53 protein-coding genes, 1 tRNA gene and 1 CRISPR repeat array (1 of these 55 running past the window's edge) are annotated in these 57,671 nt (G+C 36.6%); of the genes, 40 read left to right on the top strand and 14 right to left on the bottom strand.

Annotated features, from left to right (window positions below; all coding sequences use genetic code 11):
- The 10 genes from csy1 to D1094_RS15550 all read left to right on the top strand — a co-directional run.
- A protein-coding gene (csy1, locus tag D1094_RS15595) for a type I-F CRISPR-associated protein Csy1 (RefSeq protein ID WP_118961040.1) crosses the window boundary here: on the top strand, positions 1–333 show its 3' portion. Its footprint begins 951 nt before the window's first position; 333 of the gene's 1,284 nt are visible here — the last part of the coding sequence; its start codon lies beyond the left edge, outside the window; it ends in the stop codon at positions 331–333.
- Positions 330–1,295 carry a type I-F CRISPR-associated protein Csy2 gene (gene csy2, locus D1094_RS15590; RefSeq protein ID WP_118961039.1) on the top strand — a complete coding sequence of 322 codons (966 nt, stop codon included), beginning with the start codon at positions 330–332 and terminating at the stop codon, positions 1,293–1,295. Before csy1 ends, csy2 begins: the two co-directional genes overlap by 4 nt.
- Positions 1,296–1,379: 84 nt before the next feature.
- On the top strand, positions 1,380–2,405 hold the full coding sequence (csy3, locus tag D1094_RS15585) for a type I-F CRISPR-associated protein Csy3 (RefSeq protein WP_118961038.1): 1,026 nt from the start codon (positions 1,380–1,382) through the stop codon (positions 2,403–2,405).
- Positions 2,406–2,428: 23 nt separating this feature from the next.
- The gene (cas6f, locus tag D1094_RS15580; protein WP_118961037.1) at positions 2,429–3,037 is read left to right on the top strand and encodes a type I-F CRISPR-associated endoribonuclease Cas6/Csy4; all 609 of its coding nucleotides are present in this window, start codon (positions 2,429–2,431) and stop codon (positions 3,035–3,037) included.
- 214 nt (positions 3,038–3,251) lie between these two features.
- Positions 3,252–4,899: direct repeats of the CRISPR family, unit length 28 nt; unit sequence GTTCACTGCCGCACAGGCAGCTTAGAAA.
- A 236-nt stretch (positions 4,900–5,135) separates the two neighbouring features.
- On the top strand, positions 5,136–5,678 hold the full coding sequence (locus D1094_RS15575) for a DUF4287 domain-containing protein (RefSeq protein ID WP_118961036.1): 543 nt from the start codon (positions 5,136–5,138) through the stop codon (positions 5,676–5,678).
- A 56-nt stretch (positions 5,679–5,734) separates the two neighbouring features.
- A complete protein-coding gene (locus D1094_RS19065; RefSeq protein ID WP_182440214.1) occupies positions 5,735–6,235 on the top strand; it encodes a type II secretion system protein in 501 nt (166 codons plus the stop codon).
- Positions 6,236–6,484: 249 nt separating this feature from the next.
- On the top strand, positions 6,485–6,733 hold the full coding sequence (locus D1094_RS15565; protein WP_118961034.1) for a DUF3297 family protein: 249 nt from the start codon (positions 6,485–6,487) through the stop codon (positions 6,731–6,733).
- A gap of 294 nt (positions 6,734–7,027) precedes the next feature.
- On the top strand, positions 7,028–7,519 hold the full coding sequence (locus tag D1094_RS15560) for a DUF2878 domain-containing protein (RefSeq protein WP_118961033.1): 492 nt from the start codon (positions 7,028–7,030) through the stop codon (positions 7,517–7,519).
- Positions 7,512–8,069, top strand: a complete 558-nt coding sequence (locus D1094_RS15555; RefSeq protein ID WP_118961032.1) for a chalcone isomerase family protein — start codon at positions 7,512–7,514, stop codon at positions 8,067–8,069. Before D1094_RS15560 ends, D1094_RS15555 begins: the two co-directional genes overlap by 8 nt.
- Positions 8,062–8,625: a DUF3833 domain-containing protein gene (locus D1094_RS15550; RefSeq protein ID WP_118961031.1), complete on the top strand. Its 564-nt coding sequence runs from the start codon at positions 8,062–8,064 to the stop codon at positions 8,623–8,625. Before D1094_RS15555 ends, D1094_RS15550 begins: the two co-directional genes overlap by 8 nt.
- Positions 8,626–8,635: 10 nt before the next feature.
- On the opposite strand, the gene D1094_RS15545 is transcribed toward D1094_RS15550, so the two are convergent.
- The gene (locus tag D1094_RS15545; RefSeq protein WP_118961030.1) at positions 8,636–9,562 is read right to left on the bottom strand and encodes a TIGR01777 family oxidoreductase; all 927 of its coding nucleotides are present in this window, start codon (positions 9,560–9,562) and stop codon (positions 8,636–8,638) included.
- Between the two features lie 192 nt (positions 9,563–9,754).
- On the opposite strand from D1094_RS15545, the gene D1094_RS15540 reads away from it, so the two are divergent.
- The 12 genes from D1094_RS15540 (at position 9,755) to hppD (ending at position 22,101) form a co-directional block, all read left to right on the top strand.
- Entirely contained in the window at positions 9,755–11,548 is a 1,794-nt protein-coding gene (locus tag D1094_RS15540; protein ID WP_118961029.1) for a fasciclin domain-containing protein, read from the top strand.
- 96 nt (positions 11,549–11,644) lie between these two features.
- Positions 11,645–12,238: an LON peptidase substrate-binding domain-containing protein gene (locus D1094_RS15535; protein WP_118961028.1), complete on the top strand. Its 594-nt coding sequence runs from the start codon at positions 11,645–11,647 to the stop codon at positions 12,236–12,238.
- A gap of 75 nt (positions 12,239–12,313) precedes the next feature.
- Positions 12,314–12,931, top strand: coding sequence for a sigma-70 family RNA polymerase sigma factor (locus tag D1094_RS15530; protein WP_118961027.1), 618 nt, complete (start codon positions 12,314–12,316; stop codon positions 12,929–12,931).
- Positions 12,924–13,616, top strand: coding sequence for a ChrR family anti-sigma-E factor (locus D1094_RS15525; protein WP_118961026.1), 693 nt, complete (start codon positions 12,924–12,926; stop codon positions 13,614–13,616). Before D1094_RS15530 ends, D1094_RS15525 begins: the two co-directional genes overlap by 8 nt.
- 10 nt (positions 13,617–13,626) lie before the next feature.
- A complete protein-coding gene (locus D1094_RS15520; protein ID WP_118961025.1) occupies positions 13,627–14,586 on the top strand; it encodes a DUF523 and DUF1722 domain-containing protein in 960 nt (319 codons plus the stop codon).
- Positions 14,587–14,668: 82 nt separating this feature from the next.
- Positions 14,669–16,063, top strand: a complete 1,395-nt coding sequence (gene phrB, locus D1094_RS15515) for a deoxyribodipyrimidine photo-lyase (protein WP_118961024.1) — start codon at positions 14,669–14,671, stop codon at positions 16,061–16,063.
- 23 nt (positions 16,064–16,086) lie between these two features.
- Positions 16,087–16,560: a nuclear transport factor 2 family protein gene (locus tag D1094_RS15510; RefSeq protein WP_118961023.1), complete on the top strand. Its 474-nt coding sequence runs from the start codon at positions 16,087–16,089 to the stop codon at positions 16,558–16,560.
- Positions 16,553–17,314 carry an SDR family NAD(P)-dependent oxidoreductase gene (locus tag D1094_RS15505; RefSeq protein ID WP_118961022.1) on the top strand — a complete coding sequence of 254 codons (762 nt, stop codon included), beginning with the start codon at positions 16,553–16,555 and terminating at the stop codon, positions 17,312–17,314. Before D1094_RS15510 ends, D1094_RS15505 begins: the two co-directional genes overlap by 8 nt.
- 1 nt (position 17,315) lies before the next feature.
- Entirely contained in the window at positions 17,316–18,599 is a 1,284-nt protein-coding gene (locus tag D1094_RS15500) for an NAD(P)/FAD-dependent oxidoreductase (protein ID WP_118961021.1), read from the top strand.
- Positions 18,592–19,371, top strand: a complete 780-nt coding sequence (locus D1094_RS15495; RefSeq protein WP_220452563.1) for a DUF1365 domain-containing protein — start codon at positions 18,592–18,594, stop codon at positions 19,369–19,371. Before D1094_RS15500 ends, D1094_RS15495 begins: the two co-directional genes overlap by 8 nt.
- Before the next feature lie 2 nt (positions 19,372–19,373).
- The gene (locus tag D1094_RS15490) at positions 19,374–20,600 is read left to right on the top strand and encodes a cyclopropane-fatty-acyl-phospholipid synthase family protein (protein WP_118961020.1); all 1,227 of its coding nucleotides are present in this window, start codon (positions 19,374–19,376) and stop codon (positions 20,598–20,600) included.
- A 445-nt stretch (positions 20,601–21,045) separates the two neighbouring features.
- On the top strand, positions 21,046–22,101 hold the full coding sequence (gene hppD, locus D1094_RS15485; protein WP_118961019.1) for a 4-hydroxyphenylpyruvate dioxygenase: 1,056 nt from the start codon (positions 21,046–21,048) through the stop codon (positions 22,099–22,101).
- A gap of 67 nt (positions 22,102–22,168) precedes the next feature.
- Here the strand turns inward: hppD and can are convergent, their stop codons facing one another.
- Positions 22,169–22,768: a carbonate dehydratase gene (can, locus tag D1094_RS15480; protein ID WP_118961018.1), complete on the bottom strand. Its 600-nt coding sequence runs from the start codon at positions 22,766–22,768 to the stop codon at positions 22,169–22,171.
- 173 nt (positions 22,769–22,941) lie between these two features.
- Between can and ppiC the strand changes: the two genes are divergently transcribed.
- Positions 22,942–23,220 (top strand): peptidylprolyl isomerase PpiC, encoded by a 279-nt coding sequence (ppiC, locus tag D1094_RS15475; RefSeq protein WP_118961098.1) that lies wholly within the window; start codon positions 22,942–22,944, stop codon positions 23,218–23,220.
- A 94-nt stretch (positions 23,221–23,314) separates the two neighbouring features.
- On the opposite strand, the gene D1094_RS15470 is transcribed toward ppiC, so the two are convergent.
- Complete coding sequence (locus D1094_RS15470; RefSeq protein WP_118961017.1) at positions 23,315–23,485, bottom strand: DUF2897 family protein; 171 nt, start codon at positions 23,483–23,485, stop codon at positions 23,315–23,317.
- A gap of 108 nt (positions 23,486–23,593) precedes the next feature.
- Between D1094_RS15470 and D1094_RS15465 the strand changes: the two genes are divergently transcribed.
- Positions 23,594–24,760: a methyl-accepting chemotaxis protein gene (locus tag D1094_RS15465; protein WP_118961016.1), complete on the top strand. Its 1,167-nt coding sequence runs from the start codon at positions 23,594–23,596 to the stop codon at positions 24,758–24,760.
- Between the two features lie 132 nt (positions 24,761–24,892).
- Here the strand turns inward: D1094_RS15465 and D1094_RS15460 are convergent, their stop codons facing one another.
- Entirely contained in the window at positions 24,893–25,498 is a 606-nt protein-coding gene (locus tag D1094_RS15460) for a PilZ domain-containing protein (protein ID WP_118961015.1), read from the bottom strand.
- A 179-nt stretch (positions 25,499–25,677) separates the two neighbouring features.
- On the opposite strand from D1094_RS15460, the gene D1094_RS15455 reads away from it, so the two are divergent.
- The 10 genes from D1094_RS15455 to D1094_RS15410 all read left to right on the top strand — a co-directional run bounded on the left by D1094_RS15455 (position 25,678) and on the right by D1094_RS15410 (position 38,111).
- Positions 25,678–26,919 (top strand): lipoprotein-releasing ABC transporter permease subunit, encoded by a 1,242-nt coding sequence (locus D1094_RS15455; protein ID WP_118961014.1) that lies wholly within the window; start codon positions 25,678–25,680, stop codon positions 26,917–26,919.
- A gap of 38 nt (positions 26,920–26,957) precedes the next feature.
- A complete protein-coding gene (gene lolD / locus D1094_RS15450) occupies positions 26,958–27,722 on the top strand; it encodes a lipoprotein-releasing ABC transporter ATP-binding protein LolD (RefSeq protein ID WP_118961013.1) in 765 nt (254 codons plus the stop codon).
- Entirely contained in the window at positions 27,715–28,974 is a 1,260-nt protein-coding gene (lolE, locus tag D1094_RS15445; protein WP_118961012.1) for a lipoprotein-releasing ABC transporter permease subunit LolE, read from the top strand. The genes lolD and lolE overlap by 8 nt, the downstream gene beginning before the upstream one ends.
- Positions 28,975–29,768: 794 nt before the next feature.
- Positions 29,769–30,647, top strand: coding sequence for a helix-turn-helix domain-containing protein (locus D1094_RS15440; protein WP_259337982.1), 879 nt, complete (start codon positions 29,769–29,771; stop codon positions 30,645–30,647).
- Positions 30,648–30,765: 118 nt separating this feature from the next.
- Complete coding sequence (locus D1094_RS15435) at positions 30,766–31,851, top strand: UDP-glucose--hexose-1-phosphate uridylyltransferase (protein ID WP_118961011.1); 1,086 nt, start codon at positions 30,766–30,768, stop codon at positions 31,849–31,851.
- Between the two features lies 1 nt (position 31,852).
- Complete coding sequence (galK, locus tag D1094_RS15430; protein WP_118961010.1) at positions 31,853–33,016, top strand: galactokinase; 1,164 nt, start codon at positions 31,853–31,855, stop codon at positions 33,014–33,016.
- An 86-nt stretch (positions 33,017–33,102) separates the two neighbouring features.
- Entirely contained in the window at positions 33,103–34,662 is a 1,560-nt protein-coding gene (locus tag D1094_RS15425) for a sodium/sugar symporter (protein ID WP_118961009.1), read from the top strand.
- A 134-nt stretch (positions 34,663–34,796) separates the two neighbouring features.
- The gene (locus D1094_RS15420) at positions 34,797–35,156 is read left to right on the top strand and encodes a DUF2750 domain-containing protein (protein ID WP_118961096.1); all 360 of its coding nucleotides are present in this window, start codon (positions 34,797–34,799) and stop codon (positions 35,154–35,156) included.
- Positions 35,157–35,447: 291 nt separating this feature from the next.
- Positions 35,448–36,407: an aldose epimerase family protein gene (locus tag D1094_RS15415; RefSeq protein WP_182440212.1), complete on the top strand. Its 960-nt coding sequence runs from the start codon at positions 35,448–35,450 to the stop codon at positions 36,405–36,407.
- A 192-nt stretch (positions 36,408–36,599) separates the two neighbouring features.
- A complete protein-coding gene (locus tag D1094_RS15410; protein ID WP_118961007.1) occupies positions 36,600–38,111 on the top strand; it encodes a hypothetical protein in 1,512 nt (503 codons plus the stop codon).
- Between the two features lie 157 nt (positions 38,112–38,268).
- Here the strand turns inward: D1094_RS15410 and D1094_RS15405 are convergent.
- A tRNA-Met gene (locus D1094_RS15405) sits at positions 38,269–38,345 on the bottom strand.
- A gap of 635 nt (positions 38,346–38,980) precedes the next feature.
- On the opposite strand from D1094_RS15405, the gene D1094_RS15400 reads away from it, so the two are divergent.
- Positions 38,981–44,293 (top strand): site-specific integrase, encoded by a 5,313-nt coding sequence (locus tag D1094_RS15400; protein ID WP_118961006.1) that lies wholly within the window; start codon positions 38,981–38,983, stop codon positions 44,291–44,293.
- On the top strand, positions 44,290–45,042 hold the full coding sequence (locus D1094_RS15395) for a hypothetical protein (protein ID WP_118961005.1): 753 nt from the start codon (positions 44,290–44,292) through the stop codon (positions 45,040–45,042). Before D1094_RS15400 ends, D1094_RS15395 begins: the two co-directional genes overlap by 4 nt.
- Before the next feature lie 368 nt (positions 45,043–45,410).
- Here D1094_RS15395 and D1094_RS15390 read toward each other — a convergent pair whose 3' ends face one another.
- From D1094_RS15390 to D1094_RS15370, 5 genes are all read right to left on the bottom strand, one after another.
- On the bottom strand, positions 45,411–46,784 hold the full coding sequence (locus tag D1094_RS15390) for an AAA family ATPase (protein ID WP_118961004.1): 1,374 nt from the start codon (positions 46,782–46,784) through the stop codon (positions 45,411–45,413).
- An 84-nt stretch (positions 46,785–46,868) separates the two neighbouring features.
- Complete coding sequence (locus tag D1094_RS15385; RefSeq protein ID WP_118961003.1) at positions 46,869–47,426, bottom strand: hypothetical protein; 558 nt, start codon at positions 47,424–47,426, stop codon at positions 46,869–46,871.
- A 17-nt stretch (positions 47,427–47,443) separates the two neighbouring features.
- A complete protein-coding gene (locus D1094_RS15380) occupies positions 47,444–48,367 on the bottom strand; it encodes an HD domain-containing protein (protein WP_118961002.1) in 924 nt (307 codons plus the stop codon).
- A complete protein-coding gene (locus D1094_RS15375) occupies positions 48,360–49,547 on the bottom strand; it encodes a tyrosine-type recombinase/integrase (RefSeq protein WP_118961001.1) in 1,188 nt (395 codons plus the stop codon). The genes D1094_RS15380 and D1094_RS15375 overlap by 8 nt, the downstream gene beginning before the upstream one ends.
- Entirely contained in the window at positions 49,540–49,791 is a 252-nt protein-coding gene (locus D1094_RS15370; RefSeq protein ID WP_118961095.1) for a hypothetical protein, read from the bottom strand. Before D1094_RS15370 ends, D1094_RS15375 begins: the two co-directional genes overlap by 8 nt.
- 129 nt (positions 49,792–49,920) lie before the next feature.
- Here D1094_RS15370 and D1094_RS15365 point away from each other — a divergent pair, with 129 nt between their 5' ends.
- Positions 49,921–50,163 carry a helix-turn-helix transcriptional regulator gene (locus D1094_RS15365; RefSeq protein ID WP_118961000.1) on the top strand — a complete coding sequence of 81 codons (243 nt, stop codon included), beginning with the start codon at positions 49,921–49,923 and terminating at the stop codon, positions 50,161–50,163.
- 66 nt (positions 50,164–50,229) lie between these two features.
- Here D1094_RS15365 and D1094_RS15360 read toward each other — a convergent pair whose 3' ends face one another.
- A complete protein-coding gene (locus tag D1094_RS15360; RefSeq protein ID WP_118960999.1) occupies positions 50,230–50,505 on the bottom strand; it encodes an HU family DNA-binding protein in 276 nt (91 codons plus the stop codon).
- A gap of 367 nt (positions 50,506–50,872) precedes the next feature.
- Here D1094_RS15360 and trpS point away from each other — a divergent pair, with 367 nt between their 5' ends.
- Entirely contained in the window at positions 50,873–51,901 is a 1,029-nt protein-coding gene (gene trpS, locus D1094_RS15355) for a tryptophan--tRNA ligase (RefSeq protein WP_118960998.1), read from the top strand.
- A gap of 495 nt (positions 51,902–52,396) precedes the next feature.
- On the opposite strand, the gene D1094_RS15350 is transcribed toward trpS, so the two are convergent.
- From D1094_RS15350 to D1094_RS15340, 3 genes are read right to left on the bottom strand one after another with little or no spacing between them, the layout of a single operon-like run.
- A complete protein-coding gene (locus D1094_RS15350; protein ID WP_118960997.1) occupies positions 52,397–53,143 on the bottom strand; it encodes a hypothetical protein in 747 nt (248 codons plus the stop codon).
- Between the two features lies 1 nt (position 53,144).
- The gene (locus D1094_RS15345; protein WP_118960996.1) at positions 53,145–53,804 is read right to left on the bottom strand and encodes a hypothetical protein; all 660 of its coding nucleotides are present in this window, start codon (positions 53,802–53,804) and stop codon (positions 53,145–53,147) included.
- Positions 53,801–54,490: a hypothetical protein gene (locus tag D1094_RS15340; RefSeq protein ID WP_118960995.1), complete on the bottom strand. Its 690-nt coding sequence runs from the start codon at positions 54,488–54,490 to the stop codon at positions 53,801–53,803. Before D1094_RS15340 ends, D1094_RS15345 begins: the two co-directional genes overlap by 4 nt.
- Positions 54,491–54,657: 167 nt before the next feature.
- Between D1094_RS15340 and D1094_RS15335 the strand changes: the two genes are divergently transcribed.
- Positions 54,658–55,803 (top strand): AraC family transcriptional regulator, encoded by a 1,146-nt coding sequence (locus D1094_RS15335; RefSeq protein ID WP_118960994.1) that lies wholly within the window; start codon positions 54,658–54,660, stop codon positions 55,801–55,803.
- An 846-nt stretch (positions 55,804–56,649) separates the two neighbouring features.
- Positions 56,650–57,195: a helix-turn-helix domain-containing protein gene (locus tag D1094_RS15325; protein WP_182440211.1), complete on the top strand. Its 546-nt coding sequence runs from the start codon at positions 56,650–56,652 to the stop codon at positions 57,193–57,195.
- Positions 57,196–57,671 lie beyond the last annotated feature (476 nt).

Below are 57,671 nucleotides of genomic sequence, written 5' to 3'. Positions count from 1 at the left end.
AACATAGAGACACGTGATAAACGAGATCGCTACCTGCAAGATATTATAGACTTACTGATTGAAAAAATGTGGTCGGTTCGAGCTATATCACAAGCACAATACCACCAAGAAACATCAAAAATTGCGAGTCATCAACTGACTTGGCTACACAGTGATTATGAAAAGGAGCGAGAAAGTTCAGACCAATGGCTAGATAAGCTGGTCATTGAAATATCTCGTTGGATAAGCCGTAGTTATGAAAAAGTATTAGCGAGAAAAGCCATAACGCTAGGGGAAGAAGAGCGCTTATTGTTTGCGAATATTGTTGAGCACAACAGGGAGTTTTTAAAATGAATAATATAAAACGGCTATTACTAATACCGCACTTAAAAGTACATAACGCCAATGCACTTTCTAGCCCATTTACCATTGGTTTTCCAGCCATGACAGCGTGGTTAGGTGCTGTACACGCCTTACAGCGAAAATTAAATGCTAACGGTTTTGATTCATTAAAATTTATTGGTACAGCAGTAATAAGCCACCAATGTGATTTACAAACCCATAAAGGTGTTGGTGACTTTGTTCACTCAATTGTTGGTACGGGTAACCCATTAGATAAAACGGGAGCAAGAAGTGCCTTTATCGAAGAAGCACGTTGTCACTTAGATATTTCGTTAGTGATTGAATATTCAGGTATTGAAAAAGAAGATGAATTGCTTGTGCAAGAAAAAATAGCGCACCTGCTTAATAGCTGCATGAAAATAGCGGGCGGAGATATTTTAATCTTTAAACCAGCTGAGTTTTTTAAAGTAGAGCAGGGTAATGTCAGCGATCTTAATCAATTAACACGTAAGCTTATGCCGGGTTATGCACTGGTAGAACGACGAGACTTAATGATTGAGGCTATGCAGCAAGGGCAAGATGCTATGGATGCCTTAATTGATTATTTGGCGATTCATCATTCTTGCGATAGCAATGAAGAGAGTAGCAGCGAACAAGATAATAAAGCATCTAGTGATGAAAAGAAGGTGACTTGGTCAAGTAAGCGAAAAGCCCAAGGCTGGTTAGTGCCTATTGCCACGGGGTTTCACGGTTTAACTGAACTGGGAGCAGCAAAAAATCAGCGTGACCCTGATACACCACATCGTTTTGCTGAAAGTGTTGTTACTTTAGGTGAATTTAAAATGCCACATAAAATCAGAGCACTAGATGAAATATTATGGCGTTACCAAGCGCAAGAAAGCAGCAATTTATATCTATGTGTGCAAAATAATACACAACAGCAAACCGAAGACGAGTTGTTAAGCGACTTGTAAAATTAATTATTATCAGTATTCAATTTATATACTTACAAATCAAAATCTTTATATAACAAAACTAAAAATTAAAAGGAAATTATCATGGCTAAAAATCAAGACACCGCATCAGTACTGGCATTTGAAAAAAAATTAGTACCTTCTGATGGTTATATGTATGGCACACAATGGGATGATAGAAGTGTAGTAACGCCACTAGCATTAATTGAAAAATCAGTACGAGGTACTATTTCAAACCGTTTAAAGGCAGCAATAAAAAATGATCCAGTGAAATTAAATGCTGAAGTAGAAAAAGCTAATTTACAAACGGTAGACAGCTGCGCCTTAGCCCCTGAGCAAGACACCTTAAAATTACACTTTACCTTAAAAGTATTGGGTGGGGTGCAACAGCCATCAGCTTGTAACAACGCGTTATTCAAACAAAGTTATGCCAGTGCAGTACGAGACTATGTAGGTAAAGAGGGTTTTAAAGAACTAGGTAAACGTTATGCGTTAAATATTGCTAATGGCCGTTTTTTATGGCGAAACCGTGTTGGTGCTGAAAATATTGAAGTACAAGTTAATGCATTGAATAAAGATGCGAAACAAACATGGACATTTGACGCGACACAATTTAGCACTAAACACTTTAACTGTGATGATGCAGCTGTAATTGAGCTAGGCGATCGCATTGCCAATGCCCTCGCTAGTGAAGATGACTTTTTAATGCTAGAAGTTAATTGTTTTGTTCAGGTAGGCAATGCACAAGAAGTATACCCAAGTGAAGAATTAGTGCTTGATAAAGGTAAAGGTAAAAAAAGTAAAATTCTGTATGCAGTAAAAGACATTGCCGCGATGCATTCGCAAAAGCTAGGTAATGCTTTACGTAGTATAGATACTTGGTACCCCGAGTTTGATGATGCTGAAAAATCAGCAGGGCCAATTGCGATTGAACCATACGGTACAGTTACTAATTTAGGTAAGGCATACCGTACTCCTAAAGATAAACAAGACTTTTATACTTTCTTTGATAAGTGGGCACGAGGGGCAGAACTTGAGCGTATTGAAGATGAACACTATGTAATGGCTATTTTAGTACGTGGTGGTGTCTTTGGTGAAAGTGATAAATAGCTTATTTAAAGGAGTTAAGAGACATGAAGTATTATCTCGATATCACCTTATTACCAGACAGTGAAATCACCTTAGGTTTTATTTGGTTTAAGGTTTATCAACAGGTGCATATTGCGCTTGCTGAAAATAAAGTGGGTGATAACCAGTCTGAAATTGCTTTATCTTTTCCGCAATATTTTGACAAGGATAAAGTATTTCCGTTAGGTAATAAGTTGCGAATATTTTCACCTTCGCAAGCATTATTAGATAAATTATCAATTAATGCTTGGCTAAAGCGCTTTGCAGACCACACACACATTACCTCAATAAAGGCAGTGCCAGAGTCAATAACACAATATGCTTGTTTTAGCCGAAAGCAGTTTGCAACAAATCTTGCTCGTTTAGCAAGGCGTAGAGCGAAACGACATGAGGAAACCTTTGAACAAGCATTACAACATTATGCAAGTTTTGAAGATAAGCAAACTAAACTACCTTACATCAATGCCAAAAGTTTAACCAAAGACGAACAATTTAAGTTTTTCATTGATTGTGAGTTAAGTAAGCAAGTGAAACATGGTGACTTTAATTGTTATGGCTTAAGTAAAAAAAGTGAAAATGAAAAAGATAATCAAGCTACAGTACCTTGGTTTTAATTTACGTTAATTGATTTTGAATAATGTGAAAAACTTAAACCCGCTGAGTGCGGCGGGTTTATTTTTTAGGAAAACTAATGTTTACCCTAAAAAAATAGCTCTTTAAAAATTTAGTTAACTATTAATAAGTTACAAAGCAGCTAAAAATTTAGGTAAAAAAGCCTAAAACCTCTTAGCTACTTGTTGTAACTTATTTTTTTACTGATAAGCTATTGTTCACTGCCGCACAGGCAGCTTAGAAAATTAGTACCGTTTAAACCGTTAATACCATTAAGTTCACTGCCGCACAGGCAGCTTAGAAAAGCTGGCGACTCTTACACGTTAACAGAATTAGGTTCACTGCCGCACAGGCAGCTTAGAAATAATCTTTTAGTTGGTTGTCGCATAACTAATAGTTCACTGCCGCACAGGCAGCTTAGAAATTTACCGCGTCAAGTGCTGATTTATGCCCTAGGTTCACTGCCGCACAGGCAGCTTAGAAATAGTATTTATGCTCGCTATACGTTCTAGCATTGTTCACTGCCGCACAGGCAGCTTAGAAATTCTTTGCGATGTTCTATTTCTTGTGCATCAAGTTCACTGCCGCACAGGCAGCTTAGAAAGCCTAGCAACACAACGCTTGCGACTTTCCACAGTTCACTGCCGCACAGGCAGCTTAGAAAGTGATGCGCTGGTACGGACTGATCGTCATCGTGTTCACTGCCGCACAGGCAGCTTAGAAATTTCTTCTATTTCTTCCCCGCTCAGCCCTTCTGTTCACTGCCGCACAGGCAGCTTAGAAATAGTGGCTAAATGCCGTTTGCTTTCCGTGCCCGTTCACTGCCGCACAGGCAGCTTAGAAATTTTACGTCTTTATTCTCAATCCAGTCGCTTAGTTCACTGCCGCACAGGCAGCTTAGAAAGCTAGTTCCATCCCCTAAAAATTGAACGCCATGTTCACTGCCGCACAGGCAGCTTAGAAATCTAAGCTCAATTTCATTGCTATTGATGGTCTGTTCACTGCCGCACAGGCAGCTTAGAAATGTACCGTATTGTGCTATGCCTAGCTCTTTTAGTTCACTGCCGCACAGGCAGCTTAGAAATGCAAAGCTAATTATTAAAGTAAAAATCAACTGTTCACTGCCGCACAGGCAGCTTAGAAATCTTGAATTTCTTGGTTTTCTGCTTTGTCTAGGTTCACTGCCGCACAGGCAGCTTAGAAAGCCAACAAGCGCAGAATAAAGATTGTTAATCGGTTCACTGCCGCACAGGCAGCTTAGAAAGCATTGATATAAACACCCGCATCAATATCAACGTTCACTGCCGCACAGGCAGCTTAGAAATAACAGGTTAGGAACAAGTGACACTGTATTTGGTTCACTGCCGCACAGGCAGCTTAGAAAACTACAAATATGACGGCGTTTGTTGGCGAGTTGTTCACTGCCGCACAGGCAGCTTAGAAAGCAATCAACAAAAGCCTGAACGATTAGTTCGTGTTCACTGCCGCACAGGCAGCTTAGAAATTATGGTAATGCTCGATGATTATGAAGTTAAAGTTCACTGCCGCACAGGCAGCTTAGAAATAAAGCGGCTAACGCAGTTCCAACTAAGCCAAGTTCACTGCCGCACAGGCAGCTTAGAAATTTACGCACAACGCTTATAGAGGAGTGTAGAAGTTCACTGCCGCACAGGCAGCTTAGAAATCTTGTTCGTGCTTAAGGATTAATTATGCCTCGTTCACTGCCGCACAGGCAGCTTAGAAAGCAATAGTTAAGATACCAAAACCGACTTTAGCGTTCACTGCCGCACAGGCAGCTTAGAAATTAAAGGAGTTGAGCTACAGCACCAGATTGAAGTTCACTGCCGCACAGGCAGCTTAGAAAATTAAAGAGCATAATAAAAACCAAGATGCGATGTTCACTGCCGCAGTTATTATTTATTGCTCATGTCTAAGGCAGTAGTGTCTTTTACAAGCCTATGCAGTTTTACAACATTCAAGAGTGTTAGTGTTAATTCATGTAGACATATTCATTGGCTTTTGTGCTTTCGTCGCTTATGCTAACTATCATGTTTAGCCCACTAATAAGGGCAGTGTTTTTTTAATCAAGAGGTGAAGTATATGGATAAAGCATTACAAACGATGATTGAAAATATGCCAGTAAAAACAGGTAAAAAATTAGAAGATTGGCTAGAAATATTAAAAACGAAAAGTTTTGAAAAACATTCCTTAGCAGTTAAGTTTTTGAAAACCGAGTATGGAGTGACACATGGGTTTGCAAATACAATCGTCACCTTGTCAAAAGAAAAAAGTGACAGTCCTGAAGATTTAGTTTTAAATCAATACAGCGGCAAAGAATCATTAAAACCAATTTATGATTTGCTACTTTCTGTTGTGGAAAACTTAGGAGCAGATATTGTCATTTCCCCAAAGAAGGGGAGTGTCAGTTTAATTCGAAAAAACCAATTTGCTTTAATAAAACCAGCAACTAAAAAAAGAATAGATCTAGGTTTGAAGCTTAAAGGGGTAGAAGTGCAAGGTCGCCTAGAGCACTCTGGTCCATTTGGTACTATGTGTACTCATAGAATACAGCTGCAAAATGTATCTGATGTTGATGAAGAAGTGATTAATTGGTTGTCAAAAGCTTACGACTACTCAGTATAATCAAAGCGTAATAATTATATTTAAGGTAGGTATTTGTTAGTTTGAGGAATGATAAGTTGTATAACAAAAATGGTTTTACATTAATTGAGTTAATCGTAGTTATCGTTATATTAGGGATTTTAGCCGTAACAGCAATACCAAAATTTATTGATTTATCGGATGAGGCTGAAGAGGCTGTATTTGTTGGTATTGCATCTGCTTTTAAAAGTGGAGTAAATCAAGTCCATATCGCTTGGATAATCCGTGGTAAAAATAAAGCCGTACAGAATTTTATAAAGATATCAGATCCTCTTGCTGGGGGCGATTTAAGCGTAAATAGTGCAGGTTATCCAGCAGATACCAGAGGTGTTAGCTTAACGTTAAACAGTGAGAATGATTGTTTAGACGTTTGGCGAGCGGTTCTTGACTCACAAGATGCTTTGGTGGAAGGTGATTCTTCAAGCGATTTCGAAGCAACATATAATGGCGGGAATACTTGTACTTACATTTTTAATAAGCAAGTTAATTTAACGGTAGATTATGACTCTAATAGCGGTGAGGTAATAATCAATCATTAAGGTGACGATAAACTTGTAAGTTGCCTAAACCACCTTGAAACATTTTGCTTAATAACTCTTTGTTGATTGTCTTTTATTTATTTTGGGGTAACTTTAAATCTTGGCAAGATAATAGCTATAAAAGCGTATGAATATAGTGTTTAAAAAAAGCTAAATGGTTTGCTATGAGCTTAAGCAGAAGTAAACTATTGAGCGAAAAATCTTTATTATTTACAATAGCGTACTTTTATTTAAATTTGAGTCAAAATTATGAACGACACTACATCTCAACCTAATTTACCTGACCGACTTTCTGGAAATCCTCGTAGTCCGCATTATGTAGCCGAAATCTTTGAGCACAATGTTGGTATTCGGTTAAACGGAAAAGAGCGTACTGATGTTGAAGAATATTGTATTAGTGAAGGCTGGATAAAAATACCGTCACCTAAGTCTCTAGATCGTCGAGGACAGCCAATGTTAATTAAACTAAAAGGAAAGGTTGAAGCTTTTTATAGCTAACTTTACTTTATCTGAGTTGACTTAATTTAATTTAACTTAACTTGATTTTAGTCGAGAATTAGCAACCTCCCAAGCGGAATAAATTATATTTGATATTCCGCTTTTTTATATGTTTTTTAAGCAATTATCTGTTTCTGTATTTTCGATATCACCGTTTCTGGCATGTTAGTAAAATGTTTTTTTAGTTAACCTTCTTTGTTATTCCCTTTAGTTACTCCCCTTTAGTTATTCTCATATGATCTAAGTGCGAAAATTCTTCGTATAAACTATTAACACGTATAAAGAGTATTTAGTTTGTATAACCTTATTGGCTTTAATATAAATTGGTTTGGTTTAGTGATGTGGGGGAATGCATTTATTCCCTGCGCTGCTTTATTGATTTGCCTGCATATTATTTATTTTTCTAAGGTTAAAAACGAGCTGTTATTAATAGCAGTTATCACTGTGATTGGCGTTATTATTGATTCTGCATTGCAGTGGTATAGCATCTTTATATTTAAGGAACATGAATACATTCCTCTTTGGTTGGTTGTGCTTTGGATTAGTTTCGCCGCAACTATCTGTCATAGTTTACAGTTTCTCAAGTCTTCTATAACCCTGCAGTTTTTGGTGGGTGCTTTGATTGCCCCGTTAAGTTATGTCGCAGGTTATCAGCTCGAAGCGGTAGAGTTTGGTTTGCCCAAGGTGATTACTTACGCTTATCTTGGTTTGATTTGGAGTGTATTAATGGTTTTTATTTTTTATTTAAAGAGTTATTTAATAAAAGAGGAAAGAGATAATGCTTAAAAAAATTTCAGTTATTTTTGTACTAAGTTTGACATTTTTTACTGCGTTTCAAACTAACAGTTCAGAAAGTAGACTGGTTTTTAATCTGAATAATGTTATTGAAAAGGAACGTTTTATTGAAACAGGGCAAACTACCTTCTCTTTGTTATTTTGGGATCTTTATACCAGTAAGTTAATGACGACATCAGGCAATTATCCTATAGGCAAAGATAGCGATAAGTTGATATTTCAAATTCAATATTTAGCAGATATTTCTAGCAAAGATCTTATCGATAAAACCATAGAGCAATGGCAGCATATAGGTTTAGATGAAAACGATTATAAGCATTATATCAATGAACTTAACACTATTTGGCCTAACATAATGAAAGGTGACAGCCTTGCATTGCTAATGGAGAAAGATAAAAGTTTATTTTACTTTAATAATCAGTTTGTTGGGCTTGTTGATGATCCTAATTTTGGTCAATTATTTATTGATATATGGTTATCGGAGAAAACAAGTCAGCCTTCTCTTAGAGATGAGTTATTAGGAGGGGTTGCTGATGAATAACTTAACTAAAGTAGTATTCATATCATTATTTATACCATTTATCTTTAGTTGCTCTACCGATATAAATGAGTATCAACCTTCAGGTAAAGCGTTTGATATAAAAAGCTATTTCAATGGTAATGTTATTGCTTGGGGAATGGTGCAAGATTATAACAAAAAAGTGAGCAGACGTTTTTGTGTGGAAATAATAGGTCAGTGGCAAGGCAATGAAGGTAAACTTGCTGAAACGTTTTATTTTGATGATGGTGAAATGAGTTATAGAAACTGGCAATTAATTAAGCAAGATAATGGTGAGTATTTAGGAACAGCAGAAGATGTGAAGGGTACAGCTATAGGAAAACATAGCGGCTTTGCTTTTCAATTTCAGTATGACTTATTGCTGACATTAGATGATGATGTTTATCAAGTTTCGATGGATGATTGGATGTACCAAATAGACGACCATCGAGTAATGAATAAAACCTCAATGTCTAAGTTTGGTATTAAATTAGCTGATATCACACTATTTTTTGATAAAGAGCAAAGTGACGCTAAGTGTTCTAAAACATTTAGCTAACACATGCTATTTACTTTTTAGGCTTAGGTTCAGTTAGCAAATCACTTAACGCGCTTTCTAGGTTTTCAAAGGCAAAGCTATAGTCATTATCTATTAGTTTTTTCGGGATAATATTTTGTCCAAAAAGAAGCAAATCTGACATTTCACCAAAGAGTGTTTTAACCACAAATGATGGCATATCCATAAAACAAGGCCTTTTTAGCGTAGTCGCTAAGGTTGATGAAAACTCTTCATTAGATACCGCATTAGGAGACGTCATATTAATAGGTCCATTTAAGGTGTCGTTATTAATGATATGAACTATGCCACTCACCATGTCATCAATATGTATCCAAGACATCATTTGTGTCCCTTTCCCTATATTACCGCCAAGACCAAATTTAAATGGGGTGAGCATTTTCTTTAATGCCCCTCCTTGTGTTGATAAAACAATCCCCGTTCTTATTACTGACACTCTCGTTTTTTCGCTTTGTGCATTCAAAGCAATGTGTTCCCATTGCTCACAAACAGTATTAGAAAATTCCTCATTAAATTGGCTGAAACTTTCATCGATTGGGGAATTATTTTGTCTGCCATATATACCAATTGCACTACCTGAAATGAATATAGTTGGAGGGTTTTGCGTTTGTTGCATTAGAGACACTAATGTTTGAGTAATATGCCATCGGCTATTGCATACTAGTTGTTTTTGATTTTTAGACCAGCGCTTGTCTGCAATAGGCTCACCAGCTAAGTTAATCACAACATCACTTGATTCAATTACCGCTAATGATAATTTTTCTATGTATGTAATATTTTTATTACCACTTGCATTAGCTTTATTAATATCTCGTGTAAGCACCGTAATGTTAGCTTTCTCATCAGATGGGCTTGTCATTAATCTGGTTATTAGTTGACGTCCTATAAGGCCTGTTCCGCCGGTAATAAGGTAATTCATAACATTTCCTTTTTTTTGTATAACTCAGTATATACGTTCACTTTTTCTGAAAAGTTCACTCTAAAAATTATAATTTTTATTTAATATTTTTTTTGATCCTTTTAATTTTTGAGGACGTAAGTTCAGGTGTAACTAATTAAAGAGGGTAGCAAAGTGAGATATTTTAAAGTTTTAAGTGTAATAACACTGAGTATGGTTTTTTTACAAGGTTGTAATGATGACGATGATAAAACAACCCCCATTGAGGAGCCTGCAGCACCTACAGTAACAACAATTGTAGACGCTGCTGTAAGTAATGGTAGTTTTACAACGCTAGTTGCAGCACTTCAAGCAACAGGTTTAGATTCGACGTTAGCAGATACTAGTCAGTCTTATACGGTTTTCGCCCCTACTGATGCAGCGTTTGCTTTATTAGGTCAAGACACTATCGATGCACTTTTAGCTGACACCGATACCTTATCAGACATTCTTACTTACCATGTAATTAGTGGTGAAGTGAACGCTGCAACAGCTATTGGTTTAGCAGGTACTAAAGCGGCTATGGTAAATGGCGATGAAATTGCTCTATCATTAGATGGTGATAGTTTATTGGTTAATACCGCTACCGTAACGGCAACGGACATTCAAACAGATAACGGCATTATTCATGTTATTGATGCTGTGTTATTGCCGCCAGAAGATATGGTAGAGCCAATGTACAATATTGTTGATACTGCCGTTGCAAGTGGCGATTTCACTACGTTAGTTGCTGCATTGCAAGCAACAGGCTTAGATGCTGTATTAGCTGACGAAAGCGAAACATACACGGTTTTTGCACCAACAGATGCTGCATTTGCAATGATTGGTGAAGAAACAATTAACACACTATTAGCAAATACTGATGTGTTATCAAGCATCCTTTTACAACATGTTGTAGCGGGCAGCGCTGTTGATTCAGTTACCGCTTATAGCTTAAATGGTGCAATGGTAGAAACCGCTTCTATGGCGTCTGTGTTATTAAAAATTAATAGCATGACCGACATGCTAATGTTTGGTGGTGCTAATATTCAAGTAAAAGATATCTACACAACTAACGGCATTATTCATGTCATTGATGCGGTAATTGTTGGTGATGTTGAAATTCCTTCAAATTCGATGAGCTTAGTTGATGTTGCAGTAAACAACGGTAACTTTACTACCTTAGCTGCGGCATTACAGGCGACAGGTTTGGATACCGTACTAGCTGATTTAGATTCAGACTATACTGTATTTGCTCCTACTGATGCTGCCTTTGCTAAATTACCAGAAGGCACAGTAGAAGGTTTAACCACAGAGCAGCTTGCAAGCGTATTGTTGTACCACGTAATCCCTGGAAAAGTCATGTCAGATGGTGCTATTACATTAGCTCAGTCAGATATGAACATGGCTGAAACAGCTAACGGTACTAAAGTATCACTATCATTTGTTGACTCTACATTATTCATCAATGGCGCTAAAGTAAGTACTGCTGATGTAATGGCCGATAACGGTGTAATTCATGTGGTTGATAACGTGATTTTACCACCGTCTTCTGTTGACATGACTTCTCAATCAATTGTCGATGTTGCTTTAGCAGACCCTGATAACTTTTCTACTTTAGTTGCCGCTCTATCAGCAGCTGACCTTGTTTCAACATTAGCTGATGAAACAGCAACCTTTACAGTATTTGCTCCAACGAATGCTGCTTTTGAAAAAATTGATTCAGATGCTTTATCAGCATTACTTGCTGACTCAGCTGCGTTAACAAATGTTTTACTATCACATGTTGTAAGTGGTGCTTCGTTATCTGCATTAGATGCTTATGCAGCAAATGGTAAATCTATTACAACAGCTTCTGGCAACCAAGTGGAAATCACTGTTGATGAAACTACCGGCATGTTAATGATTGGTGGTGCTAATGTGACGGTTACTAACATTCAAACGAGTAACGGTACAATCCACGTTATTGACACTGTGATTCTTGACTAAGTTTACAAAACAAGCTCGCTAAGCACATTGCCCCTTTTTAGGGGCTTTTTTCATTTTTCATTGATCAAAAAAGTGCTTTTGTTCGTATAAATAACTATGAAAGACATTATTAAATCATCAAGCAAAGCAATTAAAATACCTATTTTTCCTCTGGCAATTTTTTTATTACCAGAGGGCAAAGTTAGGTTACGAATTTTTGAAGCTAAATATTTAAAAATGATTAGTATCGCTTCAAATGGGCAAGGATTTGTCATTAAATTACCTAAAGACTCACAAAAAAACTCATCTGCTACTTGGGGAAGTCTTGTTAAAACCGAAGACTTTAACCAAGGAGAAGATGGTATTTTAGAAGTTGATGTAAAATGTTTATCGCTAGTAAAGATAAACGATGTAAGTATGAATTCAGACGGATTACAATTTTGTAATACGAAGGTTTTCCCTCACTGGTCACAGCAACAATATAGCCAACATCAGGTCGCAGAACACTTGGCTGATATGCTAGCAGGCATTATGAGCGAAGATACTATGTTAAAGCATTTATACTCGCGCCAATTGACACAAGACCCTGCATGGATTGTTGCAAGGTGGTTAGAGTTGTTGCCAGTTAGCCTAGCAATAAAAAGTTCATTTGTTGGAAATCAAGATTTCAACCAAGCCAAAAACTTTGTTGAATCAATTATTCATAAATAAATTTAAAATAATGTGATCTTTTTTTAAATTAGCACGTATTAATGTTCAAGTTGACAATAATTGGTACTTAAAGTGATGCAAACAAATTTGCTATGCAAAGAGACAAATGCTAAATCTATTAAGATGTCAGATGAAATAGATCACCCACAGCTATGCCTTTGGTTAAAAGCTGTCTCAGAAAACAGAAATAAACAAGCATTTACTCACTTGTTTAACTTCTTTGCACCTAAAATTATCCGCATTGCCCGTAGTAAGTTTCCTAATGAAGCACAGGCAAATGAAGTCGTTCAAGAAACAATGAGCAACGTTTGGCGAAAAGCACATTTATTTAATCAAGATAAAGGTGCAGCGACTACATGGGTATATACGGTAATGCGTAATGTCACTTTTGATATGTTAAGAAAAGTGAAGGCAAACAAAGAAGATAACTTAAGTGATGATATTTGGCCGATCGCAGAAGGCTTAGTAAGTGATGATGATGCTTATGAAGATCATTTAGAAACAGAGAACTTAAAAGCCGTTATTGATAATTTGCCTGAATCTCAAAGAGAAGTTGTAAAAGGCTTCTACTTTATGGAGATGACGCAAGAGCAACTTGCCGAAAAATTAAACTTGCCCTTAGGTACAATTAAATCAAGATTACGCTTAGCATTAGCCAAGCTTAAAGTGAAGTTAGGAGAAAACCATGATTAAACATCACCCTACATTTGAGCTATTACAATCGTTTGTCAATGGTGATTTACCCGCTTCATTATCAGCAGGTATCGCAATACATGCAGACATGTGCCAAGAATGCCAACGTCAAATAAGTCAATTGACAGACCAAATCGCTGAAGCTAATTTTGAATTTGAAGCAAACTTTTTAGATCGCTTTATTATTGATGAAGAAAAAGATTTAGATGAAATCGCTACTATTGATTTTGACGACATGATTGCAGGTATTACGGCAAGTGATGAGATAGAAGTACTTAAAGAGAAAGAAGATAAATTTATCTCCTTTAATGACACTAACTACAAACTGCCCGATGCGCTACATAATATGGTTTTAGGTAAGCCAGCACAAATAGGTAAACTTTCTCGCTCACGTATTCAGCTTGATGAAGATGAAATTCATTCAAGTTTACTACATATTAAGCCTGGTGGTGGGGTGCCTGAGCATACCCATAAGGGCTTTGAGCTAACATTATTACTTGATGGTTCTTTTGAAGATGAGCAAGGTACCTATGTTAAAGGTGATTTCATTATGCTAAACAGTGAACATCAACATCACCCGGTATCTGAACATGGTTGTTTATGCTACACGGTAGCAAATGATGCTTTGCATTTTACCAAGGGAATAAATAAGTTATTAAACCCTATCGGTAGTTTTATTTATTAAGGAGTAGGTCATGATTCATGTTGTTGATAAAAAAGAATTAACTATTGGTATTAGTGCCTGTTTAGTGGGTGAAAAAGTTCGCTTTGATGCGAGTAATAAACCTTCTACCTTTTGCATGAATGAGCTAAGTGAACACGTGACTTATCAATCATTTTGCCCTGAAGTTGCCATTGGTTTACCTATACCGCGTAAAACTATTCGTTTAATCAAAAAAGACGACATGATTACAGTGTCTCAACCCGATGGTAATGGCGATGTAACAGATGCGCTGAAAGCTTATGGTAAAAAAGTGGCTAGCCTAACTAAGCACTTAAGTGGCTATATTTTTTGTGCTAAAAGTCCAAGTTGTGGCATGGAGCGTGTGAAAGTATACAGCCCAGAAGGTAATTCATTAGCTTCTACTGGCGTTGGTGCTTTTGCTCAAGAAATTATGGCTGCTAATCCATTGCTTCCTTGTGAAGAAAACGGGCGTTTAAATGATGCTCGTATTAGAGAGAATTTTGTTGCACGCGTTTATGCATACAAGCACTGGCAGAAATTAGTGGCTTCAGGCCTGACATTGCATAAATTAACAACATTTCATAGTCATTATAAATACACAGTGATGAGTCATGATTTAATTGCTTACAAAAAGTTAGGCCAATTATTAGCAAATAATGACGTTGCACTTGATGATAAAGCTTCTCAGTATATTTCTGGGTTAATGGCTGCTTTAAAAGTTATCGCGACGCGTAAAAAGCACGCTAATACTTTATCTCATATCCAAGGTTATTTTTCTAAACACTTAAATCAAATTGAACGTAAAGAGCTTAGTGAACAAATAAATGCCTACCGTGAAGGGCTTATTCCATTGATTGCACCGTTAACGTTAATTAACCATTATTTATTGCAACACCCTAAACAATATTTAGCTAACCAAGCTTATTTATCACCTTACCCTGAGCAATTAAGATTAAGATATGCGTACTAGGGAGTGTTAATCTCAGCCTGTAGCTGAAAAATATTATCAAAGGTTAATACGATCTATCGTGTTTAAAAGAGAAAGGATTTAAATGATACTTTGGTTTAGAAACGACCTAAGAACACATGACAACCCGGCCTTACAGTACTATTTAAGCCACAAGCGCTTATCAGGTACTGGTAAGGCCATTTTTTTTGTTTGTGAGCAACAATGGTTAATACATGATTGGTCAGCACGTAAAATTGACTTTATTAAAAGGCATGCATCTGCCTTAGTCGATGAATTAGCACTATTAGATATCGAGTTATCTATAGTGGAGGTTAATAACTTTGAAGAGCAAGCTCATTACCTGAAGGTGTATTGTGAGAAACATAATATAAAAGAGATTGTTGCTAATAGTGAAGTTGAATTTAATGAGCGTCAGCGTGATATTAATATTCAAGCATCGGGTATCAATTTAACCTTATTTGAGTCAGATGTCATTGTACCTAAAGGTAAGGTGTTAACAAAATCCGACACTATGTATAAAGTTTTCACGCCATTTAAACGCGCGTGGTTAGCTTATGTTAAACAGTTTGGTTTTGAATATTTAGGTAAACCCGCTCTAGTGTCAACAAATAACTCTACAGACAATGTTAAGAAAGTAAGTGACGATGAAAAAAATTCATTAACGAGTGCTTGGCCTTTATCTACAGAGTATGAAAAAGAAGCGTTACCCCGTTTTTTACAGGAAAAATTGTTAGATTATCAAGAGTATAGAGATATACCTTCGATAAAAGGCACTTCGGGTATTTCCCCTTATTTAGCGGCTGGCGCAATTAGCCCTAGGTATATTTTAAGACTGCTAATCAACCAACACCCTGATGTTTTAATTTCGCCTGACAGTAAGTCATTTTCTTGGCTAAATGAACTTATATGGCGTGAGTTTTATCGACACTTGTTATATCACGAGCCAAGACTTTGTAAGCATCAAGCATTCAATCGTAATTACAATAATATGCCTTGGCATAATGATATGGTGCTATTTGAAGCATGGAAGCAAGGTAAAACGGGGTATCCTATAGTCGATGCTGCGATGAGACAACTAAAGCATACTGGCTGGATGCATAATAGGTTACGAATGGTCGTTGCGAGCTTTTTAACAAAGCACCTATTGATTGATTGGCGCTGGGGGGAACAATACTTTATGCAGCAACTTATTGATGGTGATCTTGCTGCAAATAATGGTGGCTGGCAATGGGCTGCCAGTACCGGGTGTGATGCACAGCCTTACTTTAGAGTTTTTAACCCGATTAGACAAAGTGAGCGATTTGATCCTAACGGGGAGTTCATACGTACTTATTTACCAGAGCTAGTTAACGTGCCGGATAAGTTTATACATTTTCCACACGTTTACCTCGCTAAAGAAAATTTAAGCACCTATTGGCCAGCAATAGTTGAACATAAATTTGCAAGACAGCGAGCAATAGCATTTTTTAAGCATTAAGACGTACATGTTAAGAAGGTAAAATGGTCGCACAATCTATTAAAATCCAGCAAAACGAACATGAACAGCCAGAGTGGCTAGATAATTTTGTTAATATTTACAGTCAGCTATCGGTTGATAATTTGCATCTATTAGAAAAAATTTATCATGAAGACATTATTTTTACTGATCCAATGCATTCGTTACAAGGGTTTACTGAATTAAAGCAATATTTTGAGCACTTATATGCGAACTTATCTGCTTGTAAGTTTACTATTGTTCAAATTATCACTGAAGGTAATCAAGCGGCAATATACTGGCAAATGCGTTTTTGCCATAAGAGCCTTAATAAAGGAAAGCCAATAGAAGTGAATGGTAGTTCTCAAATACAAGGCTTAAATGATAAAGTAACGTATCACAGGGATTTCGTTGATCTTGGTGAAATGCTTTATGAGAATTTACCCTTTATTGGTCGTGTTATTCGATTGATCAAACAAAGGGCTTCAAAAAATGGCTGAGTCAAAGCACACCTTATCAAATGACTCAGTTATTTCTGAATCAAAAACGGTCTTAATTACTGGCGCGAGTTCAGGTATAGGACTTGCGCTCTATAATCATTATATTAGCTTAGGCTATAACGTTATTTGCTGCGGTCGAGACATTAGTAAATTAGAAAAACTCAATACTAATGCGCAGGCTAAGCTGGCGTTTGATGTTAATGACATTGATAGTGTTAATGAAGCAGCAAAAACGATTATAGCCATTGATATATTAATTCTAAATGCAGGAACCTGTGAATATATCGATGATGCAAAAAACTTTAACGGCCAAGCGTTTAGGAATGTTATTTCAACAAACTTACTCTCAATGGGCGTATTGTTAGAGTCTTTTTTACCTAAAGTAAAGCGTGGTGGACAACTCGCTTTTGTTAGCTCTAGTGCAACAATTTTACCTTTTCCTCGGGCTGAGGCTTACGGTGCATCTAAAGCGGGCGTAGATTATTTAGCTAACAGCTTACGTAGTGATTTAAAGAAGGATGGCATCAACGTTTGTTTAATTCATCCAGGTTTTGTTAAAACGCCTTTAACAGATAAAAATACATTTTCTATGCCTTTTATTATAACTCCAGAGCAAGCAGCAGTAAGAATCTATAAAGGGTTAAAGCAAAATAAGCAATATGTGCATTTTCCTAAAAGATTAACGTTATTGTTGAAGTTTTTATCACTTTTTCCTCAAAAATTTTCTAATTCCCTGTTAGCTAAGGACGTTTAACATGAAAAAAATTGCAATTATTGGTTCTGGTATTTCAGGTTTAACAGCTGCTTACTTATTATCAAAAAAACATCATGTCTCAGTGTTTGAGAAAAATGCTTATATTGGCGGTCATACCGCGACTGTTGATGTTACTTTAGAACAAGAAAACTATGCGATAGATACCGGTTTTATTGTGTTTAATGATAAAACTTATCCTAATTTTTTAGCTTTGTTAAGTGAAATTGGGGTAGATAAGCAGCCAACAGAAATGAGCTTCTCAGTGCAAAACTGTCAAACGGGCTTGGAATATAATGGGCATAATCTTAATACTTTATTTGCACAAAGAAGAAACCTTTTTCGACCTAAATTTTGGTCTTTAATAAAAGAGATACTGCGTTTCAATAAGCTATGTAAGCAAGTTTATGAATTAAATAAATTTAAAGAAAACTTAACCCTAGGTGAGTTTTTAGACGCGCACGGATTTAGTTCTTTTTTTGCAGAACACTACATTCTGCCTATGGGCGCTGCAATATGGTCTAGTTCATTAACTCAAATGGAAGGATTTGAGTTTAAATTCTTTGTTAAGTTTTTTTATAATCATGGTTTATTGAATGTAAAAGATAGACCGCAATGGTATGTTATACCGAAAGGCTCTCGCAGTTATTTAACACCGCTTTGCAAACCTTTTGAAAATAACATTCACTTAAATGCGAGTATTACCTCGATTAAACGAGTTGAACAAGGTGTGGTAATTCAATTCGACGATGGTACAACGCAATCTTTTGATGAAGTCGTTATTGCTTGTCATTCTGATCAGGCTCTAGCATTACTTGCTGATGCGAGTGATGATGAAAGCTCAATATTGTCGGCAATGCCATACAAAGCGAATTCGGTAGTATTGCATACAGATGAATCACTGTTACCAACAAGGAAGAAAGCTTGGGCTAGTTGGAACTATCAATTAGCCACGGATAGAGATTCTGCGGCTAGCGTTACTTATAATATGAATATTTTACAAGGACTCAATACTAAGCATACTTTTTGCGTGACCCTAAATCAAAAAGAAGCTATTTCACCTGATAAAATCTTACGAGAATTTACTTATCATCATCCTGTTTTTTCTGTTGAATCGACGTCTGCTCAGCAACAACGTGAAGTAATATGCGGTAAAAACAATACCCATTTCGCAGGCGCATATTGGCATAACGGCTTCCATGAAGATGGTGTTAAAAGTGCCGTAGAAGTTGCAAAGCGATTTGGTTGTACGCTGAATAATGTTATTGATGGTGACTTAAGTGACTAAGTGTACAAGTCATAAAATTTACACGGGTGACATTTTTCATAAAAGGTATACGCCAAAAATACATCAATTTAAATATCAATTATTTATGTTGGCGCTTGATGTAGCTCAAGTTGATGAAAAAAAAGGCGGCATGGGTGTGTTCGGTTATTCATGGCTTAAACCTCTTTGGTTAAATCAAAAAGATTATGTTAAAGGTGATCCTTTACCTTTATCTATCCGTATTAAAAATAAAGTTAAGCAACTAAGTGGCAATGTCAGTGCTAATGACAATATAAGCCGGATTACCATGCTCGTTCAGGTTAGGTGTTTTGGACTGTATTTTAGTCCTGCAAACTTTTACTTTTGCTACAACAAAGACAATGTTTGTGAGCAAATGCTAGTAGAGGTGAGTAATACCCCATGGCATCAAAGGCATTACTATTTAGTTGATATTACAAAACGAGATATAAGCGATAAAGTGTTTCAAGTATCTCCTTTTATGGACTTGAATATGAGTTATCACTGGCGAGTAAAGCCGCCAAGCGATGATAATAATTTACAGATAGTTATTGAGAACCATAAAAATTCATTAAGTGCTGATAAAGTTTTTCAAGCAAGTTTGGCAATGAAAGCCCAACCGCTAACAAAAAAGAATATTTTCAGAACTTGGTGCTCAATACCCGCCATGACTTTTAAGATTATTGCAGGTATTTACTGGCAAGCACTTAAGCTGTTTAGTAAACGAATTCCCTTTATTGGTTATCAAACATTAGCGGATAAAAAAAGGAGTTAATGATGGAAAATATTGCACCACTGACAATAACAAAATCACCAAGCTGGATAGAAAAACATTGCAAAAACTTAGTATTGTCTGTTTTTTCTAAAATCGATTATGGCAGGTTAGAAGTGGTAGAAGGTGATAAGCATCATTATTTCCCAACACAAAAGACCAATTCTCCGATTGAAGGTAAAATAATCATCCATGATATAAGTGTTTATAAAGACTTTGTTCGTGGTGGTAGCATAGGGGCAGCAGAATCTTTTATTGCAGGTAAATGGAGTAGCCCAAACTTAACTGAGGTGATCCGAATTTTTGCTAAAGCGCAGCAGCAGACCGATAAACTTGAAAAAAAGGGTGCATGGCTGCAAAAAATTAAAAATAAACTTTTTCATTGGCGTAACCGTAACGATCAATCAGGGTCTAAGCGAAACATTTTAGCCCACTATGATCTTGGGAATGAACTGTACACACGTTTTCTTGACGATAGTATGATGTATTCCTCTGCGATTTATCCATCAAATAATGCCAGCCTAGCAGATGCGCAGCAGCACAAACTTGGTACTATTTGTCAGCGCTTATCATTAACTAGCGATGATCATTTATTAGAAATTGGTACAGGTTGGGGAGGCTTAGCTATATATGCGGCTCAGCACTATAATTGTAAGGTGACCACCACGACTATTTCTGATGCACAATATGAGTATGCAAAAGCGAAAATTAAAGTTTTAGGGCTTGAAGATAATATTACTCTGCTAAAGAAAGACTATCGCGATTTAGAAGGTCAATACGATAAACTTGTTTCTATTGAGATGATAGAAGCTGTAGGGTACGAGTTTTTACCAAGCTTCTTTGACGTTTGTCACAATAGGTTGAAAGAGGGAGGTAAAATGCTCATTCAATCTATAACTATTGCTGATCAACGCTTTGAGTATTATAAAAACAATGTTGATTTTATTCAGCGCTATATTTTCCCAGGTGGCTTTTTACCGTCGATTACTGTCTTGAATGAACACTTAACTAAACACTCATCTCTCGTAGTAGAGTCAATTAATGATATTGGTTTAGATTATGCGAAAACACTCGCTGATTGGCGACGTAATTTTTTAAAGTCTTGGCCTGAGCTTACTCAATTTGGTTATGATGAAGAGTTCAAACGTTTATGGTTATATTATTTTGCTTACTGTGAAGGGGCCTTTTTAGAGCGTTCTACCAGCACTGTACATTTAGTGGCAAGAAAGTAGTTATTAGTGTTAAGAAAGTAGTTATTTTGTAGACAACATTTAATATCTAAAACTTTCCCCCTCTTTAACATAAAAAATAGCTCCAGTATCCCAGATACTGAAGCTATTTTTTTGTTCATCTCTTTAATGCTATTTAACATAAAGAAGTAATCAACTCACTTATTCACTTGTATAACACCTTGCTTATAGCGAGTTACATAAAGTGTAACTCGCTGTATTTTTGTTCGTTATCTTTTAGGAATATCATGGGTGTTCATTTATGTTTACATCATCTTGCTAGCCACAGTATAGCCTTGATCGTCGTCGAATAATTTTTGTTGTATTTATACGTACATTATCTTTTACATGCCGATTTTATCCCTTGTTAGCTTGAGGCTTTTCCTTGAGCATAATCACCTTAATAATAGTTCTATTACTATAATTATATTGCAATACGAGAGACAAAATGACTGATAGCAAGAACCCACTAAAGTTATGCGGAATTGAATTCACAGAATATGCCACACCTGATTCTGATTTCATGGAAAAGGCTTTTTATGGTTTTGGTTTTTCAAAAACAAAAAAGTTTAAAGGTAGAGATATCGATTACTTTAACCAAAATGATATCCACTTTTTATTAAATAGAGAACAGTCGGGTTTTTCTAAAGAATTTGCTAAAAGCCATGGCCCAGCAATTTGCTCAATGGGATGGCGCGTTGAAAATGCAGCATTCGCCTATGAAGAAGCAATTAAGCGTGGTGCCAAATCAGCAGAAAATGAGGCAAACAAATTACCTTACCCAGCTATTTTTGGTATAGGTGACAGCTTAATTTATTTTATTGATGATTTTGAAACTGAAGGTAAAAACAAAGGACGTATTTATGATACTGATTTTGAACCACTGACTGAGCCAGTAATTAAAGAAGATAAAGGCTTCCTTGCAGTCGATCATTTAACTAATAATGTATATCAAGGTACGATGCAAAAATGGGCTGATTTTTATAAAGATGTCTTTGGCTTCACCGAAGTAAGGTACTTTGATATTAAAGGTGTTAAAACAGCATTGGTTTCATATGCGTTACAATCACCGTGCGGTAAATTCTGTATTCCTATTAATGAAGGGAAAGGGACTAACAATAATCAAATTGATGAATACCTTGATGAATATAATGGTCCAGGCGTTCAGCATTTAGCATTTTTAACAGAAGATTTGGTTGATTCGTTAGACAAGTTGGATAGGGATGTGGTTGATACACTCCATATTGTGCCTGAATATTACGATGAAATATTTAAGCGTGTGCCTTGGGTAAAAGAAGATCAAGATAAAATTAGAGAACACCAAATATTAGTAGACAGTCAATCTGAGAATTCGTATTTGCTGCAGATATTTACTAAGAACTTATTTGGTCCTATTTTTATCGAAATGATACAACGAGTTGATGACAAAGGATTTGGAGAAGGTAACTTCTCAACATTGTTTAAATCAATTGAACTTAACCAAATGGAACGCGGTGTTCTCTAACGTTGATGAATTCTGTTAAATATAAAACCAGCATTAAGTAATGCTGGTTTTTTTTGTTCGGATAAAACTATGATACTTTACACGAGGACACGTCTAAATTTTTAAGAATCCCATCATGTAAATTATAGACAAAACCATGAACCGTAACATCTTGGTTATTTTTCCATGCATTGCTTAAAATAGTAGTATTGCATACGTTGGCAACTTGCTCGATGACATTTAATTCACACAATAAACTAATACGTTCTTGTTCATCAGCGACATTGTCCATTTTGTCTTGATGAAAGCGATAAACATCTTGAATATGGCGTAACCAATTATCAATCAACCCGTAACTTTCATCATGATAAGCGGCAAGTACACCGCCACAGCCATAATGCCCACATACAATAATATGCTTTACTTTAAGAACTTCTACCGCGTATTGAATTACCGATAAGCAGTTTAAATCGGTGTGAACCACCTGATTTGCTATATTACGATGAACAAAAATTTCACCTGGCTGCATTCCTAATAGTTCATTTGCTGGTACTCTTGAATCTGAACAACCAATCCAAAGATACTCAGGGGCTTGTTGATGCGATAAAACTTTAAAAAAATCAGGGTCTTCTTTATTTATTTTCTCAGCCCATTCTTTATTATTTTTAAATAAATGCTCGATTGTCATGGTTTACCTTTAAGTGAAACTGTTGGGTTTGTTTGTACCGTGATATTTTTTATCTACAGAGTAAAATAACAAGCGATTATGCAAACAACATTTTTCTTCATGTGCATGATATAACAATTAGATTAGTTATAATAATATCTATAGAGTTAATTATGGATAGTAAAGAGGATTTTATGGCCATTGCGAATGCAGTACATATTTTAGTTAAAACAGAAAAACAGGCGTTGGAATTAAAAAAGCAATTAGACAAAGGGGCTGATTTTGCAATGTTAGCTAAAAAGCACTCTATTTGCCCATCAAAGAAAAAAGGTGGCGACCTAGGGGAATTCAAGCGTGGACAAATGGTTAAGGCGTTTGATGACGTAGTGTTTAAAAAACCGATATTAACACTTCATGGGCCTGTTAAAACAAAATTTGGCTTTCATTTAATTAAAACTATTTATCGAAGCTAGTAACTCTAAAGCAACTAACCTTATTGCAACTGACGTTATTGCAACTGATTGTGTAGCGAGTTGAGTATATAAAAAGTGTAATATAAATTATCGTTTAATCTTGATGTTTCGCTTCTTCCTCTTCAATCTCCTTGTTGCGAGCTTTAGTGTTTTTCAGTTGTTCATCGGTTAAATTAAACTTTTTGGCTGACTGTTTTAGCACAAGGACACCGCCCACTATTATTCCTACTGCTATAATGATTATCAAGATGGTTGAGATTGACATATATTTCTCTTATATTTTGTGCTTGTAAAAAAACACTAGAAAAATTAAGTTGGTATAGGTAAGTTATCTTATCAAAAAATACATACTAATAAACAATTGGACTCTATTATGTTTAATAAGTTATCAATAAAACTGTTACTTCCTACCTTCATTATCGGCTTTTTGTTTATTCTAGTGTTGTTTTTTTTACCAAGTGAAATGAGTAAGGGAGCAGTATTCACTATTATTCTTGCTTTATTTTTTTTGCAATCTTTAGCCAGTTATTTATTTTTCTCTCAGCAAATCACACAACGGTTAACTAAATTTAAAGACTACTTAGATATCGTTGTTAGTACAGAACAGGCACCATCTGAGCCTTTAACAGATAGTAATAAAGATGAATTAGGGCAGGTCATAAATGAGTTCAGCGCATTTATTGAAGATCTCTCTGAAGTGGTAAGTGCGATTAGAAAAGAGTCTAATGATTTAAGTTTAGGGGCTAACCAATTAAGCACACAGATGTCTGATTCAGTGAAGGTTGTTGATGAATCTGTACGTCAAGTAGAGCAAATGGCTAGCTCGATAGAAGAAATTGCCAGTACTTCTGCGACGTTGACTACAAACGCAGGTCAGGTGAGTGAAACAAGTAGTTCAGTCATGTCTACTTTAGGGCAGGGGGTTAACTCTTCGAATACAAGTCAGCAAACGATTGAGTCGGTGGCAAGTGAGGTTGACTCGATGGCAACCGATCTTTCTTTATTGCAAGAAGAAAGTGCCCGTATTGGTTCTGTACTTGATGTCATAAGAGGCATCGCTGAGCAAACCAATCTTTTAGCGCTTAATGCTGCAATAGAAGCGGCTCGTGCGGGGGAGCAAGGTAGAGGCTTTGCTGTGGTAGCTGATGAAGTTCGAGCGCTTGCACATAGAACTCAAGAGTCAACGGTTGAAATTCAATCTATGGTAGAAGGGTTACAAGAGAAATCGACCAATGCAGTTGCCTCAATTGGAAGAGGACAATCACTAACACAAGAATGTTTATCACACTCTGCTGAAGTCGTGGGTGCTTTAGAACAAATAGGTGAAGCATTTCAAGACTTAGATAATTTAACATCGCAAATTGCACATACCACGCAAGAGCAGCAAGTTTCGACTGCGTCAATTAATGATAATATGATGGCTGTAGTGTCGTTAAGTCGAGAAATAAACGATGGTTTAGCATCTGTATCGGCAGATGCGCAACAGCAGCAAAAAACAGCTGCTGACGTTGATCAAACATTAGACCGAATTTGTGTTTAACGTTAAAAAAGTGAGAAAGTTAACAAGCCAGTGCTATATGCGCTGGCTTTTTTAGTTTTAGAAAACTTAATACAGAATCGGCAAATTAACTGCTATGGCAGATAACTTTGAAAAGAAAAAGTAAGGGTTAATTTACTCGTGTTTATCATGTTCATTGTTTCGTTTTTGAGCGAGTTTGTGCAGTTGTTTTGATTGTAAATGTAAACTGGTTCTAACAAGCGCTTCTCTGTCTTCTTCGCGAATATAATAAAAGGTTACTTTATGATAGTATTCTTGTTCAATTTTTTGGCATTCAATGACTTCACCAAAACAAAAAATAGCGCAATTTTCTTCAAGAAGAAAAACCTTTAATTCAAGTAGTTGTTCAACGTTAAACGCTGTATCAGCAATAAACTTAATACCACCACCACCAAATTCGATGCCTTTAAATCTAGATTCTTCTTCGTCTTGTTGACTTAATATATAACCAATGAGTAAGTCTATTTTTCGTGATTGATGATTTAGAAAATCAGCTAACTGTCCTGCAGATGAAGATAACCCTTGTAATGGCCTTAATGCAGCTTGATCGATAACGGTGACTTCACTGGCAAGCTTGAAGGGCATAGGCATTTTAGCGACAAATTGCTCATAACTATTCATTTCATCGGTGATAGGAGTAACATTGATGGTAAAGTCATGTTCAATAGCGAAAAATTCTTGATACTGAGCCAGTTTATCTTCTCTTGTTTTGGTAGCCATATTGAGTGAAATGTTCCCTGTGAACGTTAATATGATAAAGTTACATAAATATTAACAAATTTATAGCACTATAATGCGTGTTAAAGAAGCCTTAACGCTAATTTACTCAGATAATGATGTTGATTGTGTTATGCTAGCGTCTAATTTTTATTACCAAAATTATTAAGCACTTCACCTCAATGTTTCAACCTCTAAGCATCTTCATTGGCTTTCGATATAGCCGAAGTAGAAGTCATACCGGCTTTGTTTCTTTTATAACCTTCTTTTCAATTGCAGGCATATTACTTGGTGTGGCGTCATTAATTACCGTTTCTTCAGTAATGAATGGTTTTGAAGGTGAATTAAAAAAACGTATTTTAGGTATTATTCCTCACGTTGTTGTTTCGACCGATAAGTCATTGAAGACACCTACAAAGTTTTTATGGCATGAGCAACGAGAAAGTTTATTAAAACAACCTCATGTTAATCATGTAACACCTTTCTTAGAAAGCGAAGCCTTAGTTCAATCCGTCACTGGGTTGCAAGGGGTTATGTTGCAGGGAGTCTTACCTGAATATGAAAAAAATAATATTATTAACACCCATATGGTTGCTGGAGAATTAACCAGTTTGTCTGAGCAGGCTTATGCGGTAGTGCTAGGTGAAAGTCTCGCCAATAAACTGCGCGTAAGTATTGGTGAGGAGGTCAGGATTATATTGCCAAACCAAACTGTTTTTACGCCAATGGGGCGTATCCCTGTTCAGCGAGTTTTTACCGTCAGTGGTATTTTCAATGTTGGTTCGCAAGTAGATGATGCGATGATCTATGTTCACAGTCGCTATGGCGCTAAGCTTTTACGTCGCCATGGAGATGGTATCGATAGTTTGCGGTTGTATTTAGACGACGCATTTAATGAAAAGTTGGTTGCTCAAGCATTGGTTAATAATACCTTGTTTAATCACTTAACCGTTACGACTTGGGATCAAAGCCAAGGTGTTTTATTTTCTGCGGTAAAAATGGAAAAAAACATGATGTGGCTAATGTTAAGCCTTATTGTTGCCGTTGCTGCATTTAATATCGTTTCTGCTTTGGTTATGGTGGTTATCGATAAGCAGGGAGAGATAGGAATACTAAGGACGCTTGGGTTACAAAGAATAGATGTCGTTAAGATTTTTATTACTCAAGGTATGGTAAATGGCTTATGGGGAGTAATTATTGGCAGCGCATTAGGAGTTTTACTCACGTTAAACCTTAATAGTATATTAGCTTTTCTTGGTGTTAGTTTATTAGGGGTAGGTGTTCAAACACTGCCAGTAAACCTGATTTTTTCAGATGTCATTATTATCGTGGTTTCAGCGTTAATAATGAGTTTTGTCGCAACCTTATATCCTGCATATAAAGCGGCAAATACTTCACCTGTAGAGGTATTAAGAAATGAATAAGTTAATGATGATGTGTAATCAAAAAGAAGGAATCGTCAATGACTAAGGTTTTGCATTGCAGTCAATTGTCCAAATCATATAAGCAAGGTGATATAGAAACACCAGTGCTAAATCAGCTCGATTTATCAGTAGAGCAGGGGGAGCTCCTTGCCCTTGTCGGCAGTTCAGGTTGTGGTAAAAGCACTTTTCTTCATTTAGCTGGTGCGTTAGATAAACCTAGTGCTGGTCATGTGTATATTAATGATATTGATATACACCAGTTAACTGATAAGCAAAGAGCTGAATTTAGAAATAAACATATTGGTTTTATTTATCAATTTCATCATTTAATGATGGAGTTTAGTGCGGTGGAAAACGTTGCGATGCCGCTGATGATTAGGGGGGATAGCGCTAAAAAATCAATCAAGCTTGCTGAAGAAATGCTTGATAAAGTTGGTCTTAGCCATAGAAAACAATATCGCCCGTCGCAATTGTCGGGTGGTGAACGCCAGCGTGTTGCTATTGCAAGAGCCTTAGTAACACAACCTGCTTTAGTGTTAGCTGATGAACCTACCGGTAATTTAGATAGTGAAACGGCAGAGCAAATATACCAATTGTTGCGCCATCTAAATAATGATGTGAATACAAGTTTTGTTGTGGTGACTCATGACTTAGCATTAGCTCGTCGAATGGATAGGCAAGTAAAGCTTGAGAAAGGCAAACTGGTTAATATTAATATGGCTGAGGAAGAGGTTTTCGCGGTAGAAAAGGCGAATCAAGAGGGGTTAAATAACTCAGAAGAAGGTAATGCTAACCATGGCTAAACCGTTAAGCTTTTATCTAGGTTTACGGTATGTGCGAAGCCGTCATGGTAGTGGCTTTTCTGCCTTTATTTCTGCCTCATCAACGATTGGAATAGCACTTGGTGTTATGGTTTTGATCGTGGTTTTAAGTGTGATGAATGGCTTTGAAAGGGAGTTGACTAATAAGCTTCTATCGATTGTGCCGCATATAGAACTAACCAGCGTGAATGAGCCAATAAAACATTGGCCTAAAAGTGTAAAACGTATAGCGGAACAAAAAGAAGTGTTAGCCGTTGCACCTGTTATAAAAATGACTGGCATGTTGCAACATCGAAAAGCTTTAAAAGCGGTTGAAGTAAGAGCGGTGAATCCGTTATTAGAGCAACAAGTATCCAGTATTCATCAATATATTTCTGCTGGTGAATGGGAAGGCCTGTCAAGATTGAAGTCTGGCATAGTGTTAGGTAGTGGAGTAGCTAAAAAACTAAGTGTAAAATTAGGCGATAAATTACAACTGTTGTTGCCGTCGCCGTCTGATAATGGGGATTTTAAGAACACTTTTACTGCACCGGTTACACATCATGTTGAAGTAGTTGGCGTGTTTACATTTGGTGGTACAATTGACGATACGTTAGCTTATATATCAATTGCTCAAGGTCGAGCGGCTATGAATTACCAAGAGCATGAAACACAAGCTATCCGCATTAAAACATCTGATGTATTTAATGCTCGCTCTCTAGCGAGAAAAATTGCTCATAATTTTGAGCATTACGTTTATATTTCAGACTGGACTAGAACACAAGGGCATATATTTAATGATATTCAGCTAGTTAAGATGGTGATGTTTATTGTGCTGATTTTAGTTATTGGTGTTGCTAGTTTTAATATTGTTTCAACATTAATTATGGCGGTTAATGAAAAGAAAGGCGATATAGCCATACTTAAAACCATGGGCGCAAAATCAAGTACAATTATGATGACCTTTGTCATTCAGGGAGCAGTAAATGGCATACTCGGTTGCCTTGTTGGTGCAACCTTAGGCATTTTAATGGCTGAAAATATTTCTAATATAATGTTTCAACTAGAGCAGTTTTTTAAGGTTGAATTGCTTTCAAGCGATGTTTACTTTATCAATTATTTACCGAGCTTATTACACTGGAATGATGTGTATATCACTATAGTTGTTGCGCTAATCTTAAGTTTAATTGCAACCATCTACCCTGCATGGAAAGCCACTAAAATAGAGCCTGCAAGAGTGTTAGGTCAAATTTAAAAAGCTTTTATAATACATATGTAGTGATAGTACCTATCGATAGTACCTAATGATAGTATCTAGCGAGAGTAGGGCAGTTTCTAACGAGGGTTAAGTAACATTGCTTAAATGTGCTTATCAATATGTTTTGTTGAATTACTTTGCTAATACCATGTTGTATAAAGAAGTGACCATATAACCTATATCTAAGCCTTTAAATTCTCGCTAAGAGATCACTTTCTTGCAGGTTTTTTATTGCTATTAGTTATCTTAAGTTATCTTAAATTTCAGGCAAAAAAAAGCCCGCATCAATCTCGTGCGGGCCAACTTAAATATCAAGTTGATAGAAGGAAGTTAAAAATTTCCAAGAAACATGTCAGAGAGAATAAATAGCTGCTATCTATTCTATGTTTTCTAGTTAATGGGCTCTCGATGGGAGAAAGAGACGCCGCATTGCGCTAACTCAGAAAACATGTGTAGTTTAGTTCCTCATCAAATAGTTTACAAACTAAAAAAAATAAATGTTCGCATTAGAAAAATTAATCCGAATATGTTTTGTTTTAGCTAGATTAGATCTTTACGTCTACGGGCGACCAGCTTAAATAACGCTAATAGTGCCTACGGTAAAGGGGGGAAGTATTTTTGTCACAAATCTGCTGACTGCACATTATTTATTTCAGATAAGTATTTTGAGGTGGGGTTAAACTAGAAAAGTAAATCTGCCTTAATATAAAAACATCAAATTTTAATTAGAATATTGCCTTTCATAATGCTTTGTATACAATATAATTTGTTTTTATTGTCGGAGTGTTAAAGTGGACTGGATTGATAAAATCTCTTTTTCAAAAGGGCATGGGCCATTGGCTGCTCAGGGGCAAGATCATAAATTTGGCTTTCGTCGAATGGCGCCTAAAGTTATGGAGCATAGTCATTGGCACGGACACATTGAAATAAACTACTTATTCAATTGTTCGGCGAAATATCTAATCAATGGTCAGAATATTAATGTCCCTCAAGGTCGAATGCTTATATTTTGGGCTTCATTTCCACATCAAATGGTTTCTACACAAGGAGAAGGGGAGTTAGTTAATATTTATATTCCTCTGCAAACATTTTTAACTTGGAAGTTGCCAAACGAATTTGTCAGTAACTTGCTTCATGGTGGTGTGATTGTTTCAGATAATTTACATGATAGTGATACGCAAATTACCAAAACTTGGCAAAAGGATATTGAAAAGGAAACGTCTGCAATATTGTATCAAGTGATCAGCGAAATACAGGCTAGAGTTAAACGCTTAGCCATAGAAGATTACAGTACTTTTAATTCAATAGAGGGTGATTACTATAAGACTAATCGTAGTTTAGTCAGTGGTTTATCACATATACAGACAATGCTTCGCTATATCGCAGAACACTATGATGAGAAAATAACCATTGCACATGTTGCTGATTCAACAGGTCTCCACCAGAACTATGCGATGAAGTTATTTAATCGTGTAATGCATATTTCAATAAAACAATATATTAATCAGTTAAGGTTACAACATGCCCAAGCACTATTAATTGATACAGATAAGGCTGTACTTAATATTGCTTTAGAAGCAGGGTTTGGTTCTATTAGTCGATTTTATGATATTTTTCAGCGTAATTTTTCAATGTCTCCATTGGAGTTTAGAAGAAGTCTAGGTTATTAAATAGGAATAATTACATAGATATTCGTAAGTTTTGCTAAGAGGTTCATGTTCAAATACTGACAAAATATCGTAAGCTAAGAATTGGTATTGCCAACTCTTATGAGAAAAGGTCAGTAAATTGTCAAAAGTACAAAATAAACGTAGTCAGGAAAGCGTTACAAAAGATGAAGGTTTTAACCCTGCAGAGCACCCCCATCGTAGGTTAAACCCATTAACAGGTGATTGGGTATTACTATCTCCTCATCGAGCGTTACGCCCTTGGCAAGGACAATTAGAGTCAGCGCAAGCTGAACGTAATGAGGCATATGATCAAAATTGTTATTTATGTGCAGGAAACACCAGAGTTAATGGAGAGCTAAACCCGAATTACCAATCAACATTTGTTTTTCAGAATGATTTTGCTGCATTAAAGCCTACCACCCCAGATGCTCATCTTGACGATCCATTATTTACTATGCAAGCAGTACAAGGTGAAAGCCGTGTTATTTGTTTTTCTCCAGATCATAGTAAAAGCTTACCTGAGCTTTCGATTTCAGCCCTAGTTAAGGTCGTTGATACTTGGCAACAACAAGTTCGAGAGCTTTCTGAAAAATACCTTTGGGTGCAATTATTTGAGAATAAAGGGGCCATTATGGGCTGCTCTAATCCTCACCCTCACGGTCAAGTATGGGCTCAAAATCAATTACCAAGCTTAGTGGCGACAAAGCACAATAATCTTGAGCAGTATTTTAATAAATACCAGCGAAGTTTACTAAGTGATTATGCAAAGCGTGAATTAGCTGAAGATGAAAGAGTCGTAGTAAAAAATGAGGACTGGCTTGTTGTTGTACCTTATTGGGCTGCTTGGCCTTTTGAAACACTATTGCTACCGCGTTTTAATGTTACCTCGATGATTGAGCTAACTAGTGAACAAAAGCAGTCGTTAGCTGATATTATTCAAGCGATCACTATTCGGTACGATAATCTTTTTCAATGTTCTTTCCCTTACTCCATGGGCTGGCATGGCGCACCACACGATGGTAAAGCACATAATGAATGGTCTCTACATGCACATTTCTACCCTCCATTGTTAAGAAATGCAACGATTAAAAAGTTTATGGTGGGCTATGAGATGATGGCAGAAGCTCAACGAGATATAACCCCAGAACAAGCAGCGCAACAATTAAAAGCACAGTCTGCTATTCATTATAAAAGTGAGTTATAAAATGACGTTACAAAAATCGCTTTTACAGCAATTTTTTCAAGCATATAACAAAGAAGCAGAGGTTGTTGCGTATGCGCCAGGCCGTGTTAATTTAATCGGCGATCATACCGACTATAATGATGGCTTTGTGCTGCCAGCAGCCGTTAATTTTGGTACGCATGTGCTTGCATCAAAAAGACAAGATTCTGTTATCAATGTCATTGCCATTGATATTGATAATCAGCCAGTAAGTTTTAACTTATCTCAAATAGTTTTTGATGAGCAAGATACGTGGAGCAATTATGTTCGCGGAACGGTGATAGAGCTCCTTAAATTTATTAAGTCATCACCAAGAAAGAATAGTGTCTCAGGGGTAGACCTTTTTATTAGTGGTAATGTCCCTCAAGGCGCAGGTCTTAGCTCTTCAGCAGCTTTTGAAATAGCTCTTTTAAAAGCATTTTCAGATTTATTTAACTTATCTTTATCTGGTATTGATGCGGCCAAATTAGGTCAAAAAGCGGAGAATAACTTTGTTGGTTGTCAGTGCGGCATTATGGACCAGTTAATATCAGCATTAGGTCAAAAATCTCATGCGATGTTGCTTGACTGTCGTGCATTAAGTTACCAGTTTGCAAAAATTCCTGAAAACATTACATTAATGATTGTGAACTCTAACGTAAAAAGAGAGCTGGTTTCTAGTGAATATAATACTCGTAGACAACAGTGTGAAGCTGTAGCTCAATATTTTAAGCGTTCAGCGTTAAGAGATATTACGTTAAATGAATTAAATGAGAATAAACAGTCGCTAGAGAGTGTACTTTACAAAAGAGCCCGTCACGTTATATCTGAGAACTTAAGAACTCTTGAAGCATTAACGGCTTTAAATACTCATGATATGAAGTTATTGAGTCGTTTAATGGCAGATTCACATCAATCTCTAAAAGATGACTTTGAAGTAACAACACCAGAGTTAGATTATTTAGTGGAGTTATTAAGTAACGTCGTGAAAGACAAAGGTGGTGTGCGGATGACTGGTGGCGGTTTTGGTGGCTGTGTTGTCGCGATATTACCCCAAGATTTACAAATAAAGGCTAAACAAGTTATTGAAGATAACTACTTTCAAAAAACAGGTATTAAGCCCAGTATTTATATATGTACAGCAGAACAAGGTGCGTTTAGTTTATAGTAAACCTAATAATATGCAGAGCTATTACGCATTTAAGATCTGAAAATTAACAGCAAAATAATTATAACAATAAGAGAACAATAACTATGTTACACACAGTAGACATTTCTATTTTTATTGCCTATGTCAGTGGTTTGCTTTTGCTAGCCTTATACATTTCGCGTAATGAAAAAAATCATGAACGAAATACAGAGGATTATTTTTTAGCAAGTAAATCTTTGCCTTGGTGGGCTATTGGCGCGTCACTTATTGCATCAAATATATCAGCTGAGCAAATCATTGGTATGTCTGGCTCAGGCTATGCCATTGGTTTAGCCATTGCCTCGTATGAGTGGATGGCGGCGATTACCTTAATTTTAGTTGGTAAATATTTGTTGCCTATATTTTTGAAAAATGAAATTTTCACTATGCCGCAATATTTAGAACAACGCTTTGATAATAAAGTGAAAACGACGTTAGCGTTGTTTTGGTTGGCGGTATATATCTTTGTTAACCTTACTGCAGTTTTATGGCTAGGTGGCTTAGCTATTGAAACCGTTGCGGGCGTTGATTGGATGTATGGTATGATCTTCCTAGCTGTTTTCTCTATTGCTTATTCGCTTTATGGTGGCTTGAAAGCGGTTGCTTATACCGATATTTTGCAAGTGGTTTTATTAGTGTTTGGTGGTTTACTATTAAGCTACTTGGCGCTAGATAAAGTGGCTGATGGGGCAGGCGTATTTGCTGGTTTTGGCATTTTAACTGATAAACTACCCGGTCACTTTGATATGATTTTATCTAGTGATAATAGCAACTATATGAGTTTACCTGGCATATCAGTGTTAATTGGTGGTATGTGGGTGATGAATGTTAGTTATTGGGGTTTTAATCAGTACATTATTCAACGTGCACTCGCAGCGAAAAATATTCAAGAAGCTCAGAAAGGTATCGCTTTTGCTGCCTACTTAAAACTTTTAATGCCACTCATTGTCGTTTTACCCGGTATTGCCGCAGTAGTGTTATACCCAGAGTTAACCACGCCAGATCAAGCATATCCTTCAATGATGTCGTTAATGCCCGTTGGTATTAAAGGCTTAGTGTTTGCGGCACTAGTTGCCGCGATTGTTTCTTCACTTGCTTCGATGACTAATAGTATTTCAACCATATTTACCATGGATATTTACAAGCAGATAAAGCCTAATAAGTCACAGACGCACTATGTTTACATCGGTCGTGTTGCAACGTTAGTTAGCTTGGTTATTGCACTATTTATGGCAGAGCCTTTACTAGGAAAGTTCGATCAAGCCTTTCAATATATACAAGAATTCACGGGCGTATTTACACCGGGTATTGTGGTGATTTTCTTAACAGGCATGTTCTGGAAGAAAACAACATCAAAAGGAGCATTAGCTGCAGCGATTGGCTCAGCAGTCTTTTCATTTGCATTAAGAGCTTTATGGCCTGAATTGCCATTTATGGACAGAATAGGTTTAGTCTTCTTGCTTTGTTTAGTGCTTGCCATTGTTGTTTCTAAATTTAGTAAAGCAACCTGCACTGATAACAGTGTTGATGTTGAAAGTGTAAGCTTTGCTACCACGAGCTCATTCAATTTAGCAGCATTGGGTGTAACCGTTATTCTTTGTATTTTATACGCTACGTGGTGGTAATATTTAGTTGTGCTAACTCCATTGATTAGTAGTTAGCACTTTTTATATTTTTTAGTGTCAATATCCTTTATTTAGCTGTGTAGGAAGTTAAAAAATTGACTATAATGACGTAACTTCTTTTTATGAGTTTTATTATGACTGATCATACGCAAATATTAGCTGAATTTTTAGCCGATGTTAAACCTAATCAAGCTGTTTGGGCATTACAAGATAAGTCTAGCGGTGACTGGGTTGTTCTTGATTCTATTAATTATGAAGAGTCAGAAGTTATGCCTCTTTGGTCAAACAGTGCGCTTGCTCAAGAGCATTGCTTTGATGAATGGAAAGATTATCAACCGGCTAAAATCACTTTAGCTGATTGGCTAGAGTTTTGGATTGCTGATTTACATGAAGATGACGTTATTATTGGTATTAACTGGCAAGATGAAAAAGAGTGTTTAGAAATGGAACTAGGTGATTTTTCTCAAGCAGTTGCTGAAATCGAAGCACTTTAGAACGTGTAGGTGTGCTTTTTAATAAAACACATCTTTCCCCATTCTCAGGTACAGCTATTAAAGGCTGTACCGACTTTCAATTTATTTTATATGTATTAATGACTTTTCGTTTTCGCTAATCTATATCGCCATTAAATGGCAAACAAGTAAATACACTATATAAATAAGCGATTTACTCTACCAACAAAGCACCTCAACAGAAGTACGGAGCCGTTTAAATTAAACACTCTCAATATTTATAAGTTACATAATACATGTTTTTAGTAGATGTTTTAATACAGGTAGATAATCTTGAAACAGTATCAAATATCAGACAATAAAGGCTTAGTTGTATCCGTTATTCCGTATGGGGCAACGATTACAAGTATTTGTTTTAATGAGCAAGAACTCACACTTAACTATACAAAGCCAGATGATTATTTTAATGATAACTTTTATTTAGGCTCGACAGTAGGCCGTTTTGCTAATCGAATCAAAGAAAGTAAATTTAAGTTATCAGGTAAAGAGAGTACGTTAAATGCAAATCAAGGTGCTCATTGCTTGCATGGTGGCAAAGATAACTTCAGTAAACGAATATGGGAAGTAATAGAGGTGAAGCCCAACGCAATTGAGTTATATTTATTTTCAAAAAATGGCGATCAGGGCTTTCCCGGTAATTTAGAAGTATGGTTGAAAATACAGGTTGAAGATAATCAAGTTCGCCTAAACTATCGAGCAAGTACAGACCGTAATACAGTTGTCAATTTGACGAACCATTGTTATTTTAATTTAGAATCTCCACAAGCTAGCATAGACAATCACCTGCTAGAAATAGTATCTGACTCCTTTTTGTCGATAGATAAACAAGGAATACCATTAACAAAACAGCAAGTAAGTAATCATAACGCTTTTAACTTTAACGACACTAAACCTATTCATCATGCCTTGTTAAGTGAGCATGAACAAATTCAGCAAGCTAATGGTTTAGATCATTGCTTTGTTTTAGCTAACCAAGCTGAAAAGGCATTGGTTTTAGCTGCTCAGTTACTATCACCGGAAACTAGATTAAAACTTTCTCTATATACAACGCTTCCTGGTGTGCAGGTGTATACAGGTAACTTTTTATCTACACCATTTAGCCCTCGCCAAGGTGTTTGTTTAGAAGCGCAATATTGGCCAGATGCGCCAAACAGAAAAGACTTTCCTTCGTCAGAATTAAAAGCAGGTGAAGAATATATTCATGAAATAGTTTATCAATTTAGTGCTTTTTAACACATGTAGCCATACTGGTAGGTCGATAGTCCATATTGGCAAGTATAAAAAAAAGTTAATAAGTCATCGAATTAACATTAAATAAGTTCTAATATTGGCATTTTTAAACTAAATTTATTGAAGTGATGCTTCATGCGTCATTGGTAGTTAGTTAATTATTAAGCCTTTCTTAATCTTAAGAGTTATTGCATTTTGAATGTATTACTGGTTGCGTTTTTATTGTTTTATAGTGCAAATTTGGCTGCTCAAGAGCAGGTAGAACTTGTTGTTGTTACTGAAGAAAAATCAGAAAAAGCCAATATTGATGGCACTGGAACTTATTGGCAATTGATGAAGGCTATCTATGGCGACAATTTTCAGTTAACACTTCAAGTGTTATCTCGTCATTCCAAGGAAAGAAAAAATCAAATTGATAATTCAGATATTTATATTGCAAGTAAAAGAGCTATTGATGAATCTTGGTTGCTGGCTAAACAACATATTGATGTCGAATATCCCATTCATATTCTTTACAAAGAAGGGCAGCTTGATACACAAAACCCTTCAGGCTTTGCAGATAAAATTATTGCAGGTAAATCAAAAAGAGGTCTTGAGTCAGCTTTACCCTTGCAGAGTAACTACTATGAAGTTGAAAGTATAAAAGGCATTGATAAGCTTATTTTAAATGAACGAATTGATGCCGCCTTAGTCTATTCATACAACTTAAGGTTAGCTGATTCTCATAGTTCTTTAATTAGCCAAGAGTGGCTCCCTGAAACGCTCATTCAAGTGGCATTCGCTAATGACAGCAAAGGTCGAATGTTAAAAAACAAATATGATGAGAAGATGACCTTATTATTAAAGGCTAATCAATTATCATCTTTTTATAAATCTAAAGTTGCATACCAGCATGCCAACTTAAATAAACACAATAAACCTTCAATAAATTGGTATTTAGTGCCTAAAATCTTTGATCAAGATACTCAAAAATTACAAGTCCCTAAATGGGAGTTAGCTATGTCAAATTATTTTGCCAGCTCTTTAGAAAGACTTGATTTTGATATAAAAATGAATAGCGCGAGTGCAGTTAAAAAAAAGATTGCTGAAGCACAAGGTTCTTGTTCTATTAACGTTAGAAAATCGAGAGAAGTGAATAGCCAAGTTATTTATTCACGCGCAGTTAATAGTTATATTGTGCCTAGGCTTTATGTTGTTAGAAATAGCCAAATGGAAAAACATGTTCAGAATTATATTCAGAAACAGACAATCAGCATAGAAACGTTATTGAATTCTGACCGAAAAATAAGGATCTTAATTAAAGATAACTATAATATTCGCGATAAGCTGAAAAAGCAGCTTTCAGAAAAAAATATTCGCCGTATTATTTCAATTGATGATGCGAGCTATAGCAAATTATTAGCAATGCTTAATCATAGTAGGGTAGATGGCTTAATTATTTACCCTAGTATTATTAGCAAGTTACAACCAACTGCCAAAAAAGACTCTTTAGTCAGTTTCACACTAGATAAAGCTATTGGTAATGAATTGATGACATATGTCGCTTGCCATAATGATAGTAAAGGTAAAGAAGTTATTGCGCACGTTAATGAGTTATTAAGTGACAAAGAACATCAAAGTAAACTTTACGAACAAGTGCTTAATCAAATGGATAAGAATAGTGCACAATATTTTATTGATTCATTACAATTAGACGCATTTAAATAAGCATACTTATATTGTCCAAGCGAGAAAATTAATAGTATTGAAATGGATAAGGTTAATTTTCGTAATAGAAAGAATGTCTAAAGGGATGTATAAATTGGCTATAGGAGCACTTGTATTATAAAGAGTGATCCAACTTCTTTATATCTATGATTGAAATTGGTTGCGGGAGCTGGATTTGAACCAACGACCTTCGGGTTATGAGCCCGACGAGCTACCAAGCTGCTCCATCCCGCGTCCGAATTACTTGATAAGATTTTATCAAGAAAGCTAAGTCTATTTTAATTCTGTACTTAAGAATTGGTTGCGGGAGCTGGATTTGAACTTCGGGTTATGAGGCTTTTTTTTTTGACTTACCTAGACTTACCTTTATGCACTTAAAATCAACTTGTTAAATTTATACTTTATTTTTCAGTGTTTTAATAAATGAATGTGTGACACATTTACAGTATGTCATTTTTAAAAGTAACCTTTGTATGGCACAAAATCAAACTACTTAACTATTCATATACTATGCAGTAAGCGACATTAACACAATATTATACCAAATGACTTACTTTGAATGTCACCATTCTTAATTTCCTTCATTTTTTAACGATAAACCATTAAAAAATTTATTCTGATTTAACAACCTTAAAAAAAATCTTAATAAACAAATAATTAAGAAAAAACCTAAACAAATATTTAACTAATCACTGTTTAGAAAAATTCTCTTGCCTTTTGATGTGATAGTATCTACCCGATCATGGAATGATTAATTATCAATCGATAATAAAAAGTAAGGAAACTAATATGGAAACAAATGTTTTAACAAATAAGGCAAAGTCCTTCTCTCCCATCACTTCACAAATAATTAAGTTATTGGTGAAGTGATGGGAGAAATAAAGCACAAACTATTTCATGAAATCCTCAATGAGGACGAGCGTATTCAACGCTCAGTATTGGGTGAAGTGTTTAATACGGTTGATTTAACCGCAGACTTTACTAGTGCTACAAAGATCATTGAACGAGTGTTTCAAGTTTATAACGTTGCCTCCAACATAAATGACTTGCCCTATGGGTTAAAAAAAGAATATGGAAACATTTGTATTCAGCTAAAACGAGCGATTGATACCGATTGTTTTCAAAATAGCACTCCTTCAATTAATACGCATAAAAATGAAATTCTTCTTCGGATAGGGGACTATCCACTATCTGCACTGCTCGCAGCACCAATATCACAAACCAATAAAAATCAAACGAGTAAAAAGTATCTACTCGACTTATTAACTTTCATACTCATTGAGGTAAAAAGAAAACTGCCTAGCAACGATAATAAAATTATTGAAAATGCTGCAACACTTTTACGTAAATATGCTGAAGGCGGTACTTTCCTAAAAGGTGGTGTTAAAGAGGGCTCACTAAGTTTTACTCAAATTGGAATATTGATCGAGAGAATTAGGGAAAAATCTTGGATTCCTTTTGAACGACAATTTGCCAACACCTGGTCAAAGGTATATGAGTTACTAAACGAACAAAAGTATGCTAACGAAGATGATAAAACACCTTTTGTGTTACTCAATAAAACAAAAATAAGACAGTACATTGTCTTCACAAATGATGACGATATTGATGCAGAAGATGCGTTTAACGAAATGGTTGAAGTCACATCAGTAAATAAAGAGGTCAGTTTTCAAACTAAAAAAGCGTCTTACTTATATGGCTGTCAATTATCAACGCCTGAAAAAATGCATCTACCTTTTAGGACTAACTCACTCTCTAATAAAGAAGCAAAGTTATTAGTCGAATTTCTAAATAACCAATTAACTAGCGGAGAGCAAATATCTGTATCTATTCTAGTTTCACTCGTTGTGTTGACATCAAGGAACATAGACTATTGTCAAGATCTGAAAATTTATACGAGCGTTGATACCACAAAACCTGATGAAGACTTTATTGATTTAACTCAAGGCGTATGGGTACGTAAAAGCATTCAAATGCCGATGTGTTATTCGCCAAGTGCCGAAGATAAGGGTTTCTTAAAAAGTTATCAATCACACGTTAATCTCCCCTTGCCTACGGTAATTAATAACGCATTAATTAATTTGTGTGGAGATAGAAAATATAATGGCTCGCCATTAAAGAATATCCTCAAACTTAACGGCTCAGCCAATGAGGATGTTTCGAATATATTAAACAAGTTTGCTAGTAATCAGTACATCTATCGAAAAATAACTGCCGCCGCATGTAGAGTACTTTTGTTTGATAAATTCAATCATAAATTTGATGGAGCATACGCATCTCTGATTCTGGCAAATACCGAATACGACACAACAACGTCACTGTACTATATCTCTGCCTCAGTCGATAAAATAGCAAATGATTATGTTGAAGTAGTAGAAGAACTGGGGTTTGAGTTCATAAATGCATCGGCAATAGTCCCTCAAGATATAAACTTTTCAGGCAGTCAAATGCCATTAAATATTGAAAAATTAGCGTTTCTTTTAAAAAAACGTCGACAAGAATTACTCACCTTGATTGATACAGAAAACCTTAGCATCGAAGATATTATCTCACGATTCAATGCCTTTTCTTGTTACACAACGCTGCTGTTTCTGGCAGCAACAGCTCATCGCCCCCGAATAGAGTTTGGTTTTACAAAATACACTATTGATGAAAAGGCAGGCTATATTTTACTCTCTGATAAAGCCTATCATCATGAAAATTCATGTCGAATAATTCCGCTTTGTGAGTCAATGAAAATACAATGGCAAGCATATAGAAACTTTGCAAAAGTAACAGCAAAATTACTAAAGCAAAAAGAACCCGATTTAGCTAAGAATATTGCTCGTATTTATGACGACTATGATTACAACCAACCTTTTTTATGTCTTATTGATAATAACAAACACATTAAGACCATTGGCAAAAGCGATGTCGAAGTCTATTTAGCACCTGAACTCAATTTGCCACTTAATTTTTTTAGACACCTTTGGTCTTTTAAAATTCGAGAAAATGGACAGTATGAACATTTAAAATCATTGATGGGACATATCGGTAGTAAAGAGCATGTGCTCTCCAATTATTCTTGTGCTTCAATATCAGACATCACTTCAATGGCAGCACCAATAGAAGCTTTATTAACAGAAATAGACTTGCAGCCTATTAATATCAAACCAATTAAAGGTCCTTGTGTTCAAGTGCCAATAAATCAAGAAGTCAAATCTTACATTCCTAATCATTTACAAAAAACACCGGAAATATCGGTAAGAGAAAAGTTGCTATGGGTAAGAGCTCTTATCAATGCTGAGCTTAAAAACTTAAAGAGTGATGATACCTTTGAAGCAGCTAGAGACAAATTAATAACTCAAGCTTTATCGGCATGTAATACAAAAATAAAAAAACATGAGCGCATTTACTTACTAAACCGTTATTTGGATAAAATACATAAAAACAAGACATGGGTTGGTCTACAAAACACTTTTAACGATTTACATATGAGCAACGATGTTATTCATATCATGCGTCAAAGTAATAGCCTTCATAAATCTATCCGCGATTGGATAAGAAAACAGGCTGTTAATGAAGAAACAGCTAACACTCATTTAGTAAAAATATGGCTCAGCCTCATTATCTACAGTAAATTGAACGTACCATTTACCAAAGAAAATTTGCTAAAAATCATCCAAAAACCTTTTTTGGAAAAAAGTATTTGTTTCTTTGAACTAAAAGACTTCAATGACAGAAACACTCGAGTTATCGTTGATACCAGCACACTGTTGTTAATAAAAAAACATAGCGACTATAGAAACGCATCTCAAAGTATCCCTACCTTGAAGCACCTATTTAAATCCTGTATAGGACAAATATTATCAACTTTAAGCACAAGAAAGGAAGCTAACTTTGTTAAATTAAAGGCTATTGATGATGTAGCAAAGTTTATCTGCCTCTCAAGAAATGATGTTAATTGCTCGCTTAGTCATGCGTATCAAAATAACAAAATTCAAACGACTAACCTTCCACCTCAAAAGCTAGCAAGGTGGCTGTCTGATATACCACTACACATTAGCTCAAGCACTGAATTTACCGATAATGATGGACTTATTGGTTGTTATGAAGCCGAATATAATAAAAAAGCTAATTATAAAAAATCATTAGGCTTGATCAAGGAAATTAGTGCCGATTTAACTGCTCAAGGTATAAGTCATGATCCTAGAGCTAAAATCAAAAGGCGTATAATCTCTACTTGGGCAAACTACATAGGAAATCAAGAAGAAAATAATGTAAATGCACTAGTTCAGCAATCAACTGATATCGAAGATGTCGTGATAGCCACTATCATTTGGTTAATAGAAGTATCTATTAGGCCAGGGAGACAGAAACGAAAATCAACAGCTTTAAGTACAGTACAAAGTTATTTGTCTGTTGTAGCCAAACCACTGTTAGAGCATGCACACAGCACGTCATTCTTTTCCCTTGATGCTCATGAATATGAAGAGCTTTATATTCAAACACTAGATTCTCGTAGTAAAAAAAGTCGGATTCATCGTTCAGGTATATTCAGAAACTTTCACAATTTTCTTCAACAACGATTTGATGTCAATACTGTCGATTGGTTTGAAATAGAGCCTAACATCAACAACAAAAACTTGCCAAGTGACGCAAATATTATCTCATTCAGAGAATACCAAGCAGCATTAACATTACTTGCTAATGACAAAGAGTTAGACGAATACAACAGAAACATAAATCAAATTATCTTAATGCTCTGTTATCGAGGAGGGTTACGTACTGGAGAAGCTTGCTTTTTACACATAGATGATATTGATATCTATGACTGGGTAATTCATGTCAAAAGTTGTTATTTACACCGGTTAAAAACCAGAACGTCCAATCGCCGTGTTGCAGTATCATTACTTTTGTCTGATAGTGAAAAAACATTAATTAAAGCGCACCTAGAAACTGTCAAACAATATTACCCTGATAATGAATCTGCTTGGTTATTTAGCGATAAAACGAACATGCATAGTGCCAAATCACTGCAAGTAAATTTAGATCGTATTAGAGAAGCACTGAGACTAGTTACTGGTGATAACACGTTAAAACTAAAGCATGCCAGACACAGCTTTGCAAATTATCTGATGTTAGTTATGAATAATAGCTTTTACTCATCCAGCATTAATCAAGAGATTAAAGCATGGGCTCGTACTACTGATTTAGACATATTTTCAAATAAGTTAAAAAATATGCTTATTGGCAACTCTTTTGAAAAAGAAAAAGTAATGCATGCTATCGCGCTAATCATGGGTCATGTTAGTCCTGAGACAACCTTGAGAAACTATATTCATACATTAGATATTTTTTCTGCTGCTGAAAACGAGAAGTGCATTGACAGATCTGTATCTATCAGTGAACTAGCTAACCTCACTGACATATCAAGAACAAACGCATATAAAATTGTTGATCGTATGTACACCAAGGACAAGTTAAGAGGCTATCAAGCAATTAAAGACCGTATAATCAGAAACTTTACAGAAGTACAAGGTATTGAAGTAAAAACTGTTGCTAATGTTGTTGGGTTGAGGTCGTTAAAAGTCAAATTACCTAACCAAGTCATTCGAGAGTTTAATGATATCGAAAGAGTTATCAGGCTCAAGGAAAACTCTCTCACTACATTAGATATTGCCAAAAAGTTACATGTAGATTTTGCCTTTGCACAGGGTGTTGTTGATTCAGCTCTTAACATTATGCTGAAAAATGGCTATCGCGGCGTAAAACTAGAGCATAACAATGAATGTTTGCTGTTTGAAATTAACAGTAAAAACCATCAAACATATTGCAAATTCATACGTCAAGATGTATTTCAAGCGCTTATTTCAAAACTGGCTAAACAAACAGAAAATATAGTACAGCTTGAAGAAATTAGTCAGTTCTGGCTTAAAAACTACACTAAAGAAGGTTTACTAATAGATAAAACTAGATCTGATGACTTTCTCCAGTTTATCGAAAAACTTGACTACAAAACAAATCTGATCCATGAATATTGGGTGAAAACAGCTTTTGGAAAGCGAAAAGGTGTATTAGCCAAGTATTTTCCAGCTAACTCACCAAACAGAACAAAAACTGATAACAGAATTCAACATCTCCTATTTTTATTAACGCTTTGGATAGATGTTAATAACTCTAGCCGTAAGGAGGCAGCATGAGTATTGAAGTTAAAGTAAACTATATTGAAAAGAATGATGCTGGACATTTAAAAATCACTCAACCTAAAAAGTTTCATAAAGATGCTAAGTATATTGAGAGCATTTTTGAAATAGAAAAAAAACGATTTGTTGGGCACGAAAAGTATAGCTTGTGTGTTTCAAATGAAAGTATCTCACTACAATTTGAAGAAACTGATTATGCCTCTCAGTTAATCCCACCCCCTGATCTATCAAAAGAGATTTTTGACTATATTGCTAACGATATGGCTATTGTTGATCAGTATGTGGAACATGTTAAGAAAGGGGAAGAGACAGAAGCTTCTGAGCTTGATCGAGAAAATAAAGGACGTATTTCAAAACTACAGAGCCTTCGTTCAAAATTAAAGAGTGAATCACTGGAATTAACCCATGAAAGTGGTAAGAAAGTTGAGATTTTACCAAGCCCTAAACTGGAAAGTAACGAAGGAAAAATTATTGAAGATAAATTGTTGTTTTGCACAATTAACACCCCTGAATTCCTCAAATCTCGTAGTGCTACTTTTAAAACGACGAATGATCATAAAAATGTCGTAGCAGAGCTAGCTGTTCATAAGCCCGAACTCTGGGATGATGTCATTGAACTTGGAAAAAACAGGAGATTAGTTGATATAACATTGCGCTATAAAACACCAAGACCTAACGCCAAAAGCATAATAGGAGAATTAATTTCAATTGAAGAGTCTAAATTTATAGAACAAGATCTTTTTTAATTTTCCTGAGTAAGGAATGTATTAAATAGTTAATTAAACTAAACAACCACCGTCTAAAGACGGTGGGTTAAAAACTCGATTTCAGAGTATGCATTTTACTTAGTTGAACGACTCAAAAGAGTGTATCTCTTCAATTAATACAGCTCTCATTCTCAACACTTATATTACGAAGTTCTTTGTATCCTTTACCAAACAAGGATTTCAGCTAAATAAACACTACAAAATCCGATTCAGCTTCATTTGAAACGTTCTAGTTCGATATTGGAATGATCACACAATCTGTCGGCAAAGGCCAAGTAACAACTTTACAGCATACTACCTGGTCTGTTATTTAGTCATAAAGTAGTCTAACAATTGAGCTTATAAAGCTAGTGGATTATTGAAGTACTTTTAACACTATGCTGAATATCTGTATCATCAAAATGATCAAAATCATCAAAAACTAACACAACATTTTGAGCACCTTCTGCTCGAACACATGCTTTGCCGATGGCTAGCCTTAATTGCTCAGAAACATTTCTGGGTGGTAGGTGGCAAAGGGCTGAAAGTAATTTAGTTGATAACTTACTAGAGAAATAACTTTCAAGCTTCATGTCAGCTAAACACTGTTCATATATGCTCTGGACTATTGCTTGCATTTGGTTTGGCGTAGGTGCTTCAATTTCTATATTCACTACACGAGACTTTAGTGCCGGCTTTAGTGATTCAAAATCATTGGTGGTGGTAAAAATAATAGCGCCAGATAAATCTAACTCAATGTTCAAGAAGTTTTCTTTAAAGCACTTACGCTGCTCTCGTTCAAAAAAGGAATACAGTGGCTGAATGATACTTTCTTGATGATTATCTTTAGCCATACATAGCTCATCAATGAGTATAATGGGCGATGCTGACTTTGCCTCAAAGCACATAATTCTGCCTATCGCCCCCAAATCAGCATCGCCATATTGAGGGTTACCACCACAGAGCTCAAATCGACCAGTCATGGCGGCAGCATTAATGGTAAAAAACTCTAACGCTAGTGTTCTTGCAAGGGCATTAACAAATTGCGTTTTACCAATACCGGGATGACCTTGCAAATTAATGACGGGTAATGATAATGGTGTTTTTGTTAATAAACTTACTTGGCAGGCAGCATTTACTTGGGCAATCACAGACTGAAAGTTAGGGAATGATGTCGCTAGCGATGATAACGAGTTAACTGTATTATGCTTTGCATAATACAGTGTTTTGTTTGGCCCTAATGCTTTAAGCTCCTTAAGTTTTGGCATGTCCTTCGGTTTTCTGTGTTTCATTTCAATCGCTAGCCTTTCTTTGGAAAAAATAGAAGTTAACTCAGGTTGTTTACCACCATTCTCTTCAAACTTATTTTTACTCTTTTTCTGTCCAGTTAAGCTATCACTAAAGATAACACCCAAAATATCTGAGACGGTTGCTAATACTGATATGGTTACTTCGAAATTTTTGAAAACGCTCATTATCATCTGTTGTACTTCTACCACAAACTCGGGAGTAGGTGGCATCTCTTGTATTGTACTAATAAGTGACTTGAACCCTTTTTGCTGCTCAAAGGACATAAAGCTAATGATATCTTGTAAGTGATTTTCATCATCGATATAACAACAAGCTGTTGCCAATGAGAATGAAGTGATTGAGGTCATCATGTCAAAGCGCTTTAAATTATCTAGTTGCGCGTATAGTTTGAAGTGACAGTAATCATATTGATTTTTAGTTAAATGGCTCATGAGAAATACCTATAGGTGAAATAAGAAAATAGAGAAAGGGAGACACAGTGACATCTCTATCACTATGTCTATGTGGGAGTAAGTCTATGTGTAGCTGGCTACAAGTAAAATGTTGTCAGTGAGCAAAATACCACCAGATATTCTCAATAGCAGTTGCTGACCCGCAGGTAAACAAAAGTCAGGAATTCTTTGGTTCAATGCTTGCGCAAGATTAATCTTTTGATTCTCAAAATTTAACTCATCATCAAACTCCTGTGCTATCTCTTTTAGCGAGCAAAGCGACACTTCATCCTTATCACTTGTTTTAAGTACAAGCTGAATGTTACTGATAAATGGGGTTATTTGTACCGTAAGTAGAATTTGAGAAAACGTTGCATTACGTTCGCACTTGATATCAGTGAGTTCAATATCATGTTGGCTTGCTTGCACACTAGCCTCTATCTCATCAAGATAGTGTGAGTAGCGTTTGTTTAGCTCAGTTTGGTATTGCAGTGTCCAACATCCAGGTAGGGTATCCTCAAACTTCATAGCCCATTGCTTCTTGCTCAGTGCATCAGGGTTACTCTCACTGTTTACTTTGATTACACTGCTCAAAAAGGCGGTATTCTTTTGATTTGATAAAGGTGAGTTGGTATTTGTCATGAGTTTTTCTCCTATGATTAAGCTATTTGTGCAAGTGAAGTAGGTGTATAGTGCGCTGCAGCACTTGCTTTATCTGCTATCTGAAGCTTTGATGCAATAGTTGTTATTGCTTCATAGCCATAGCGACTTCCAGGGCTTGCACAGGTAAGAATATGGCGAAGTAGTAAAGCACTTTGAGGCTCAAATTTATCAAGCCTTGCAAAAGCTTTAGCACATATTTCCAACGTTAATTCATCATGGTCGACTAAGCTCCCTAAATGTGTTCTTTGACCATCTGCGGACAAGGTTTTTGTTTTACCTATGTCATGAATTAGTGCGGCGATAATGGCAATATCGCGCTCAATTCCTTTAAATTGATTCTCCCTTAACAGTGTTTTGGCTACATCAACGCTGTGGGCGAGTAAGCCACCCGTAAAGTTGTGATGGTGACGCAGACTTGCAGGACACTGAAGGTAATTAATACCAACATCGCTACTGACTAAAACATCCGATATAAATCGACTTAAATGACGTGAGGAGAGACTATCAACCAAGGTTTTAAGCGCTAATAGCGTTTCAGGTGCTGGGCAATAACAACTTGGCAGTAAGTTTATGCTTAGCAACTGATTGCTCACACTACCTAGTAGTGATTGCAAAAAAGCGCAGCGAACATACTGATGGCCATCTACATACTTTAAGGTCGCTTCAATATGAACAATTGAGTTAATTGTTAACTGCTCAACGAACTCATTCATATTAAAGCAGTAGACATTAATACTGGTACTGATGTCTGAAAGCTTGATTATCCAATAAGCTTTACCTGATTTATCAATACGCTCAGTACTTCCAACAAGTTTGTATGCACCTTTAAAGCGTTTAAAAGAACTTACCTCAGTCAATAAAGGTTGAATAGATTGTTCTACAGTTGCTGGCATTAATTGGGTATAAGGTGAATTAGTCATGATTTACTCCTGGAAGGTTATTTTTAAGAAGGTTTTCAAATGCACTGCCGTCATTGCGTGTTAGATTGGGTACAAAACGTGAGTAGACCTGAAAGAGCATTTGCGTATTCGAGTGCCCCATTTGTTTTGCAATCCATTCGGGTGACTCACCACTTGCAAGCCATAAGGTTGCTGCTGTATGCCTTGTTTGGTAGGGTCTACGTTTTTCTAACCCAAGTCTTTTGAGCAGTGGATACCAAATACGTTTAGTTACGTTGTTATGGTCAATGGGCTGACCTGATGTTGTACAAAACACATATTCAGAAAGCGTTTCGCTTACTTGTTTTTGTGTTTTTAGCGCATCATAAACAGGTTGGCTCATTGAGATTTCACGTTGTGAAAAGTCATTCTTGGTATAGTCACACTCGCCAGCAACAATCGTTTCACGGATTTTGATTATGCGGTTGGAAAAGTCGACATACTTCCATTTTAAACCGTCAACTTCACTTGTACGCATACCCGTTAAAAATCGAACTAGATAGTAACGTCTATAGTCACACCTGACGGTAGAGACTATTTGGTTTACTTCTTCAAATGAAAAAGGGTTTACATCCGTTTTTTCAATCTTCAATGGCTTGATTCGGATAAAGGGCGTGTTAAAATCATGACGATCGGCGGCTTCCTCAAATACTCTACGCAATGGATCCATTATTTTATTAATGCGATTATTACTCAGGGTTGAGCGTCCATTTCGTCCCGGTTCTTTGGCGAGAGAGGTACGAAATTTAAGTAAATCAGCGCGAGTGATGCTGTCGATCTTTTTCCCTGAAAAGGCACGCAAATAATACTTTTTCTTCATGCTTTCCATGTTCTTAAGATGTGAAGGTCGCCATTTTAAAATGCTTTCTTCAAACCATTCAGCAAGGAAGTTTTCAAAAAGTGGCACGTTATTCTTAGCTCCCCCTGAAATCTTTTGTTCATCGAGAAAGAGCTTTTGAGCAACTTTGCTTGCAGGAAAGTGAGCTAAATAATCAAATTGTCCTGTAAGCAGTTCAGCATTAATTTGATCTAATTTTTTTTGTAAACGACGGCGATTCACTTTTGTATCATTTAGATTCGTTTTCTCTCGGTAACGATTTCCTTGAAAGGTAAAATCAAAATAGAGAGTTTTTGTATCTTTACGTGATGATAATTTAGCCATGATTTACTACCTCCATAGGTTTATCGTATGCAATTGCTAACGAGTCATGAGCAATGTTTAACATGTCACTTTCAATAGCTTCCCAAATGAAAAGTATCTTTCTACGACCAAATGGCCTGATGTAATGCTTTCCTTCAATTAAACATGCATCGAGTAATTCATTACGTATTGTCCTCGCTGTGTAATGAATCCGCTCGGATAGCTGATCTGTTGTAATATAAGTGCTATACTTTTTACTGCTCATATAAACTACCTCTAAGTTAAGTTTATCAATATAAATGATCATATATTTAATCATTATGATTAAATATATGATCATTTACTGGGCTTTGTCAATAACTTTAGGTATATTTTTGTTCTATTAGGAGAAGTAGTGTTACGTTTTAAAGTAAAAGAGCTTATTGCAGACAAAGAATTTAATGAAGAAAGAAAGGTTACAATCGCTGAAGTTGCGGAAGCGTGTGGAATGAACAGAATGACTTTAACAAAAATTTGTAACCAAAAAGGGTACAGTACTGTAACTGATAACCTTGATAAGCTTTGTGATTATTTTGACTGCAAAATTGAAGATTTAGTTTTTCGTGTACCAAATGATGTAGAAGTAGATTTAAAGTAACACTGAGAAATTAAGAGAGGGAAGCTCAAATTTACTTTCTATAACTAATATTTGAGCTGTTTTATATTAGCTGTTACATGCATCTTTTAAGGATTTACCCGCTTTAAAACTAGGTACATTGGAAGCAGCAATTTGAATTTCTTCACCTGTTTGTGGATTACGGCCTTTACGAGCAGCACGTGCTGAAACCTTAAATGTACCAAAACCCACTAGTGCAACATCGCCGCTATTAGCTAATTCAGCTGAAACCGCACCTATTAAGCTATCTAATGCACGACCTGCAGAAGCTTGAGTGATATCAGCACCTTCAGCGATTTTATCTACTAATTGACCTTTGTTCATAGTTATTTTCCTATTTGGTTTTTATTGTTGTTTTAATACTAAGCAAATATGCCTATGTAGAGCAATAATTATTGAAGCATAATTCTGATTCTATGGCGCTCTGGGGCACAAAGCGGTTTAGGAAAATGATCTCTTTGACTCAAAATTAGTGGAACCGTTGCTCTTTTAAATTATATTGAATTTATTTTTTTTGAATGATAGTCTTAAAAAATGCAAACAAACACTACATTCAACTTCATTTCAATTTCATGGTGGCGTTCTATTTTATAGAGCGGCGATGAATCATACCTATTCAAAGCTGTCGGAAGACCGTTTATGAATATCATAATTTATGTCTCTGATAGCAATATTAATCAAGAGTCATATTATGCGCAATACAATACACAACACTAAAAAAGAAAAAATATTAACTGGTGATAGAGCAACAGGTCAACTTCATCTCGGGCATTTTGTTGGATCGCTTCAGCAGCGAGTAAAATTGCAACATGAGCATGAGCAAACCATTTTGGTCGCCGATTTACAAGGCTTAACTGATAACGGTCACAATCCTCATAAAGTATCTTCCAATATTTTAAATGTAGTCGCTGATTATTTGGCTGTCGGTATTGATCCTCTAAAAACAACTATTTGTTTACAGTCGACTATTCCTGCGCTGTCTGAATTAACAATGTATTACTCAAATTTAGTTTCTGTCGCTAGATTACAGAGAAATCCAACTGTAAAAAATGAAATAGCAAGCAAATCATTCGGTAATTCGATCCCAACAGGCTTTTTGACATACCCGATTAGCCAAGCCGCTGATATTACTGCGTTCAAAGGAACTTTAATTCCAGTTGGTGATGATCAACTACCAATGATTGAACAGACAAATGAGATCGTTAGAAAATTAAATCATATCGCACAGGATGATATTCTAGTGGAGTGTCGCCCATTATTAAGTAAAGTACCTCGTTTGCCGAGTTCTGATGGTAAAAGTAAAATGTCTAAATCTATGGGTAACTGTATTCTTTTAAGTTCAAGTGAAAAAGACATATCGAAAGCAGTAAAATCTATGTATACCGACCCTAAACATTTAAACGTAGAAGACCCCGGCCAAATTAGTGGTAATGTTGTTTTTACTTACTTAGATGCATTTCACTCTGATCCAACTTATATCAATGATTTGAAAGCTAGATATCAAAAAGGTGGGCTAGGTGATGGAACAACTAAAAGAATTCTAGAGGAGTGCTTACAAGATTTATTAAAACCATTGAGAGAGCGTAGGGAAATATTTATATCAGATAAAGCTCAATTGATAGATATTCTTCGAATTGGTAGCCAAAAATCTCAAGAAGAATCAAATCAAGTTTTAAATAATGTCAAACGAGCATTTGGCCTTAATTTATTTCATTTGTAAAAAGTAAACATGCTCAGTATATAAAAACAAGGGCAATGAGTTACCTGAACTAATAGATTTTTTCTATCTCGGTTTGGGGCACAAACCGAGATAAGAAAAATGACCGCTCTGTTCGCAAAAGGGAAGCTTCGCGTGACTTAATCTATACTTCAGCTCCTTAGCCAATTGCCGACATTAGCTTTTGTGAAACCACGATAATAATCAGCGAATTGATAGCCAAATATTTCTGAACATTTGTGAGGCTGGTTTAAGCTCATACCCGCCAGTCGTATTCCATATCAGAACGCTAACCTTTGCCACACTGCTGACCTAATTTAGTCCTCAAAACCAAGGCATTTTAGGCTAACAAAGACAAACAACGGTCATTCAGGCCTTTTGTAGTGAACACCTGATTCAGAAATAACCCCAATCATCGAAATCCTTTCTCTGGAGGCGCTCTCTGCGCGTAAATCGATCGTTTTGTTTTCTTTCCCATGAAAGCACAGAAGAAGCTTATTAATCGCCTACTTTTTCAATTTCTTGTTTTATCACCTCTTCAAACGAATACAAAAAGCCATAACTACCTGAAATGGTAAGTTGTGATTGTACGGCGACCAAAGGGCCGTTCTCTGACAATGGTGCATACAGCGCATCAATGACGATGCGGTCAATGATTGCTAGGGTGCTCGGACGAAACGAGTCGAGGTTGGTAAAACTCAATCGTTTAAATTGACGCGTTTGTTTGTCGATTCCGACAAAGGCAACCAGGTACTTATCGAAATTTACCTCTGCCTGTTTATCGGTATTCTTTTCAGGTTCATTGGTTGAGTAAATATCCATATCACCTTTAAACACCCAATAGTCCGGCTCCTCCTCAAAGTAAGTTAAGTTAAGCTTATCGACAACGGCAGGTGTGAGCATAAACGGGTTAGGTAACTTCACCTCTGCTAACGACTTGCCGACGATTGACAGAGTTGCCCACTGCATACCGTTCGGCTTTGATGGGTCAAAACGCAACGTGGTTTGATTGCCTTCTGTGTCAGAGAGTTTTTTGTCGTAAGGCACTGCCAGAGCTAATGATGTATTTTCTCTGTTGTTGAGTGCCAGCGTTGCTACACGTAAAGCTTCTAATGCATGATGGGGCGCTGTTTCATCGAATGATGCTTTCACATTAGTTGATACAGCAAAGCAGATACACGCAGACAGTAAAAGCGCCACGTGTTCGCGCCAATACCGAAAAAAAGGAAATGATAGAATGTGCATGTTATGTACCTTTGCGAAAACGCAGATAAGTAAAGCGATAAAAAAGGGTGATCACAATTACACTAAAGATAGGTGTAAGCAGAACTATCATCGTGCGCATGCTTTCAGGAAGTACGTGATTATTGCCAAGAAAAAAGACGGTAGTTGCGAGCAGCATTGACGAGCCGACCCGTGTCAGATGACGATGAATGTGGTTGTCTTCGCTCGTTTGGCCTTTTTTTAGCCATTTTATGTCACCCAACATGAACACACTTACACACACGCCAATAAACGCATACGCCCCATAAGGCGGCTCTGTTTCTGGGGGGCTCCAGTTCAGTGCGGTACCGAGAAAAAACCATGCAAAGCAGGTTAAACAGAGCAGCACACTGAAGGTTAGTTCACATTTTGCAACGTGTGTTCTATCCCGAGCTGAGTGCCAGACAGCTAGCCAACCTGTTACTACCAGATAAAGTGCAAATGCAGAGAGCAAGAACGTAAACTGCAGTTCTCGAGCATAAGAGAGGTAAAATCCACTTAGGCTCAGCAGTAACATCGTTACCATAAACATCCTGCCTGATTGTTTGTGCACTGTACTGCCTTTTTTCACTAGCAGCGATGTAAAGCCTGCTATTACAGCGCCACAGCCAACAACAAAGTGCAGTAAGGCAATCACACTCATTGTGTGAACTCTGCGCGACTTTTGAGTAAGGCAATCCCCATCCAGATAAACCATACAATCTGGCTTACGCCGAAAGCGTCTTTCATTTCTGGCACTGACTGCATAACAGTGAGGATACCGAGCACACCCACGATGACGCCAAAAATATGCAGTCCTTTCGCAAGCTGTGCGGTTTTTAGACCGAAGATACTTAAAAGCAACACCCACATGCCGCCGATCAGTTCAATGCCGCCACCTAAGCCTTTTACCATGGTGGTATAAACGTAAAACAGGGTATCCGCGTGTGAGTTGCCTTTGGCAAACAGAGTAAGCATGGTATGCATGCCGGTCAATGCAATCATACCTGAACACATCATAAGCACGACCCAAATAAAGCCGAATGCGCTTGCTGCATTCATCAGGTGCGATGAAGAAGTAGTAAGGCGTGTGTGCATCGCTTGTACCGCGATTAAAAGCAACGTTCCGAATATCAGATAACCAATAATGTAGGCCAGACTGAGCATGGATTCCTGTGTAGCTATGTAGGCAATTTTGTCGTTGACAGACTCTGACTGGGGAATGGACAGAGCGACACCGAAGATTAAAAACATACCCACATAGCAAAGTGGCATCGCGAAAAATGCGCTTGCGCCCCATCCCATTAGTGAGCGATTTGATACATTCTTATCAGTGGTGTTGTGATTCATGGTAACGATTCCTTACTACTTAACAGCTCGATTAATGTGCTAATAATAAGGTGTACGGTGTCCTGATTCGTCTTTTCTACATAACTCGGACAGTATTTTTGCTGTTGACGCGCTACCATGTTAGTTTCATTCGACGGCTCTGGCTGAAAAAAAATAGGAATAGATTTGTGTCTGAGGTTTTCTTAGCAACACTGGCGCTCGCGGTAGCCGGATTTACGTTATTGTTGATGCCGCTGCAAATGCCCTCACCGTCAAAGCGCCCATTTATGCTGGTACTGTTTTGTCTGGGTATGTTATCTACAGGCCCAATCATTTTTGCGTTTGTGCCTTGGCTGATTCAGCTGTATATCAGCCTTTTGCCTTTACTGTTTTTCTTGCTACTTCCCAGTTTGTGGTTTTATCACGCATCACTGATATCAGAGCATCAATGGCGGTGGACATCAGCACTGTGGGCGCATTTTCTGCCACTGCCGTTTGCGGGCATGCTGGGATGTGCTATTTTCTTTTTACCATCGCCCTCTTTCATCGCCCTATTTTTCTCAGAACAAGGTAGCGATGAGCGTTATATCCATCTTCTCTCCGGTGCGTTCTTTGCAGCCGTTCTCATTTGGTGTGTGTTAAGCTGTATTTACGTCGTTATGTTGCTAAAGCGAACGGTCAAGTACCGACGTCAGCTAAAAAATGTATTTTCAAATGAACAAGGAAAAAGCCTCCGCTGGTTTAGTGGTGTTACCCTGCTTGTTGTGTTCTCCTGGGTTTATTCACTGATTGTGTTAGCGCTTGAAGACCGACTGAAGTTTATTGGTGTGTCTGAAAACGGCGTGCTGGTGTTGGTTGTGATCATTGTCTGGGTAATGTGTGCCAATGGGTTAGGGCAGCGACCCGGCTTTGAAAACAATCCACCGCCCGCGACGGTGGCAACCGAGCAACAACCCAAAAAGGCGTATGAGCGTTCTGCCTTAACGGATAGTGACTTAGCCGCTATCGCAGAGAAACTTAACCAGGCAATTACCAGCGAAAAGGCACACCTAGACCCCGACTTAACGTTGGCGAAACTCGCTGCAATGGTACATAAACCGTCGCAATACGTTTCACAAACCTTGTCGCAACAGCTTGGTACAACATTCTTTGACTTTATTAACGGCGCGAGAATAGATGACGCCAAACAAATGCTGGTTGATACAGACGAGTCCGTGCTGGATATCGCGTTAACTACAGGGTTTAATTCACGCTCTTCTTTCTACAAAGCGTTTAAACAGTTCACTGGCGTGACACCCAGCCAGTACAGAAAAACGCCAGTAACACAATTATGATAAGCATTTGCCTGACCTATTACGGTAAACTGAGGGGGCTTAACCGCAGTAGTGTTTTATATAGTTTAATTCTTTATTGGGTTAGGAAAATTGTTATGATTTTATCTGCTCTTATGAGCGGTGTTATTGAGCCACAATTAGCTGAGCACTTTTCCAAGGCAACCGATATTCAGCAGAAGTTTTTAGGGGCCTTTTTTTACTGACGATTGAAATGAATCAAGCTTTTGCATACTTTGCAGTGTTCTGTTGGTCTGGAACAATATGTTTTTGGGCGTTCGACATGTTTCATCAAAACAAAGCTATTAAGCTTTTCGGCATATTCAGTCTTTTGGCTGCATTATCAATATTAACCAGTTTGCTTTTCGGATGGGTTAACCTTTCTGTAACAGGTATGACAATAATATTAATTGTGATAAGCGGCTGGAAATTGGGGATCGCTTGCTCTATTTATTTTCATACTTTTTCAAAAGCATGAAATGACACTTCAAATTTTCAGGGTCCATTATTAGTAATAATAGGTGAGTTTAAACAGTATCAGATAAGGGGATCTTGTCTAGCAACTTGAAACCTTAGTAAATGAAAATCACATAAGAAGCGACTGGCAGCCATGCGCAAGGACTGGCTTGACCGGCGAAAGCTTTAAGGAAGCTGCCCTTCATTTTCTTAAAAATAAATAACTTATTTTAAATGTACGTGAACCCATTTTTTTAGCTATTCCAGATTGAAATTGGAGCAAATGTCGTAGATTGGCGTGTATTTGTCGGGACAAACTTCTCGCTTATTTCGATTACATTTTTAATATTGAAACCTGACAGAGCAACAAATCAGGTTGAAAAAGGAAAGAGTGTGCAACTATCAACACAGAAACTTAAGCAAGTTCGCGGAAATAAAGGTTGGTCTCAAGAGGTTCTAGCTAAAGCTTCAGGTTTATCGCTACGAACAATTCAACGAATTGAATCTGAGGGAAATACCTCTGCTGAATCAGCGTTGGCCCTCGCATCCGCACTTGAAGTGTCACCTAATCAATTGCAATCGTCTGAAAATCCCATAGAAGTTAACTGGACTAGGAGAAAGATTATGCATAGGTTGATAGCGCTAATTGTTGTATTGAGTTCAATATTTACACTGTTTAATTTGGCTGCTACGCCATTAAACTACGGCAATAAGGTTGTTTTTTTCTTTTTGGTTACCTATGTAGCGACGATAACTATAGTGACGTTTGGTGTTGAAGGATTGGTAAAGTCGATAAAAGGCCTTAAATACCTTTTCGCTTCTGATATTGTAGGGGGGCAACCAGGCACAACTTTTGGCTTTGATTTACAACAAGCAAATAAGTTTCTGCTACGCCTCTGGTGTCATAGCTTTTTTAGTCGGGGTAGTAGCCATCCATAGTAATATGAATCTAGAAAACATGTTGGGGAGCACTGCTGGATACGCAGTAAATGCGCTTTGCTTGCTGTATTCTGTTTTTCTTTCTGAATGCATTTTAAGGCCACTAAAAACTAAACTCGAAAATTGTGATTTATCAGCTTGCTAAAGTAGCGAAACGCAAAAACCACTGGGGCAGAGTGAATTTTTTCCATTGTAATTCTTGATAGACGACAGTCCGCTTCACGTACAAAGTGATCGTTGAAAACATTCAATCCCAACGTCGCCTTATAGCACAGAGAAGTCATAAAAACTAATTTGTGAAATGTCCGGTTTCGTATCTTTGTTAACATTAGGCTAGTGAGAATAGGATACTTCTTCAGCTAGCCAAAAGCTGACCTTAACCCTTGAGTTACTAAAATTAGTTCAGCAGAGCCTAAAATCGACAAAATGCCTTTATGAAAGAAACCGCAACCTAATCTAAGACCTGGCCTCTGCTA

Origin of the sequence: Colwellia sp. RSH04 (assembly GCF_003545765.1) — a bacterium.
Classification (GTDB): Bacteria; Pseudomonadota; Gammaproteobacteria; order Enterobacterales; family Alteromonadaceae; genus Colwellia.
This window is presented reverse-complemented; position numbering and strand designations above follow the sequence as displayed.

What these genes read in the sequence shown, in the direction of transcription:
- csy2 (WP_118961039.1), top strand. Translation starts at nt 330, where the DNA reads ATGAATAATATAAAACGGCTATTACTAATACCGCACTTAAAAGTACAT.
- csy3 (WP_118961038.1), top strand. Translation starts at nt 1,380, where the DNA reads ATGGCTAAAAATCAAGACACCGCATCAGTACTGGCATTTGAAAAAAAA.
- cas6f (WP_118961037.1), top strand. Translation starts at nt 2,429, where the DNA reads ATGAAGTATTATCTCGATATCACCTTATTACCAGACAGTGAAATCACC.
- D1094_RS15575 (WP_118961036.1), top strand. Translation starts at nt 5,136, where the DNA reads ATGGATAAAGCATTACAAACGATGATTGAAAATATGCCAGTAAAAACA.
- D1094_RS15565 (WP_118961034.1), top strand. Translation starts at nt 6,485, where the DNA reads ATGAACGACACTACATCTCAACCTAATTTACCTGACCGACTTTCTGGA.
- D1094_RS15555 (WP_118961032.1), top strand. Translation starts at nt 7,512, where the DNA reads ATGCTTAAAAAAATTTCAGTTATTTTTGTACTAAGTTTGACATTTTTT.
- D1094_RS15550 (WP_118961031.1), top strand. Translation starts at nt 8,062, where the DNA reads ATGAATAACTTAACTAAAGTAGTATTCATATCATTATTTATACCATTT.
- D1094_RS15545 (WP_118961030.1), bottom strand. Translation starts at nt 9,562, where the DNA reads ATGAATTACCTTATTACCGGCGGAACAGGCCTTATAGGACGTCAACTA.
- D1094_RS15540 (WP_118961029.1), top strand. Translation starts at nt 9,755, where the DNA reads ATGGTTTTTTTACAAGGTTGTAATGATGACGATGATAAAACAACCCCC.
- D1094_RS15535 (WP_118961028.1), top strand. Translation starts at nt 11,645, where the DNA reads ATGAAAGACATTATTAAATCATCAAGCAAAGCAATTAAAATACCTATT.
- D1094_RS15530 (WP_118961027.1), top strand. Translation starts at nt 12,314, where the DNA reads ATGCAAACAAATTTGCTATGCAAAGAGACAAATGCTAAATCTATTAAG.
- D1094_RS15525 (WP_118961026.1), top strand. Translation starts at nt 12,924, where the DNA reads ATGATTAAACATCACCCTACATTTGAGCTATTACAATCGTTTGTCAAT.
- D1094_RS15520 (WP_118961025.1), top strand. Translation starts at nt 13,627, where the DNA reads ATGATTCATGTTGTTGATAAAAAAGAATTAACTATTGGTATTAGTGCC.
- phrB (WP_118961024.1), top strand. Translation starts at nt 14,669, where the DNA reads ATGATACTTTGGTTTAGAAACGACCTAAGAACACATGACAACCCGGCC.
- D1094_RS15510 (WP_118961023.1), top strand. Translation starts at nt 16,087, where the DNA reads ATGGTCGCACAATCTATTAAAATCCAGCAAAACGAACATGAACAGCCA.
- D1094_RS15505 (WP_118961022.1), top strand. Translation starts at nt 16,553, where the DNA reads ATGGCTGAGTCAAAGCACACCTTATCAAATGACTCAGTTATTTCTGAA.
- D1094_RS15500 (WP_118961021.1), top strand. Translation starts at nt 17,316, where the DNA reads ATGAAAAAAATTGCAATTATTGGTTCTGGTATTTCAGGTTTAACAGCT.
- D1094_RS15490 (WP_118961020.1), top strand. Translation starts at nt 19,374, where the DNA reads ATGGAAAATATTGCACCACTGACAATAACAAAATCACCAAGCTGGATA.
- hppD (WP_118961019.1), top strand. Translation starts at nt 21,046, where the DNA reads ATGACTGATAGCAAGAACCCACTAAAGTTATGCGGAATTGAATTCACA.
- can (WP_118961018.1), bottom strand. Translation starts at nt 22,768, where the DNA reads ATGACAATCGAGCATTTATTTAAAAATAATAAAGAATGGGCTGAGAAA.
- ppiC (WP_118961098.1), top strand. Translation starts at nt 22,942, where the DNA reads ATGGCCATTGCGAATGCAGTACATATTTTAGTTAAAACAGAAAAACAG.
- D1094_RS15470 (WP_118961017.1), bottom strand. Translation starts at nt 23,485, where the DNA reads ATGTCAATCTCAACCATCTTGATAATCATTATAGCAGTAGGAATAATA.
- D1094_RS15465 (WP_118961016.1), top strand. Translation starts at nt 23,594, where the DNA reads ATGTTTAATAAGTTATCAATAAAACTGTTACTTCCTACCTTCATTATC.
- D1094_RS15460 (WP_118961015.1), bottom strand. Translation starts at nt 25,498, where the DNA reads ATGGCTACCAAAACAAGAGAAGATAAACTGGCTCAGTATCAAGAATTT.
- D1094_RS15455 (WP_118961014.1), top strand. Translation starts at nt 25,678, where the DNA reads ATGTTTCAACCTCTAAGCATCTTCATTGGCTTTCGATATAGCCGAAGT.
- lolD (WP_118961013.1), top strand. Translation starts at nt 26,958, where the DNA reads ATGACTAAGGTTTTGCATTGCAGTCAATTGTCCAAATCATATAAGCAA.
- lolE (WP_118961012.1), top strand. Translation starts at nt 27,715, where the DNA reads ATGGCTAAACCGTTAAGCTTTTATCTAGGTTTACGGTATGTGCGAAGC.
- galK (WP_118961010.1), top strand. Translation starts at nt 31,853, where the DNA reads ATGACGTTACAAAAATCGCTTTTACAGCAATTTTTTCAAGCATATAAC.
- D1094_RS15425 (WP_118961009.1), top strand. Translation starts at nt 33,103, where the DNA reads ATGTTACACACAGTAGACATTTCTATTTTTATTGCCTATGTCAGTGGT.
- D1094_RS15420 (WP_118961096.1), top strand. Translation starts at nt 34,797, where the DNA reads ATGACTGATCATACGCAAATATTAGCTGAATTTTTAGCCGATGTTAAA.
- D1094_RS15400 (WP_118961006.1), top strand. Translation starts at nt 38,981, where the DNA reads ATGGGAGAAATAAAGCACAAACTATTTCATGAAATCCTCAATGAGGAC.
- D1094_RS15395 (WP_118961005.1), top strand. Translation starts at nt 44,290, where the DNA reads ATGAGTATTGAAGTTAAAGTAAACTATATTGAAAAGAATGATGCTGGA.
- D1094_RS15390 (WP_118961004.1), bottom strand. Translation starts at nt 46,784, where the DNA reads ATGAGCCATTTAACTAAAAATCAATATGATTACTGTCACTTCAAACTA.
- D1094_RS15385 (WP_118961003.1), bottom strand. Translation starts at nt 47,426, where the DNA reads ATGACAAATACCAACTCACCTTTATCAAATCAAAAGAATACCGCCTTT.
- D1094_RS15380 (WP_118961002.1), bottom strand. Translation starts at nt 48,367, where the DNA reads ATGACTAATTCACCTTATACCCAATTAATGCCAGCAACTGTAGAACAA.
- D1094_RS15375 (WP_118961001.1), bottom strand. Translation starts at nt 49,547, where the DNA reads ATGGCTAAATTATCATCACGTAAAGATACAAAAACTCTCTATTTTGAT.
- D1094_RS15370 (WP_118961095.1), bottom strand. Translation starts at nt 49,791, where the DNA reads ATGAGCAGTAAAAAGTATAGCACTTATATTACAACAGATCAGCTATCC.
- D1094_RS15360 (WP_118960999.1), bottom strand. Translation starts at nt 50,505, where the DNA reads ATGAACAAAGGTCAATTAGTAGATAAAATCGCTGAAGGTGCTGATATC.
- trpS (WP_118960998.1), top strand. Translation starts at nt 50,873, where the DNA reads ATGCGCAATACAATACACAACACTAAAAAAGAAAAAATATTAACTGGT.
- D1094_RS15350 (WP_118960997.1), bottom strand. Translation starts at nt 53,143, where the DNA reads ATGCACATTCTATCATTTCCTTTTTTTCGGTATTGGCGCGAACACGTG.
- D1094_RS15345 (WP_118960996.1), bottom strand. Translation starts at nt 53,804, where the DNA reads ATGAGTGTGATTGCCTTACTGCACTTTGTTGTTGGCTGTGGCGCTGTA.
- D1094_RS15340 (WP_118960995.1), bottom strand. Translation starts at nt 54,490, where the DNA reads ATGAATCACAACACCACTGATAAGAATGTATCAAATCGCTCACTAATG.